The following is a 55571-nucleotide window of genomic DNA, read 5'->3' on the forward strand; positions in this document are numbered from 1 at the left end:
GGCCGACGTACACCGTCGACACGCTGACCGACCTGCACGCGCAGCACCCCGACGCCGACCTCTACTTCATCACCGGCGCCGACGCGCTCTCCAACATCCTGACCTGGCGTGACTCCGAGGAGCTGTTCGCGCTCGCCGAGTTCGTCGGCTGCACGCGGCCCGGCTATGCCATGGACGCCTCCACTCTCGACGGCATGCCGCACGACCGCGTGACGATCGTGGAGATCCCGGCGCTGGCGATCTCCTCCACCGACTGCCGCGAGCGCACCGGACGGGGCGAGCCGGTGTGGTACCTCGTGCCCGACGGCGTCGTCCAGTACATCTCCAAGCACGGTCTCTACGCCCGCGCCCACCTCGACACCACCACCCGGGAGGAGAGCGCGTGAGCGCGACCGACCACGCCCTGACCCTTGCCAGGACCGCCGCCGAGGCGGCCTCCGACAAGCTGGCCGAGGACATCATCGCCTTCGACGTGAGCGAGCAGCTCGTCATCACCGACGTCTTCGTGCTCTGCTCGGCCAAGAACGACCGCCAGGTCAAGTCGATCGTCGACGAGGTCGAGGACCGCCTGCGCGAGCTCGGCGCCAAGCCGATCCGGCGTGAGGGCGAGCGCGACGGGCGCTGGGTCCTCATCGACTACGGCGACGTCGTGGTCCACGTGCAGCACGAGGAGGAGCGGCAGTTCTACGCCCTCGAGCGGCTGTGGCGCGACTGCCCGTTGGTCGAGCTGCCCGCGTCGGTCACCGCGGCCACGGACGCGTGAGCGGGCCCTCCCGGCTGGTCCTGCTGCGTCACGGGCGCACCGAGTGGAACCACGTGCGCCGCGCCCAGGGCCACGCCCCGGTGCCGCTCGACGAGGTGGGCCACCAGCAGGCCAAGCGGGCTGCGGTGCTCCTCGCCGACCTCGCGCCGGTGCGCCTGTGGTCCAGCGACCTCGAGCGCGCCGCCCAGACCGCCGGACACGTCGCCGAGGCGGTCGGCCTGGAGGTCGAGTGGGACGAGCGCCTGCGGGAGTTCGCGGTCGGAGAGCGACAGGGGCTGACCTTCGACGAGGCCCTCGAGCGTTGGCCCCACCTCGCCGGCGCCGAGGGCTTCCACGAGACGCTGCGCGGCATCCCCGGCGCGGAGTCCGAGCACGACGTCGTACGCCGGGTGGTTCCGGCGCTGCAGGAGGCGCTCGACTCGCTGGACCCGGGGGAGACCGGCGTCGTGGTCACCCACGGCGCCGCCCTCAAGGTCGGGCTCTGCGGGCTGCTGGGCTGGCCGGTCGAGCAGGCGACCGACCTCGGCGTGCTGGACAACTGCGCCTGGGCCTCCGTCGTACGGCGGGACGGCGCTCGTGGGGTCAGGCTGGAGTCCTACGGCAGGGGCGATTTCGCATCGCCGGAGGGCATTGGCTAGGATTCCCGGGTTGCCTCGTGAGGGGCATGCGGGGCTGTAGCGCAGTTGGTAGCGCACCTCCATGGCATGGAGGGGGTCAGGGGTTCGAATCCCCTCAGCTCCACCGATCGACACGCAGAGCCCGGTTCCCACCTTCGTGGGGCCGGGCTCGTTGCGTTGTTCCGGACCAGTGGAACCCGTCCGACACTTGAAGGAACAACCATTGGTGTGAGATGGTTACTTGAAGCGTCAACCAAATCGGTGGACGACCACGGTCCAGGAGCACCTCATGACCAACCTCAGCATCATCGGCAGCGGCAACATGGGCACCGCCATCGCAGGCGTCGCCCGCAAGGGCGGGCACGACGTCCAGGTGCTCGGCCGCGCCGACCAGGACCAGGCCCTCACCGGCGACGTCGTCGTGCTGGCCGTGCCCTACCCCTCGGTCGCCGACATCGTCGCCCAGCGCCGCGAGGAGCTGGCCGGCAAGGTCGTGGTCGACCTGACCAACCCGCTGGACTTCGAGACCTTCGACTCGCTCGTCGTCCCCGCCGACTCCTCGGCCGCTGCCGAGATCGCCGCCGCGCTGCCCGACTCGCGGGTCGTGAAGGCGTTCAACACCAACTTCGCCGCCACGCTGGCCTCCGGCGAGGTGGGCGGCCGTCCCACCACCGTGATCGTGGCCGGGGACGACACGGACGCCAAGGCCGTGGTCCGCGACGTCGTCACCTCCGGCGGCCTGGTCGCCCTCGACGCCGGCGACCTGCGTCGCGCCCGCGAGCTCGAGGCGATCGGCTTCCTCCAGATCAAGCTCGCGGCGTCCGAGCAGGTCCCGTGGACCGGCGGCTTCGCCGTCCAGTCCTGACCCACCCCGCTGACAGGAGCACCCGCCATGCCCGTCTCACCCGTCCGGCTCAACCACGCCGTGCTGTTCGTGGCCGACCTCGCCCGTTCCGAGCGCTTCTACACCGAGGTGTTCGGGATGGAGGTCGTCGCTCGCGAGCCGCGGGCGAACGCCGCGTTCCTGCGCCTCCCGCGCTCGGGCAACCACCACGACCTCGGGCTGTTCGGGGTCGGGGAGCAGGGGCCGCGGCGCCGTGGGGCGATCGGGCTCTACCACCTGGCGTGGCAGCTCGACACGATCGACGAGCTCGTCGAGGCCCGGGCGACGCTGGTGGCCGCCGGTGCCTTCACCGGGGAGTCCAGCCACGGCGCGACCAAGAGCGTCTACGGGGCCGACCCCGACGGCAACGAGTTCGAGATCATGTGGATGCTCCCGCGCGAGTCGTGGGGCGAGTTCGAGAACGCCGCCCCCGTCGAGCGGCTGGACCTGGCCGCCGACGTCGAGCGGTGGACCGGTGTGCGCAGCGCCGGCCGCATCGTCCAGGAGGAGGTCCGATGAGCTTCGGCACCCCGACGGTCGCCTGGTCGGCCCCGGACGACCCGAGCCGGCCCCTGGTCGTCCTGCTCCACGGGCGGGGAGCCGACGAGGCCGGGATCATCGGGCTGGCCGACCACCTGCCGCAGGGGTCGTCGTACGCCGCGGTGCGGGCGCCGATCGCGGAGGGCGGTGGCTACGCCTGGTTCGCCAACCGCGGGATCGGGCGCCCGGTCGCGGAGTCGCTGGCCGAGACGACCGCCTGGTTCCGCACCTGGCTCGACGAGTTGGCCCCGCCGGGCCGCCAGGTCGCGCTGGTCGGGTTCAGCGGAGGCGCGGCCTTCGCCGGCGCCCTGCTGCTCCAGGACCCGTCCCGCCTGGCCGGTGCGGCCATCCTGCTCGGCACGCTGCCCTTCGACGCGGGCCTCGACGTGACGCCCGGGCTGCTCGCCGGCACACAGGTGCTCGTCGCGCAGGGGGAGCGGGACACCGTGATCCCACGTGAGCTGCTGGACCGCACCTGGGACTACCTCACCGACGGGTCCGGCGCGCAGGCGCGCGCTCATCGCGACCCGGGCGGACACCAGATCACCGGGGCCACCGTGGCGGTCCTCGGCTCGTGGCTGGATGGCCTCTGGGGGACTGCGGACGTGGCCCGGGCCTGACCCACCACGCCGGACGGGGTGACAGGCACGGCGCAGGCGGTGAGGACTGGTTGCTGAGGCTGGTGAGCGTGCCCGAGACGTTGCGGCGCTGCGTCCGCGACGACTTCCGAGCGCTCCCCGTGCCTCACCCCACGACGAGCGGCACGCTCGTGGGCCGGCGTACGTAGGCGCCGTCGGCCCAGGTGACGGCGTCCAGGTCGACGTCGAAGGACGGGAACCTGGTCAGCAGCTCCTCGAGCGCGACCCGCGCGGTCATCCGCGCGGCCGCCGCACCCAGGCAGTGGTGCGGGCCGTGGGAGAAGGTGAGGACCTGCCGGGGCTGCCGGGCCACGTCGAGCGAGTCGGCGTCGGGACCGAAGGCCTCGGGGTCGCGGTTGGCCGCGGCGTAGCACATCAGCACCTTGCGCCCCGCCGGGACGCGGACGCCCCGCACCTCGACGTCGCGGGTGGTGAGCCGGGCCAGGCCCTGCACCGGGCTGGTCAGCCGGAGCAGCTCCTCGACCGCGGCGGCGGGGTCCTGCCGGGCGAGCGCGCGCTGGTCGGGGACCGCGGCCAGGAGCTGCACCCCCGACCCGAGCAGCCCCGTCGTCGTGTCGTTGCCGCCGGTCACCATCGTGAAGGTGAAGGCGAGCACGCGCAGGAGCCCGTCGGCGTCGTCGGCCTGTCCGGCCGCGACCAGGTGGGACACGGTGTCGTCGCCGGGGTGCTCGCGCCGGTGCCCCACGAGCCAGGTGAAGTAGGTCATCAGCTCGGCCACCGCGTCCGCCGCTCCGGCAGCGGCCAGGGAGCCCGTCGCGCTCGCGGCGACGATCGCGTCGGTCCAGGCGTCGAAGCGGGCCCGGTCGGGCTCGGGCACGCCCAGGTAGTGGGCGACGACCATGCTCGGCAGGGGCTTGAACAGCCGCGCCACCACGTCACCGCCCCCGTCGGCGCGCATCGCCTCCAGCCGCTCCGCGACGAAGGCCCGCACCGGCGGCTCGACCGCCTCGACCTGGCGCGGCGTGAACCCGCGGGAGACCAGCCGGCGGAAGGTGGTGTGCGCCGGGGGGTCGGTCATCACCATCGGCGGGTTGTCCTGCAGCCCGATCCGCTCGAGCTCGTCGTACGCCACGGTGAGGCCGGCCGCCGACGACCACGTCGCCGGGTCCCGCACCGCCGCGAGGACGTCGGCGTGCCGGGTGAGCACCCAGAAGTCACCGTCGGCGACGTGGTGGACCGGGTCGTGCTCGCGCAGCGCGGCGTAGAGCGGGAACGGGTCGGCCCATGTCCCGGCGTCGAACAGGCGGTACGACGGACGCACGGGCACGGTCGGCATGGCGCCACCCTGCTGGTCCGGACCCCCGCTGTCCAGGGCGTTTGCCCCGATCGGCCAAGGGAGACAATGACCCTCGCCGCCATCGCGACGGTGGAGGAGCAGGGAGGCCCCCGCGTGGTCACGCGCACCGACATCGAGCAGTCCGACGCCCTCGACCACGCCGTGCGGCTCGGTCTCGTCGCCTACGGCGTCGTGCACCTGCTCGTCGGCTACACCGCCGCGCGGCTCGCGCTCGGCGCGCACGCCAAGGCCGACCAGCAGGGGGCGCTGAGCACGCTCGCCCGGTCCCCGGGCGGCACGATCGGGCTCTGGGTGGTCGCCGTGGGGTTCTTCGCGCTGGTGGCCTGGCAGGGCTTCGAGGCGCTGCTCGGGCACGCTTCCGACGACGGAGCCGCCCTGCTGGTCAAGCGCGTCGGGTCGGGCGGCAAGGCCGTGGTCTACCTGGTCCTCGGCGTCAGCGCGGTGCAGAAGGCCTCGGGCACCTCGTCGAGCTCCTCGGGCACCGACAGCACCACCGCCAAGGTGATGGCCGCCCCGGGCGGCCAGCTCCTGGTCGGTGCGGTCGGCCTGGGCATCATCGCCATCGGCGGCTACCTGGTCTGGCGAGGGCTCACCGAGAAGTTCACCAAGGACCTTGACGGCGAGGCGCAGGTCAAGGACCGCAGGACGCCCATCGTGTGGCTGGGCAAAGTCGGCTACGCCGCCAAGGGCGTCGCGCTCGGGGTGGTCGGGATCCTGTTCACCAGTGCCGCGGTGCAGTTCGAGCCGAAGAAGTCCGGGGGGCTCGACCAGGCCCTCAAGACCCTGCTCCAGCAGCCGTTCGGTCCCGCGCTGCTCCTCGCGGTGGCGCTCGGCCTGGGCTGCTTCGGCCTCTACTGCTTCGCCTGGGCCCGCCACCTCGACCGCTGAGACGGCAGCCGGCTCACCGACCCAGCTCGTACTCGAGGTACGCCGGGCGCGCGACGGCGGTGCCCGCTGCCGCCAGCGGCACGGCGAGGGCGGCCAGGCAGAGCAGGGGGACGGTCCAGCCGTCCGTCGCGTCGTGCAGGATGCTCATCCCGAACGGCCCGAGGGCCGCGAGGACGTAGCCCGTCGACTGGGAGAAGCCCGAGAGCGCCGCCGTGCCCTCCGAGGTGCGGGTGCGCAGCCCGAGCAGCGTGAGGATCAGCGGGAACGTGCCCTGGCTGACGCCGATGAGCACGGCCCAGGCCCAGGGCGCGGCCGTCGGGGCCAGCGCCAGGCCGAGCAGGCCCAGGGGCAGCAGGGACAGCAGCGAGAGCATCAGCCACACCTGGCTGGGGCGGCGCGCCGCCAGGGTGGGGATGAGCAGCGAGACCGGGATCCCGATGCCGGTCAGCAGTCCGAGGAGCAGGCCCGCGTCGGTGGCCGAGTAGCCCGCGTCGCGGTAGACCTGCGCGACCCAGCCGAACACGGCGTACGCCTGGAGCGACTGGAGGCCGAACGCGACCGCGGTCATCCGCCCGAGCCGGGTGCCGGCGACCTGGCGCATCGTGATCGCGTGCGGCCGGGTCTCGGCGCGCGTGTCGTGACCGACGAGCCCGAGCCAGGGGAGCGCGGCGAGCGCGGCGGCGACCGCCCAGATCCCCAGGCCCCAGCGCCACGAGCCGAGGGCGTGCGCGGCGGGCACCGAGAGGACACTGGCAGCAGTGAGTCCGACCGCGAGGACGGTCGTGTAGAGCGCGGTCACCGGCCCCACTCGGGTCGGGAAGTGCAGCTTGACCAGCGAGGGCAGCAGCACGTTGGCGGTGGCCATCCCCGCCAGTCCCAGCACGGAGGCGACCAGGAACAGCGACGGCGAGGAGGTCGCGGCCCGCCAGCCGAGCCCCGCCACGGTGGTGACCAGGCCCAGCATGGACAGCCGGTGCACGCCGAGGCGCGAGGCGAGCCACGGAGCGAGCCCGCCGAACGCCGCGAACGACAGAACGGGCAGCGCGGTCAGCAGGCCCGCGGACGCCGACGACAGGCCCAGCCCGCGCTCGACCTCCTCGACCAGGGGGCCGACGCTGGATGCGGCGGGACGCAGGTTGAACGCGAGGGCGAGCAGGGCCAGCAGCACGAGCACCGCGCGTGCGCCGTGGTCACCAGGGGCGCGCCGGGCGAGGGCGCGGGAGTCGGGGAGGGGTGCGTGGGCCACTGCCCCATCATGGTCACGGGCCTACACTGGTGGATACCGGGGGCGGTATCCCCGGCCCCCACACCCAGGAGCACGACCATGCAGCTGCCCTCCGACGACATGACCCCGGTGGTCCACCGGCTCAAGCGGGCACAGGGCCAGCTCGCCGGGGTGCTGCGCATGCTGGAGGAGGGCCGCGACTGCGAGGACGTGGTCACCCAGCTCGCCGCCGTCAGCCGTGCGCTCGACCGGGCCGGCTTCGCGATCGTGGCCAGCGGCATGCGCCAGTGCATGGTCGAGGAGGACAACACCCTCGACGTGGCCAAGATGGAGAAGCTCTTCCTCGCCCTGGCCTGAGACGCCCGCGGGGCCTGTCCCGCAGGTTGTCCCCAGGCGGTCCGGCCGCACGCGGGACTTGTCCGTCCCGTGCGTGAGCCTTCCGGGAATCGCTCCGACTCCTGGAAGGACCCGTCATGACCCTCATCGACCTGCCCACGCCCACGACCACGCCCACGCGTCGCCCGGACCGCCCGGACCGCCCGGCCCGGTCTGGCCAGCCCTGGACCGAGGAGTGCCACGTCGAGCTCGTCGAGCTCGTCGGGGCCGGGCTCACGCTGCCTGAGGTCGCCGACACGGCCGGGCGTCAGCCCTCGACCGTGCTGCCCCGTCTGCGTCGCATGCTGCCCGTCGACGAGCGGGGGTGCCCCGAGCACCTCGTGCTGCCGCGGCTGCGGGAGCTGCTCGAGTCGGGCGACCACGACTGGCGGCGCGCCATGCTCAAGGACACCCCCAAGGCCCCGGTCGTGCGCCCGCCGGCCGTCCACCGCGACGGCGTCCCCGGGCTCGAGGACGACGACCTCCTCGAGGTCGCCGATGCGCTGGTCCGCACCCAGGCCCGCGACGAGGACCTGCTCGGGCGTGTGCGTCAGCAGGTCGTCGACCGGCGCCTGGGGGACCGGCTCGTCGACCGCCGGGTCCGCGAGCTGGTCCGGGCCACGCCGACCTACCACCACGAGGAGGAGTTCCGGATGGCGGCCGAGCAGTGGGTCAGCAACGGCCTCGGGGGCCCGGTCGGCCCGGTCGGCCCGGTCGGCCCGTCGTGGCCCACCGCGCCGTACGGCCGCCGGGACCGCTGGGACCGCTGGGACGAGGACGAGCCGTGGCTGCGGTGAGGCTCAGGTGATCGTCACGCCGCCGTCGACCGCGATGGTCTGGCCGGTGACGTAGCCCCCCGCGGGCCCGGCGAGCCACACCAGGGTCGCCGCGAGCTCGCGCGGGTCACCGACGCGGCCCATCGGCACGCGCTGGAGCATCTGCTCGAGGTAGCCCGGCTGGTAGGAGTCGGTCATCTCGCTCTCGAACCAGCCCGGGGCGAGCGCGTTGACCCGGATGCCCTTGCGCCCGGTCCACTGCTGGGCGAGGTCGCGGGTCAGCCCGATGACGGCCGCCTTGGACGCGGAGTAGGCCGCCTGGGGGAGTCCCGCTGTGGTGAGCCCGAGGACGGAGGAGATGTTGACGATCGACGACCCGGGCTGCATCACGCGCGCCGCCGCCTGGGCCATCCAGTAGGTCCCGTGCAGGTTGATCTCGACCACGCTCGAGAACTGCTCCGGGGTCTCCTTGGTGGCCGGGACGGCGGTGCCGATGCCGGCGTTGTTGACCAGCACGTCGACGCGGCCCAGCTGCTCCATGGCGGCCGCGACCATCGCCGTGCAGTCCTCCGGCCGCGTGACGTCGGTCTGCACGGCGACCGCACGCCGGCCGAGGGCCTCGACCTTGGCCTTGGTCTCCTCGAGCCGGTCGACCCGGCGGGCGCCGAGCACGACGTCGGCGCCGGCCTCGGCGAGCGTCTCGGCGAAGAACACCCCGAGGCCCGAGGACGCCCCGGTGACCAGGGCCACGCGGCCGTCGAGACGGAAGAGGTCGGCCAACGGGGTCGGCTGGGAGGTGGTCATCAGGACTCCTGGGCGGTCGGGTCGAGGTGGGCGCGGCGGGCCTCCCACGCGGAGGTCACCATCTCGTCGATCGTGTGGCGCATCCGCCAGTCGATGTCGCGGGCGGCGAGGTCGCCGCTGGCCACGATGCGGTCGGGGTCGCCCGGTCGGCGCGCGTGGATCTCGGGGGTGAAGTCGACGCCGGTGCCGCGGGCCATCGCCTCCATGATCTGTCGGACCGAGAGGCCCTCCCCGCTGCCGAGGTTGTAGACCGGCTCGAGCGGGGTGCCCGCGGAGAGCGCCCGCGCCGCGGAGACGTGCGAGACCGCGAGGTCGGCCACGTGGATGTAGTCGCGCACGCAGGTGCCGTCGGGGGTGTCGTAGTCGTCGCCGTTGATGCGAGGGGTGCGGCCCTCGAGCAGGGCCTCGATCACCAGCGGGAACAGGTTGTGCGGGCTGGAGTCGTAGACCTCGGTCGAGCCCGAGCCCACCACGTTGAAGTAGCGCAGGCTGGTGTGCCGCAGCCCGGTCGCGGTGGCCTGGTCACGCAGGAGCCACTCGCCGATCAGCTTGCTCTCGCCGTACGGCGACTCCGGTCGCGTCGGCGAGGCCTCGGTCACCAGGTCGGTGGTCGGGGTGCCGAACGTCGCCGCGCTGGAGGAGAACACCATCTTGTCGACGCCGGCGTCCTGCATGGCCTGGAGGACGGACACCGTGCCGGTGACGTTCTGCTCGTAGGTGTGCAGGGGGCGCTGGACGGAGACTCCGGCGTACTTGAAGCCCGCGAGGTGGACCACGCCGACGACCTGGTGCGCGTCGAGCGTGCGCCGGAAGAGACCCGTGTCGAGGATCGTCCCCTCGACGAAGGGCACGGCGGCCGGCACGAACTCACGGTGCCCGCTGGACAGGTCGTCGAGCGCGACCACCCCGATGCCCTCGTCCTGGAACGCCCGCACCACGTGCGCTCCGATGTAGCCCGCTCCACCGGTCACCAACCAGGTCACTCCGGCCTCCTCCTCGGTCGTCCAGGACCCTTGAGTCAACCAGAGAGGGGCGCGGGGGAGCAGGCGCCACCCTGGTAACCTGGCGCCATGTGGACCGGCCTGCTCCTTGGTCAGCCGCTCTGAGACCCGGGGTTCCGGACCAGAGCGGCCACCCTCCCGCGAGGAGGGTTTTTTTGTGCCCGGGGGCAGGTCAGCCGACGACGAGAGACCACGAGGACGAGGGATGAGCGAGCAGGACGGCCGCAGCCGCGAGCAGGACCAGCGCTACGACGTGCGCGCGACCCAGGACAAGTGGCGTCCGGTGTGGGAGAAGCTCGACCCGTTCCGCGCGGTGGACGACGGGTCCAAGCCGCGACGCTACGCGCTCACGATGTTCCCCTACCCCAGCGGCGACCTGCACATGGGTCACGCCGAGGTGATGGCGCTGCACGACGTCCTGGCCCGCCACTGGCGCCAGCTGGGCTACGACGTGATGAACCCGATCGGCTGGGACTCCTTCGGCCTGCCCGCCGAGAACGCCGCGATCAAGCGCGACGAGCACCCCGCGACCTACACCTACGCCAACATCGAGACCCAGGCCGAGTCGTTCAAGCGCTACGGCATCTCCTTCGACTGGTCGCGCCGGCTGCACACCTCCGACCCGGAGTACTACCGCTGGACCCAGTGGCTGTTCCTGCGGTTCCGCGACCGCGGCCTGGCCTACCGCAAGCACAGCCCGGTCAACTGGTGCCCCAACGACCAGACCGTGCTGGCGAACGAGCAGGTCGTGCAGGGCATGTGCGAGCGCTGCGGCGCCGAGGTGACCAAGCGCGAGCTGTCGCAGTGGTACTTCAAGGTCACCGACTACGCCCAGCGCCTGCTCGACGACATGGTGCAGCTCGAGGGCTCCTGGCCCGAGCGCGTGCTGGCGATGCAGCGCAACTGGATCGGTCGCAGCGAGGGCGCACACGTCGCCTTCGAGGTCGAGGGCCGTGACGAGCCGGTCACGGTCTTCACGACGCGGCCGGACACGCTCTACGGCGCGACGTTCTTCGTCGTGGCCGCCGACGCCAAGCTGGCCTCGGAGCTGGTGACCGACGAGCAGCGCCCGGCGCTGGAGGCGTACGTCGACGAGGTGCGCAAGGCGACCGACATCGACCGCCTGGCCACCGACCGGCCCAAGACCGGCGTCTTCCTGGGCGTCCACGCGACCAACCCGGTCAACGGTGAGCGGCTGCCGGTGTGGGCGGCCGACTACGTGCTGGCCGACTACGGCACGGGCGCGGTGATGGCCGTGCCGGCCCACGACCAGCGCGACCTGGACTTCGCCAGGACCTTCGACCTGCCGGTGCGCATGGTCGTCGACACCGGCGAGGAGGACCCGGCCCAGACGTTCGTGGCGACCTCCGGTGACGGCACCTACGTCAGCTCGGGTCCCCTGGACGGGCTGAGCGACAAGGCAGCCGGCATCCGCACGATCGTGGAGCGGCTGGAGGCCGAGGGCCACGGCAAGGGCGCGGTCAACTTCCGCCTGCGCGACTGGCTGCTCTCGCGCCAGCGCTTCTGGGGCTGCCCGATCCCGATCGTGCACTGCGACTCCTGCGGCGACGTCGCCGTCCCGGACGACCAGCTCCCGGTCGAGCTGCCGGACCTGCGCGGCGCCGACCTCAAGCCCAAGGGCGTCTCCCCGCTGGCCGCGGCCGAGGACTGGGTGAACGTCGAGTGCCCGCAGTGCGGTGCCCCCGCCAAGCGCGACAGCGACACGATGGACACCTTCGTGGACTCGTCGTGGTACTTCCTGCGCTACTGCTCCCCGCACGACGACACCGCGGCGTTCGACGTCGACAAGGTGCGCGACTGGATGCCCGCCGAGCAGTACGTCGGCGGCGTCGAGCACGCGATCCTGCACCTGCTCTACAGCCGGTTCTTCACCAAGGTCCTGCACGACATGGGCCTGGTCGACTTCGTCGAGCCGTTCAAGGCGCTGCTCAACCAGGGCCAGGTGATCAACCAGGGCAAGGCGATGAGCAAGTCGCTGGGCAACGGCGTCAACCTGGGCGAGATGATCGACGAGTTCGGCGTCGACGCCGTGCGGCTCACCCTGGTGTTCGCCGGCCCGCCCGAGGACGACATCGACTGGGCCGACCTGTCGCCCGGCGGCTCGCTGAAGTTCCTGCAGCGCGCGTGGCGCCTGAGCGGCGACGTGACCAGCCCGGCGGGCACCGACGTCTCCACCGGTGACACCGACCTGCGCAAGGTCACCCACCGCACCGTGCACGAGGCCGCCCAGCTGATCGAGTCCCACCGCTTCAACGTGATGGTGGCCCGGGTGATGGAGCTGGTCAACGCCACCCGCAAGGCGATCGACTCGGGCTGCGGCCCGGCCGACCCGGCCGTGCGGGAGGCGGTCGAGACCGTCGCGGTCCTGCTGAGCCTCGTCGCGCCGTACACCGCGGAGGAGATGTGGGAGCGGCTGGGCCACGAGCCGACCGTCGCGACGGTGCCGTGGCCGGTCGTCGACGAGGCCCTGCTCGTCGAGGACACGGTGACCGCCGTCGTCCAGGTGCAGGGCAAGGTCCGTGCACGGCTGGAGGTCGCCCCGTCGATCACTGCGGCCGAGCTCGAGGCGGCCGCGCTGGCCGACCCCGGCGTCGTGCGGGCGCTCGAGGGCAGGACGGTCCGCAAGGTGATCGTGCGCGAGCCCGGTCTCGTCAACGTCGTCGCCGGCTGAGCCCGCGCGCCGTCGCACCGAGCCCACCCGTGTCCGTCGCGGTCGTCACCGACAGCACCGCCGGCCTCACGCCCGAGGAGGCGGAGAAGGCCGGCGTCACGGTGGTGCCCCTGCAGCTGGTGATCGCCGGCGCGTCGTACGACGACGGGGTCGACCCCGAGGCCACTCCGGAGCACCTCGCCGAGGCGTTGCGGGAGTTCAGGCCGGTCAGCACCTCACGGCCCTCGCCGCAGGTGGTGCTGGAGACCTACGAGGACCTCGCCGAGACCGGGGTCGAGGCCATCGTCTCGGTGCACCTGAGCAGCCAGCTGAGCGCGACCTACGAGTCCGCGCAGCTCGCCACGCGCCGGTGCTCGATCCCCGTCGTCCCGGTCGACACGCGACAGATCGGCGCCGCGACGGGCTACGCCGCCCTCGCAGCGGCCCGGGCGGCGGCGCTCGGCGCACCGGTCGAGGAGGTCGCCGAGGTCGCGCGCCGCCAGGCCGAGCGGATCACCTCGCTGTTCTACGTCGACACCCTGGAGTACCTCCGCCGCGGTGGCCGGGTCGGGGCCGTCGGCGCGCTCGTCGGCTCGGCCCTGGCGGTCAAGCCGATCCTCCAGGTCGAGGACGGGCGCATCGTGACGCTGGAGAAGGTGCGCACGTCGGTGCGGGCGATCGCCCGCCTCGAGGAGCTCGCCATGAAGGCCGCCCACGGGGAGGCGGTCGACGCCGTCGACGTGACCGTGTGCCACCTCGCCAACCCCGAGGGGGCCGAGCGCCTCGCGGCTGGTCTCTCGGCCCGTCTGGGCAGCCTGCTGCACGGCGAGGACGTCGCCGTGCAGGAGGTCGGAGCGGTGCTCGGCGCCCACGTGGGCCCTGGCCTGCTCGGCGTCGTCGTCGCACCCCGGCTCTGAGTCGCGCCGGTCGCCCGGCCGCGCCGGACCGGGCGTACGACGCCCGCCTGGCAGCATGAGCCCATGGGCTGGCTCGGCGGACTCGGGACGACGCAGCTGGTGCTGCTCGTCCTCGGCGGGCTCCTGGTCCTCCTGGTCGCGGCCGCGCTCCTGACCCGGGTGCTGGTCAAGGTGGGGCTGCGCACGCCGTGGGTGATCCGCCTGCTCAACCGCCTCCGGGACCGCATCGTCGGCCTGGTCAAGCGGCCGGTCACGATCATGGTGCTCGACGAGGTGGCCGCGGTGATCCAGACCGGCCACTACACCCAGAACATCTCCGACGCCCTGCTGGAGAACCACGACCAGCTCAAGTCCCTGGTCGCGGAGAAGGTGGCCGCGGACCCCAACACCCGGCTGGTGTCGAAGATCCCGGGCTACGACACCGTCGTCTCGGAGACCACCGAGATGGTGATGCGGGTGCTCATCGACATGCTCAGCGACCCCCGCACCGACGAGCTGGTCTCGGACCTGCTGCGCAACAACCTCCAGCAGATCAAGCGGGCCGTCCGCGACCGCGACCACGAGGCCGTCGACGCCTTCGACCGGCCCGACGAGCTGTCGCCGACGGCTCAGCAGCTGCGCGACCGGGAGCCGGCCCGGCGTCCCCGGAGGGCCGACCGCCGGTGGGGGAGCTGGGGGACCTGAGGGTTCTCCACAGCCGGGCCGGCGACGGCGTCGCGGGCGCCCCTGCGTCCCTACGGTGCCTGTCATGCGCACCCGTGACCGCGACGAGGACTGGATCGAGGAGCTCGGCCGGCGCCGGCTCGAGGCCCTGATCGCCGAGCTGACGCCGTCCGGCGAGCCCCCGCCGCCCTCGGCTCCTTCATCGCCGCTGCCGTCGCCCTCGCCGCTGCCGCCGCCCTCGCCGCTGCCGGCGTCCCGCGGCTCCTCGCCGGACCGGCCCGCGGCGGAGCCGGCCCTCGAGCCCGGGCGCCCGGTGGACGTGACCGTCCTCGAGGAGCCGCCGGGTCGGCACGCCCGCCGCGCCCTCGCGCCGAGCGGCCGCGTCCGCGGCTGGCTCGCCGACCGCCTGCCGGAGGTCACGGGCAGGCAGGCGCTCCAGCAGGGCCACGTCGGGGTCCTCGCGCTGGTCCTGGCGACGGCGCTCGTGCTGGGTGGCTGGGCCTGGATGCGCTCGTCGTCGGGCGCGCCGGCCCCGGTCGCCGCCCCGGTCGTGACCTCGTCGGGAGCGTCGCCCGCCGCCACCGGGTCGCCTGCGCTCCTGAACCCGTCCTCGGGCACGCCGGGTGCCCCAGGTGCCGCGGGTGCCTCGCCCGCGACCGAGGTCGTCGTGCACGTGGCCGGCAAGGTGCGGCGCCCCGGCATCGTGGTGCTCCCGGTCGGCTCGCGCGTCGTGGACGCCGTGCGGAGGGCGGGCGGCTTCGCCGCGGGCGTGGGTCCGCGGAGCGCGTCGCTCAACCTCGCGCGGGTCCTGGTCGACGGCGAGCAGATCGTCGTCGGTGCTGCCGCCTCCCCCGCCGCGGGCCCGGTCCTCGCGCCGACCGACGGGGCCTCCGCGGGCCCCTTGGTCAGCCTCAACACCGCCGACCAGACCGCGCTCGAGTCGCTGCCGGGCGTCGGTCCGGTGACGGCCACCGCGATCCTCCAGTGGCGCAGCGAGCACGGGCCGTTCACCGCCGTGGAGGAGCTGCTGGAGGTCTCCGGCATCGGCGAGGCAACCCTCGCCGAGATCGAGCCCCACGTCACGCTCTGACCGGGCCGTGGTCGACTCCGCGGCCCGGGGTCGCGACCTCCGTCTCCTCGCTCCGGCCACCGCGGCATGGGGTGGGGCCCTGGCCGGCGGGGCGGTGGCCGGCCACGTGCCCACGGGGCCGCTGGTCGTCCTCCTGTCGCTCGGGCTCGTGGGGCTCGCGGTGCTCACCCGTCGTGCGCTGCCCCTCACCCGCACCGTCGCGGCCGTGCTGCTCGTCGCCGTCGCGCTGGCGCTCGTCGCCCTGCTGCGGGCCGCGGGCGCGGTCGACGGGCCCGTCGCGGCGCTGGCCGGGGCCCGTCCGCTCGCGGAGGCGTCCGGCTCGGTCCGCGCCGACCCGCGGGTGCTGCACGGTCGCTTCGCCGACCAGGTGGTGTTCCCGGTCTCCGTCGACCGGGTGGTCACGAGGACGGGCACCACCACGGCGCGGGCACGGGTGCTGGTCCTGGCGGCCGCGGACCTGCCGCGGCCGTCGTACGGCGAGCGGGTGCGGGTCTCCGGCCGGCTCGCCCCGAGCGACGAGGCGGGGACCGCGGCCCTGCTCGACGCGCGCGGGGTGACCACCCTCGCCCGGCCCTCGTGGGTGCACCGGGCGGCCGACCGGGTCCGTGCGGGCATCCGCGCGGCCGCCCGCGGGCCCGACCCCGGCTCCGCGCTGGTCCCGGCCCTGGTCGACGGCGACGACGCCCGGATGCCGGACGGGCTCGTCGACGACTTCAGGACCTCGGGGCTGACCCACCTGACCGCGGTGTCGGGGGCCAACCTCACGCTGGTGCTCGCCTTCGTGCTCCCGGTGGCGCGGCGGTGCGGGGTCCGTGCGCGGGGCCTGCTCCTGGTGGGGCTGCTCTGCAGCGTCTGCTTCGTGCTGCTCGCTCGCCCCGAGCCGTCCGTGCTCCGGGCCGCCGTGATGGGAGCGGTCGCCCTGGTGGGCCTGGGCGTCGGCGGCCGGCGCCTCGGGATCCGTGCCCTGTCCGCGTCGGTCGTCCTCCTCCTGGCGGTCTCGCCCGGGCTGGCGGCCTCGGCCGGGTTCGCGCTGTCGGTGCTGGCCACCGGCGGCATCCTCCTGGGTGCCCCGCCGCTGCGGCGCACGCTCGCCGCGCACGTCCCCGGACCGGTCGCGGACGCGGTCGCCGTGCCGGTCGCCGCCCAGCTGGCCTGCACGCCCCTGGTGGCGGTGCTCTCGGCCCAGGTCTCGCTGGTCGCGGTCGCGGCCAACCTGGCGGCCGCGCCGCTCGTGGGCCCCACGACCGTCCTCGGGCTGGTCGGCGGGCTGCTGGCGACGGTCTGGACCCCGCTCGGCCGGCCGGCGGGCTGGGTCGCCGCCTGGTGCGCGCAGGGCATCGTCGAGGTGGCGGAGGTCTCGTCCGCCCTCCCGGGTGCCGCTCTGGACTGGGCGACGACCCCCGCGTCCCTGGGGCTCCTGACGGTCCTGTGCCTGGTCCTGCTGGTCGGCCTCCCGGTGGTGCTGCGGCGGCGCGGGGCCGCCGTGGGGCTCGCCCTGCTCATGGTGGTGGCGGTCCTGCGGCCGATGCCCGCGGGCGCCGGCTGGGTGGGCCGGATCCTGCCGGGACCCGACTGGCCGCCGCGCGGCTGGGTCCTGGTCGCGTGCGACGTCGGGCAGGGCGACGCGCTGGTCCTCCACGCGGGGCCGCACCGGGCGGTGGTGGTCGACGCGGGGCCCGAGCCGCGGCTGGTGGACCGCTGCCTGGGCCGTCTGGGGGTGCGGGAGGTCACCGCCGTCGTCCTCACCCACTTCCATGCCGACCACGTCGACGGGCTCGAGGGGGTGCTGCGGGGCCGGCGGGTGGGGGAGATCCAGGTCACCGGGTTCGCCGAGCCGGCCTACGGCGCCGCCTACGTCTCGCGCCTGGCCGCCGCGCGCGGCATCCCCGTCCGCGTGCCGGCGTACGCCGAGGTGGTGCGCGCCGGTGCGCTCACCTGGCAGGTCGTGGCCCCGCAGCACCTGGTCGACGACAACCCCAACGACGCCTCGCTGGTCCTCCTGGTCGTCACCCGGGGCCTGCGGCTCCTGCTCGCCGGCGACGTCGAACCGCCGTCGCAGGCGCCCCTGGTCAGGCTCGACGGGCTCGCCCCGGTCGACGTCATCAAGGTGCCCCACCACGGCAGCGCCCACCAGGACGACCGGCTGCTGCAGGGCCTGGGCGCGTCGCTCGGGCTGGTGTCGGTGGGGGAGGACAACGACTACGGCCACCCGTCCGCGCGGACCCTGGCGCTGCTCCGCGCCGCCGGCACGCAGGTCCACCGCACCGACCTCGAGGGCGACCTGGCGGTCGTGCCAGGTCCGGACGGTCCGTCGGTCGTGGGCCGTGGCTGAGCAGTGGGCGAGGGGGAGCGGGGAGGCGCGTCAGGGACGCGGACGTCACCGCGGACCCGTCGGCGCGGTGTGGCACGCTGACCGCATGCCAGCCCCCACCGCGACCTCACCGTCCGGCCAGGCGCTCCAGCCGCTGGGGCGGGTCGTGCTGGTCAGCGGGCCGGAGGAGTTCCTCAACGAGCGCGTCGTGACCGCCGTCCGCGCGGCGGTCCGCCGGGCCGACCCCGAGGCCGAGGTCAGCGCCACCGACGGGCAGCAGCTGACGCCGGGGACCCTCGGTGAGCTCTCCGCGCCCTCGCTGTTCTCGACCACCAGGTGCGTGGTCGTCCGCGGGGTGCAGGACGTCGACGACTCGCTGTTCGACGGCCTGGTCGCCTACGCCGAGGCCCCCGAGCCCGACATCGCGCTGGTGCTGGTCCACGAGGGCGGGCAGAAGGGCGCGGGCCTGCTCAACCGGCTGCGCAAGCTGCCAGGGGTCGAGGAGCACAAGTCGGAGAAGCCCAAGGGCAACGCCTACCTCGACTTCGTCGGCGTCGAGGCCAGGTCGCACGGCGCTCGGATCGACCGTGACGCGGCGGAGTACCTCGTCCGCGCCGTCGGCTCCGACCTGCGCGGCCTCGCGGCCGCGGTGCAGCAGCTGGCCGACGACTACCCGCAGGAGCAGCTCACCACCGAGCTGGTGAGGCGCTACTACGCCGGCCGGGCCGACGTGAAGGGCTTCGACATCGCCGACCTGGCGATGGCCGGACATCCGGCCGAGGCCCTCGCCGAGCTGCGCTGGGCGATGGAGACCGGGGGCGAGGCGCCGGCGATCACCGGGGCGTTCGCGTTCAAGGTGCGGCAGCTGGCCCGGCTCAAGGGGGCCCCGCGGGGCCAGCGCGACGCCGACCTGGCGCGCGAGATCGGGGCGGCGCCCTTCATGGTCCGCAAGCTGCGCGACCAGCTGCGCGGGTGGGACGAGGACGGCCTGGCGACGGTCGTGCGCGCCGTGGCGACCGCCGACGCCGCGGTCAAGGGCAATGCCGCCGACCCGGCGTACGAGCTCGAGCGCCTCGTGCTCGCCATCGTCCGCGCACGCGGCGCCGGCTGAGGTCCGCAGCGCGAGAGGACAAGGACCCCGCCGGCCGAGGCCTACGGGGTCCTGCAGGTCCTGCTCAGGCTCCTCGGCTCAGAGGGAGGAGGCCTTCTTGGCGATCGCCGACTTGCGGTTGGCGGCCTGGTTCTTGTGGATCACGCCCTTGGAGGCGGCCTTGTCGAGCTTGCGGCTCGCCGCAGCGGCGAGCTCCTTGGCCTTGGTGGCGTCACCGGACTCGGCGGCCTCGCGGAAGCTGCGGATCGCGGTCTTGAGCGCGGACTTGACCGACTTGTTGCGCTCGTGCGCGACGATGTTCTGCTTGTTGCGCTTGATCTGGGACTTGATGTTCGCCACGGAGCAGGCCTCGGTGTCTCTCGTTCGTCAGGGAAGGGTCTCGGGCGGCGCCAACGTGCGGCACACGCAGCCAGACACGATACCGGGTGGGTTGCGCCGTCCCCAAATCGGCGGTGACGCGGGTGTCGTCGCCTGGTGTATCAGGCGGTGCCGACCCGCCTCCTCGGTCCACGCCGGGTCACCAGGACCCCGCGACAGCTCACCAGGAGACCACCATGAACCGTCCGCAGCTCCCCAGGTCCGTCACCGTCCTCGGCGCCGTCGCGGCCGCCGCGATCCTCGTGCCCACGGCGGCCTCGGCGACCGGATCGCTGGTGACCATCTCGGACGCCTCCAGCTCGAACGCCGCCCGCGTGAGCACCGACGGCCGGCTCAAGACCGACGCCGGCGGCACCGAGCTGGCCTTCCGCACCCCGGCCGGGGCCGTCTCGTTCCCGGCCGGCACCAGCAGGCTCCTCGGCAAGGTCGACGTCTCGGACTACAGCAGGATCCGGATCATGGCCGACGAGCGCGCCGGCTCGGCGTCCAACATCTCGTTCCGGGTCACGACCACGGAGGGCAACGAGCTCGTGGCCCAGCTGGCGACCTTCACCCTCACCCCGCACAGCCAGCGGACCTTCGTGGTCGACGTACCGACCAAGGTCGTCTCGATCTACGCCGACGCCGCCCCCGGTTCCGGCAACGTCGCGACCGACTTCCTGGTCTACGGGAGCCGGTGACGAGGCACCACCGGCGGCCGCGACCGGCTACCAGCCGCGCCTGGAGGCGAGCCAGGACCAACAGGCCGCGGCCCACCAGCGCCGGTGGGTGCCCAGGTGCGGGGAGGTGGTCGGGACGGGGCGCAGGTCCGCCTCGGCCATGAAGCCGCCGAGGGCGGCGACGAAGGAGTCCACGTGGTCGTCGGGCACCCCTGCGGTGACGGGGTGCTCGGCGAGCAGTCGGGTCACGTCCCGTCCGTCGCCGTGGACCGAGACGAGCAGGTGGACCACGTCGACCCAGCGGGGCGCGAGCGCCGGCCAGTTCCAGTCGCACAGCAGGGCGGTGCCGTCGGGCCGCACCAGGAAGTTGTCGTCGCGGCCGTCCAGGTGGGCGAAGTGCTCGGCGTCGGGCAGCTCGGGGTAGGCGTGCGCCAGCTCGCTGAGCTCGGCCACGTGGGGCCAGTCGATCCCGGCGTAGTCGGCGGTGTCCCAGCCGGTCACGAACGTCGGCAGGTCCTCGTGCAGCGGCTTCAGGTCCAGCGGCTCGGGGTCGGGGTCGACCTCGGCCACCCGCGCCAGCGCGTCCAGGCACGCGGTGACGTCGTCGTCCTCCCACGGCCGGTGCGGCGGGCGCCCGTCGACGTCCTCGAACGCCACGACCGTCCAGCCCTCGAGGTCGTTCTCCCACCACCGCAGGGCGGGTGCCGGCAGGTCGTCCATCGGCAGGCTGCGGAGCACCCGCACCTCCTGGGCGTACGCCGCGGCGTACGCCTTCTGCGCGGTGCGGTGGGCGGCCTTGAGGAACAGCCGCTGACCGTCGCGGCCGACCAGACGCGAGGCGAAGCCGGGGGTGAACCCCGAGTCCTGCGACGTGGCGCTCGCGACGGGGCTGCCGAGCCGCCGCTCGACCTCGCGGCGCACCAACGGGGGCAGGTGCTCCCAGTGCAGCCGCATCGCGGTGCCGGCGTGGGGGACGCGGCCCACGTCGGCGGGGTGGAGAGGGGGATGCATGGCTGCGATCCAACCACTCCTGCTGTGGGAGACTTGGCGGGTCCCCTGACGCCTCGACGAGAGCTGACCGTGCCGCCGAGCAAGACTTCCGCGCCCCAGCCTGGGCAGACGCCGCCTGCGATCATCCGCAACTTCTGCATCATCGCGCACATCGACCACGGCAAGTCCACGCTGGCCGACCGCATGCTGCAGCTGACCGGGGTGGTCGACGAGCGCAGCGCCCGCGCGCAGTACCTCGACCGCATGGACATCGAGCGCGAGCGCGGCATCACGATCAAGAGCCAGGCCGTGCGGATGCCGTGGACGGTCGCCGACGGCGAGGGCGCCGGCGAGACCTACGTGCTCAACATGATCGACACCCCGGGGCACGTCGACTTCACCTACGAGGTCTCGCGCTCGCTCGAGGCGTGCGAGGCGGCCGTGCTCCTGGTCGACGCCGCACAGGGCATCGAGGCCCAGACGCTGGCCAACCTCTACCTCGCTCTGGGTGCCGACCTGCACGTCGTCCCGGTGCTCAACAAGATCGACCTGCCCGGCGCCGAGCCGGAGAAGTACGCCGCCGAGCTCGCCGGCATCATCGGCTGCGACCCCGACGAGGTCCTCCGCGTCTCGGCCAAGACCGGCGAGGGCGTCTCGCACCTGCTCGACGAGATCGTGCGCCAGACCCCCGCCCCGGTCGGCGTGGCCGATGCCCCGCCCCGGGCGCTGATCTTCGACTCCGTCTACGACACCTACCGCGGCGTGGTCACCTACGTCCGCGTGGTCGACGGCAAGCTCACCCACCGCGACCGGATCAAGATGATGTCGACCGGCGCGGTGCACGAGATGCTCGAGGTCGGCGTGATCTCGCCCGAGCCGGTCAAGGCCGGCGAGATCGGGGTCGGCGAGGTCGGCTACCTCATCACCGGCGTGAAGGAGGTCCGCCAGTCCCGGGTCGGTGACACGGTGACCTCCCAGCACAACGGCGCCACCGAGGCGCTGGGCGGCTACAAGCACCCCAACCCGATGGTGTTCGCCGGGCTCTACCCGATCGACGGCGACGACTACCCCGACCTGCGCGAGGCGCTGGACAAGCTGCAGCTCAACGACGCGGCGCTGACCTACGAGCCCGAGACCTCGGGCGCGCTCGGCTTCGGGTTCCGCATCGGCTTCCTCGGCCTGCTGCACATGGAGATCGTGCGCGAGCGGCTGGAGCGGGAGTTCAACCTCGACCTGATCTCGACCACGCCCAACGTGGTCTACGACGTGACGATGGACGACGGCACCGAGCTCGTGGTCACCAACCCGAGCGAGTTCCCCTCGGGCAAGGTCGCCGAGGTGCGCGAGCCCGTGGTCAAGGCCACGATCCTGTCGCCGAGCGACTACATCGGCACGATCATGGAGCTCTGCCAGGGCAAGCGCGGGACCCTGCAGGGGATGGACTACCTCTCCGAGGACCGCGTGGAGATGCGCTACACGCTGCCGCTGGCCGAGATCGTCTTCGACTTCTTCGACGCGCTGAAGTCGCGCACCAAGGGCTACGCCTCCCTCGACTACGAGCCGGTCGGCGACCAGGCGGCCGACCTGGTCAAGGTCGACGTCCTGCTGCACGGCGACACCGTCGACGCCTTCAGCGCGATCGTGCACCGCGACGCGGCCTACGCCTACGGCGTCGCGCTGGTCGGCAAGCTCAAGGAGCTCATCCCCAGGCAGCAGTTCGAGGTGCCGATCCAGGCGGCGATCGGCTCCCGGGTGATCGCGCGGGAGACGATCCGCGCGATCCGCAAGGACGTGCTGGCCAAGTGCTACGGCGGCGACATCAGCCGCAAGCGCAAGCTGCTGGAGAAGCAGAAGGAGGGCAAGAAGCGGATGAAGATGGTCGGCCGCGTCGAGGTCCCCCAGGAGGCGTTCATCGCCGCGCTCTCCACCGGCGAGGGCGTCGGCAAGGACAAGCGCTGAGCCCCGCCCCGTCGGGGGGCCGGCGGGGTGTGAGCGAGGCCATCCGGGCCCGTGCGGCGTGTCCGCTGGAGTCCGTTTCGTGACTTCGGCAGTGTGACACCTGGGACTCGTGTGACCTGTGAGATGGGGCCACGGTCCCGGTGCCCCGGTCGCTTCCCCGCTCGACAAGGACCTCCATGTCGCTCCCGTCCCGCCGCCCCTCCCCGCAGGGCCGTGCCGCCGTCCTGGCCGTGCCCCTGCTCGCGCTCGTGGTCGGTCTGCTCGCCGCGCCCGCCCTGACCGGTGGCGCCCAGGCGCGCCCGCGTGCCGCGACCTCGGTGCGCAGCGAGGCCGCCGTCGTCGACAGCGTGGCCTGGCTCGAGCGCCGTGTCGGCGACTCCACCCACCTGGTCAACGCCCCGTCGCGGCGCGCCAAGGTCCGCGTCGTCCTCCCCGCCAGGTCCCCCCAGTCCGGGAAGGCCGGCAAGAAGGCGACCGGCAAGCGGGTGCGCTGGGTGACGCGCTCGGTGCCCGGCCCGGCCTACCCCAGCCTCAGCGTCGACGTCGCCATGGCGCTGCGCCGGCTCGACCCCGGCGACGGGACGCGGCTCGCCATGGTCAAGGCGCTGCAGGCCCCCTCCCGCCGCTACGTCCACTACCGCGAGGGCGAGCTGCAGGGCCGCTACGCCGAGGCCACGGCGCGCATGGTCTACCTCGCCGCGACCTCGGGGCTCCGCCTCTCGTCGTACGCCGACGGGCGCCTGCGGCGCTCGCTGGCCGGGATGATCTACCAGGTCGAGCGCAGCCCGCAGCGCGGCCGGGTCATGGACTCGGGCTGGGGCGGCGACACCAGTGACACGATCTCCCAGGCCTGGGCCGTCCAGGCCCTCGCCGCGGTGCACAGCCGCTCGCTCCCGATCGTGGCGCGCTTCCTGGCCCGCCAGGCCTGCCCCGCCGGCCACTTCCGGCCGATGCTGGACTCCGCGGACTACACCTGCAAGGGCAGCACCGAGATGCGCAACCGGATCTCGAGCGTCGACTCGACCGCGATGGCGATCCTGGCGCTGCGCGCGGCCCGCAGCCAGGGCGTGCGGCACCTCGGCGACGAGATCGTCGCCGCGTCCCGGTGGCTGGCCCGGCAGGTCGGGCCCAACGGCGGCGTGGCCGAGGACGAGGGCCAGCCGGTCAACGCCCGCAGCACCGCCCTGGCCGCCATCGCCCTCAAGGCGACCGGGCGCCTGGGGCCGGCCGGCAACGCCGCGACGTGGCTGCTGCGCCACCAGGTCGACGACCGGATGATCAAGCACCACCCCGTCCTGCGGGGCCAGCGGGGCGCGATCGCGTGGAGCCGTCGCGCCCTGGTCCGGGCGCAGCGGGTCGGCATCACCCGCGCCACGCGCAAGTCGTGGGTGCAGTCCACCTCGCTCGCAGCACCCGGCCTGACGGCACTGCTGCCGGAGCGCACGCTCGGGGTCAGCGCGACGCGCTGGCACCGCAAGCTGCTGGTCCGGCTCAGCGGCCTGGCCGTGGGGGAGCGCTACGCCCTCGAGCGCGACGGCAAGGTCGTCGCGTCGGGCACCGCCGGGGCCCGGGGCCGGGTGCAGGTGGTGCTCCGCGCGACGCGCCGCACCACGCGCCTGGTCGCGTTCGGCAACCGCAAGGGCCGCGCCGGTGTGACCGTGGTCTCCTCCCGCTGAGCGGGCGCGGACGGCGGTCTCGGGGGCAGGCCCCGGTGCTACTGTGAAGCGCCGCCGATCGGCGGCAGACAACCTCACCGCACGCACCAGGGGAAGCCGGTCCGAGTCCGGCGCTGACCCGCAACCGTAGCCCTCCGACCACGTCGACCGACGTCCTCGGCGGAGGGGAGCCGGAGCACCTGGTCGGGCGGGGACCGACCTCACGCTGTCGTGGATCGCAGGGTGGGACCGTGGCCCCCGGGCCCTCCGTGTCCTGTCCCGTAGTGCAGCGGGAAGGACTCCTCTCATGTCACACCTCCGTGCGCGCACCCGCGCGCCGCGCCGCGCGCTCCTGGTCTCCGGGACCGTGCTCGGGCTCGCCCTGGCCGCCGTACCGGCACAGGCCCTCACCGCCGCCGACGTCGAGACCGGCGCCACCGCCGGCTCGCGGTCCGCGGACTACCTCTCCCGTCAGCTCGGCAAGGACGACCTGGTCCACGGGGAGTACGAGTACCCCGCCGGCACCTGGAACCCCACCACCGACCACGGCCTCTCGCTGGACCTGGTCTACGCCTTCCGCCGCCTCGGCGGGCACGCCGCGGAGCAGCGGGCGATCCTGGACGCGATGGCGGGCCAGGCGGACGCCTACACCGGCCAGGGTGCGTACGCCGGCCCGCTCGGCAAGCTGGTCCAGGTGGCGGTGAGCGCCGGCCGCGACATCGACTCCTACGCCGGCGGGAAGCTCGACGACGAGCTGCGTGACCGCGTGGTGACCGGTGCCTCCAGCGAGCACGGCCGCGCCAAGGACCGCGTGGACCCCACCGACCAGTACTCCGCCGACTACTCCAACACCATCGGGCAGGCGTTCGTCGTGCGTGCGTTCGCGGCGCTGCACGACGGTCTCCTCGACGACACCACCGCGTTCCTGCTCCAGCAGCAGTGCGCCGCGGGCTGGTTCCGTGAGGGCATGGACGGGGCCGACCACACGTGCGACGGCGCCCCCGAGGCGCAGAGGTCGCCCAGCGTCGACGCCACGGCCCACGGCATCCGCGCCCTCCTCGCGGCCAGGGCCGCAGGCGTCAAGGGCCTCACCGACGACATCGACGACGCCGTCTCCTGGCTGGTCCGTCGCCAGCGCATCGACGGCTCGTTCGTGGGCAACGGGGTCGCCAACGCCAACTCCACGGGCCTCGCGGCCTACGCCCTGGCCTCGACCGGCCACCCGGGCCCGGCCGGCACCGCCGCAGCCTGGGTCCGCCGGCACCAGGTCGACGGGCTGACCATCAAGCAGCACCCGAGGCTGAAGGGCTACAACGGCTCGGTCGCCTACAGCGACACCGACCTCGCCGACGGCAAGAAGGACGGCGTCTCCCGTGGCGCGAAGCGGACCTGGCAGCGCGCCGCTGCCGAGGGCGCCCTCGCGCTGCCCTCGCTGCTGCCCAGGCGCACCCTGGGCTTCGTGGCGCCCGACCGGGCCCCGCGGGGCTCGCGTGTCACGGTCACGATCCGGGGGCTGAAGCCGGGCGAGCGCTGGGCGGTCCGTCAGGCCGGCGTCGTTCTCGCGCAGGGCCGCGTGCCCGCCACCGGGCGTGTGGTCGCCCAGGTGAGGATGCCCGACCGCCGCGCGAGGGTGACCCTGCGCGCCGTCGGCAGCCGCGTGAGCCGCACGGCGACCCAGGCGGTCACGCTCCGATGAGCAGGGCGACCGTCCGGCGGGTGCTGGTCCTCTGCGCCCTCGGGCTCGGCCTCGCCGTGCTCCTGGTCGGGCCGCACCCGCTGGCGGGGTCCCCGGCCCAGGCCGCCGGCGGGTCGTGCTCCGGCCGCACCGGGGTCTCGGTCGTGGTCGACTTCGGGCCCCTCGGCGGTGGCGTCCAGCAGGCCTGCGTCCCGAACGGCTCCGGGCACAACGCCGCCGTGGTGACCGGTGACGGCGGGTTCGAGATCACCAACGTCCAGGGCCAGCCCTTCGTCTGCCGGATCAACGGGAAGCCCGACCAGGAGCACGACAAGGAGTCGTGCACCCGCACGCCGCCGGAGGACGCCTACTGGGGGCTGTTCTGGTCCGACGGGAGCCGTGGGTGGACCTACTCCACCCAGGGCGCCTACAGCCTGACGCCCAAGGACGGCTGGACCATCGGGTGGCGGTTCGAGGACGGCGGGACACGGGAGAACCCCGGGGCGGCTCCGCGGCGCAACCCGCCGCCGAGCCCCTCCGCGTCCCCGACGACGAGCAGCCCGCGGCCGACCAAGCGGCCCTCGTCCCCGCCGCACTCGACGGCGCCGGCCCCGGCCGCCCCGGCCTCGTCCAGCCAGGCGCGGCCGACGGCGGGCTCCTCGACGCGCGCCGCGACGGGTCCGGCCCGCACGGCCTCCCCGAGCGCGTCGCGCACAGCACCCCGCGCGACGCCGACGCGTCAGCCGAGCGGCACCCCGTCCACGGCCACGCCGACCGACGGCCCGACCACCGACAGCACCGAGAGCACCGACAGCGCGGACAGCGCCGACAGCGCGGACCGGGCCGACGGGTCGTTCGGGACCGTCACCGACGGCGACCAGAGCGGCGGCGACGGGGTCGGCAACGACACCGGCATCGCGGCGGTCGCGGGCCTGGGCGGTCTCTCCCTCCTGGCCGGCACGGCGGCGGTCGTGGCCCACCGTCGCAGGAGGCCCTGAGCCGATGGGCACGTCCGTGACGCTGCGGTCCGGCACCCGTGACCTGCACCCGCTCGCGTGGTGGGTGTGGGCGCTGGGTCTCGCCGCCGCGGCGTCGCGGACGACCAACCCGCTGCTGCTGGGCCTGGTGGTCGGGGTCGCCTGCCTCGTCGTGGTCCTGCGGCGCACGGACGCCCCGTGGGCCCTGGGGTTCCGCCTCTACCTGCTCCTCGGCCTCGTCGTCGTGCTGCTGCGCCTGGGCTTCCGCGTGCTCTTCGGGTCGGCGTACGCCGCTCCCGACGCCCACGTGCTGCTCGACCTGCCCCAGGTGCCGCTGCCGGACTGGACCACCGGCCTCACCCTGCTCGGACCGGTGACCGCAGAGTCGCTCGGCGCCGGGTTCGCCGACGGGCTGCGGCTGGCCACGATCCTGGTGTGCGTGGGCGCGGCCAACACCCTGGCCAACCCACGACGGCTCCTCGCCGCGCTCCCCGCCGCGCTCTACGAGGTGGGAGCCGCGGTGGTGATCGCGCTGTCGCTGTTCCCGCAGCTGGCCGAGAGCGTCGACCGCGTGCGTCGGGCGCGCCGGCTGCGCGGCGACGTCGGCCGCGGCATCGGGGCGCTGCGGCGCATCGTGGTCCCGGTCCTCGAGGACGCGCTCGACCGGTCCCTCGACCTGGCGGCCGGGATGGACGCGCGGGGCTACGGACGACGGGGGAGCGCGACGCCGGGGCAGCGACGCCTCACCGCCACCCTCCTGCTCACCGGGCTGGTCGGCGTCTGCGTCGGGGCCTACGCCGTCCTCGACTCGGCCGCCCCTCGCTGGCTGGGCGGCCCGCTCCTGGTGGTCGCCGTCGTCGCCGCCGTCGGGGGCGTGGTGTCCGCCGGAGCCCGGGTCGAGCGCACGCGCTACCGCCCCGACCTGTGGCGGCTGCCCGAGTCGCTGGTCGCCGGGGCCGGGATCGCCGCCTGCGCGCTGGTCGTCGTCGTGGCGCACCGGACCCCGGCGGTGGCCTACCCCGCGCCGGCCCTGCTGCCGCCCCTCACCGTGACGGCCCTGCTCGTGGTGGTCGCCGGGCTGCTCCCGCTGCTGGTCGTGCCCGACCCGCGCCTGCGCGAGGAGCCCGAGCAGCCGCTCGTCCCTGCCCCCGCCCCGCGTGAGGAGGTGACCGGCCGTGATCAGGTGGCGTGAGGTGCGCTTCGCCTACCCCGGCACCGAGGAGGAGCCCGGCGCCCCCGTGCTCGACGGGGTCGACGCCGAGGTCCCCGAGGCCGAGTTGGTGCTGCTGGCCGGCCGCACCGGGTCCGGCAAGTCGACGCTGCTGCGGACCGTCAACGGGCTCGTGCCGTCCTTCACCGGCGGGGTGCTCACCGGCGACGTGGTGGTCGGCGGGCAGTCCGTCGTCGGGGTCCCCCCGCGCGAGCTGGCCCACCTCGTGGGGCACGTGGCGCAGGACCCGCTCGCGGCGTTCGTCACCTCGACCGTCGAGGAGGAGCTCGCCTACGGCATGGAGCAGCTCGGCACCGACCCCGGCACGATGCGGCGCCGCGTCGAGGAGACCCTCGACCTGCTCGGCATCCACGACCTGCGCGACCGCCCGCTGCGCGCCCTGTCCGGCGGGCAGCAGCAGCGGGTCGCGATCGGCGCCGTGCTCACCATGCACCCCCGCGTGCTCGTGCTCGACGAGCCGACCTCGGCCCTGGACCCGACCGCCGCCGAGGACGTGCTCGGCACCCTGGCCCGGCTGGTCAGCGACCTCGGGCTCACCGTGCTCGTGGCCGAGCACCGCATGGAGCGCGTGGTCCCGTTCGCCGACCGCATGCTCGTGCTCGAGGACGGCCGCCTGACCGAGGGGCCGCCGGCCGAGCTCCTGCGGCACTCGGTCGTCGCGCCCCCGCTGGTCGAGCTCGGCCGCCTGGCCGGCTGGCAGCCGCTGCCCCTCACGGTCCGTGACGCGCGCCGCCGCACCTCGCCCCTGCGCGAGCGCCTGGCCGAGCCTGCCCGTCGTACGACGTCCAGCGGCGCGGTCGTGCTGGACGCGAGCGGCGTGGTGGTCCGCTACGGCCGCACCACCGCGGTGGCGGGGGTGTCGCTGCAGGCGCGGGCGGGCGAGGTGGTCGCGCTCATGGGCCGCAACGGGTCCGGCAAGTCCTCGCTGCTCTGGGCGCTCCAGGGAGCCCGGTCCCGGTCGCAGGGGACCGTGTCCGTCGACGGTCGCGACCCCGCGGCCGAGCCGGCCGGTGAGGCCCGCCGCCTGGTCGGCCTGGTGCCGCAGACCGCCTCGGACCTGCTCTACCTTGACACCGTCGCGGGGGAGTGCCGGGCGGCCGACCAGCAGGCGGGCGTGCCCGACGGCAGCTGCGCGGTCCTGCTCGACCGGCTCGTGCCGGGGGTCGACCTCGGCCGTCACCCCCGCGACCTGTCGGAGGGGCAGCGCCTCGCCCTCGTGCTCGCGGTGATGCTGACCGCCGACCCCGCGGTGGTCGCGCTCGACGAGCCGACCAGGGGACTGGACTACGAGGCCAAGCGCTCGCTCGCGGCCGTCCTGGCCGAGCTCGCGGGGGAGGGACGCGCGGTGCTCGTGGCCACCCACGACGTGGAGTTCGCCGCCGAGGTCGCCGACCGCGTGCTGGTGCTGGCCGGCGGGGAGGTCGTCTCGGAGGGCCCCGCCGCGACCGTGCTCGCCGAGTCGCCGGCCTTCGCCCCGCAGGTCACCAAGGTGCTCGGCGCCCCGTGGCTCACGGTGACCGAGGTGCGCCGTGCGCTACGGCCCGTGCCCGGAGGTGCCGCATGACCGCGATGCGCATCGGGCCCCGCACCGCGCTCACCCTGGTGCTGGCGTCCGTCGCCGCCCTGGTGATGTTCTGCTGGCCGCTGCTGCTCACGCCGCCGGCGGGCGCCGACCAGGTCACGCCGCCGTTCCTGTTCCTGGCGCTGCTGCCGCTGGTCGTCGTGGTCGTGCTCGCCGAGCTGTCCGAGGGCGGCATGGACGCCAAGACCCTTGCCTTGCTGGGGGTCCTGACCGCGGTCAACGGGGCGCTCCGCTCGCTCGGAGCCGGCCTGGCGGGGGTGGAGCTGGTCTTCTTCCTGCTGATCCTGGCCGGGCGCGTGCTGGGCCCGGCCTTCGGCTTCGTGCTCGGGGTGACGTCGTTGTTCGCCTCGGCGCTGCTCACGAGCGGGGTGGGGCCGTGGCTGCCCTACCAGATGATGTGCTCGGCCTGGATCGGCCTCGGCGCGGGTCTCCTGCCGCGACGCAGCGGTCCCCGCGCGTGGCGCGGCCGCCGCGAGATCGCGCTGCTGGTGGTCTACGGGGTCGCGTGCGCCTACGGCTTCGGCCTGCTGATGAACCTGTCGTCCTGGCCCTACGCCGTCGGCATCGCGGTGCCCGGTCACGAGGGCTCGCTGTCCTACGTCGCCGGAGCGCCCGTGTGGGACAACCTGCGCACGTTCGGGGTCTACACGCTGCTCACCTCGACCGGCAGCTGGGACACCGGCCGGGCCGTCACCAACAGCCTCGCCCTGGTGCTGCTCGGTCCCGCGATCCTCGGGACGCTGCGACGCGCCCAGCGGCGCTCGGCCGTCGTACCCGTGCCCGAGCGCTCTACCGTGGCCTGATGCCGGTCACGCTGCCCGACGGGGTCCTCGGGATGGCCGAGCGCGGCCCCGACTGGGCGGCGTGGGTCGAGGCGCTCCCCGACACGGTCTCCGACCTCATGGAGGAGTGGGACCTCGAGCCCGACGGCATCCCGATGCACGGCTTCGTCGGTCTCGTCCTGCCGGTGCTGACCGACGGTCGCACGGCCGTCCTCAAGCTCTCCTTCCCCGACGACGAGACCGAGCACGAGCACCTCGCCCTGCGGCGCTGGGGAGGGCGGGGGGCCGCCGCCCTGCTCCGGGCCGACCCGCACCGCCGGGCGCTGCTGATCGACCGGCTCGGCGAGCGCAAGCTCAACGAGGTCGACGTCGAGGAGGCGTGCGAGCAGGTCGCGCTGAGGTACGCCGACCTGCACGTCCCCGCCTCGCCGCAGTTCCACCGGCTCAGCGACGTCTGCTCGCGCTGGGGCGAGGCGCTGGCGGGGCTGCCACGGAGCGCGCCCCTGCCGCAGCGGCTGGTCCAGCAGGCGGTGTCGCTGGCCCGCGACCTGGCCAGCGACCGGGACACCGACGGCACGCTGGTGCACGGCGACCTGCACGGCGACAACGTGCTCGAGGCACCGGAGGGCAAGGACTACGACGGCGACTGGGTGGTGATCGACCCCAAACCGCTCAGCGGAGACCCCCACCTCGAGCCCGCCCCGATGCTGTGGAACCGCTGGGACGACGCGGTCGCGACCGGGGACGTGCGCGACGCGGTGCGCAGGCGCTTCTTCACGATCATCGACACCGCGGGGCTCGACGAGGACCGGGCCCGGGACTGGGTCGTGCTCCGGCTGCTCGCCTTCGGGCTGCAGCAGCTCGAGGAGCCGACGCCGGAGAGCGACGACCTGGTGACCCGGGCGGTCACGGTCGCCAAGGCGGTCCAGGGCGAGGACTGACCTCGCGGAGTCGGGCCCGCGGTCGGCTCGCGTGCGCCACGATGCCCCTGTGAACCCACGCATCGTCTCCGTCAACGCCGGGCTCCCGCGCGTGGTCGAGGAGAAGCCCCGCCTGGTCACCGGCATCGACAAGATCCCGCGCTTCGGGCCGGTGACCGTCGGCAACCTCGGGCTGGAGGGCGACGGCGTGGCCGACGAGCGGCGGCACGGCGGCACGTTCCGGGCGCTGCACGTCCACGCCGCCGAGGACCTGGCCCACTGGGAGCGCGAGCTGGGCAGGTCGGTGCGGCCCGGCCTCTTCGGGGAGAACCTCACCACCACCGACCTCGACCTCAACCGCTGCGTCGTCGGCGAGGAGTGGATGATCGGCACCGCCCGCTTCGCGGTCACCACGGTGCGGATGCCGAGCCCGAGGTTCGAGCGCTGGATGGGTCTCCAGGGCTGCGACAGCACCGGCTGGGTCGAGCGCTTCACGGCGTACGGACGGCCCGGTCTCTACCTCTCCGTCCTCGGCCGGGGCCACGTGGCGGCAGGTGACCCGGTCGACGTGCTGCACGTCCCCGACCACGGCCTGACCATCGGGACGGTGTTCCGCGCCCTGCACGCCGAGCCCGGCCTGCTGCCGCTCCTCCTCGAGGTCGACGGGCTGCCCCCGGAGGTCTACGACCGTGCGCAGGATCACGTGGACGGGACCGGCTAGGGTTCAGCCATCCCCGTCGGAGCGAAGAAGAGGGTGCTTGTGTCTCCTGTCGTCATCGATCAGAGCGCGATCGACAACCGCCCCATGACCGTCAGCCGCCAGTTCCTCGACCGGGTCCAGGCCAGCGGCGACCTCGAGGCCTACCGCTTCCCCGTGGGCGACCACTGGGAGTCGATCACGTGGAAGGAGACCGGCGCCCGCGTCGCCCGGCTCGCCGCCGGTCTCGTGGCCCTCGGCCTCGAGCCCGAGCAGCGCGTCGGCATCGCCGCCAACACCCGCTACGAGTGGATCCTGGCCGACCTCGCGGTGATGTGCGCCGGCGCCGCCACCACGACGGTCTACCCCTCCACCAACGCCGAGGACGTCGCCTACATCCTGGCCGACTCCGAGTGCCGCGTGGTGTTCGCCGAGGACGCCGGCCAGCTCGAGAAGCTGACCTCCCACCGCAGCGAGCTGCCGCACCTCGACAAGGTCGTGCTCCTCGACGGCGAAGGCGACGGCGACTGGGTGATGACGCTGGCCGAGCTCGAGCAGCTCGGCAAGGACAGGCTCGAGGCCGAGCCGGGCGTCGTGGAGGACCGCGTCGCCAACACCACCGGCGACTCGCTGGCCACGCTGATCTACACCTCGGGCACCACGGGCCGCCCCAAGGGCGTGCGGCTCAAGCACAAGTCCTGGACCTTCGAGGGCGCGGTCATCCAGGCCCAGGGCATCCTCGACGAGGACGACCTGCAGTACCTCTGGCTGCCGATGGCCCACTCGTTCGGCAAGGTCCTGCTGTCCTCACAGCTGGCCTGCGGGTTCGCAACCGCCGTCGACGGCCGGGTCGACAAGATCATCGACAACCTGGCCGTGGTCAAGCCGACCTTCATGGGCGCCGCGCCCCGCATCTTCGAGAAGGCCCACGCGCGCATCTCGACGATGACTGAGTCCGAGGGTGGCGCCAAGCTCAAGATCTTCACCCAGGCCTTCAAGGTCGGCAAGGAGGTCAAGCGACTCCAGCACGAGGGCAAGTCGGTCCCGCTGCCGCTCAAGCTGCAGCACGCCGTGTTCGACAAGCTGGTCTTCAGCAAGGTCCGCGAGCGCTTCGGTGGCCGCGTCCGCTTCTTCATCTCCGGCGCCGCGGCCCTCAACCGCGACATCGCGCAGTGGTTCGAGGCCGCCGGCGTCCTGATCCTCGAGGGCTACGGGCTCACCGAGACCTCCGCGGGCGCCTTCGTCAACCACCCCGACGACTACCGCATCGGCACCGTCGGCAAGGTCTTCCCCGGCAGCGAGGTCAAGCTCGGCGAGGGCGACGAGATCCTGGTCCGCGGCCCCAACGTGATGGACGGCTACCACAACCTGCAGGAGGAGACCGAGAAGACCCTCGACGCCGACGGCTGGCTGCACACCGGCGACAAGGGCTCGCTCGACGACGAGGGCTTCCTGACCATCACCGGTCGGATCAAGGAGCTGTTCAAGACCTCCGGCGGCAAGTACATCGCCCCGCCCGCGATCGAGGCCAAGTTCAAGGCGATCTGCCCCTACGCCAGCCAGTTCATGGTCTTCGGCAACGAGCGCAACTACTGCATCGCGCTGGTCACCCTCGACCCCGACTCGATCGTCGACTGGGCCAAGGAGAACAACCTGGGCGGCAAGTCCTACTCCGAGATCGTCTCCAGCGACGCGTGCCGCGCGATGGTCGCGACGTACGTCGACGAGCTCAACAACCAGCTCAACCGCTGGGAGACGATCAAGAAGTTCGAGCTCCTCGACCACGACCTGTCGGTGGAGTCCGGTGAGCTCACGCCGTCGATGAAGGTCAAGCGCAACGTGGTGGAGACCAACTACTCCGACGTCATCGACAAGCTCTACACCTGAGCCGGTCCGGCCCGGGGGCGCACAGCGCCCCCGGGGACAATGGGGCCGTGCTCGGTTTCTACGTCCACGTCCCGTTCTGCTCGGTGCGGTGCGGCTACTGCGACTTCAACACCTACACCGCGTCCGAGCTCGGCGGTGCCTCCGCGCCGGCCGGGGCCTCGCGGGCGACGTACGCCGAGGCGGCGCTGGCCGAGGTGAGGTTCGCCCGCGCCACGTGGCCCGACGAGGACCGTCCGGTCTCGACCGTCTTCTTCGGGGGAGGGACACCGACCCTGCTGCCGCCGGAGGACCTCACCCGACTCGTTGCCGGGATCGATGAGACGTTCGGGCTGGCGCCCGACGCGGAGGTGACCACCGAGGCCAACCCCGACAGCGTGAGCGCCGACGACCTGGCCCGACTGCGCGAGGGCGGCCTCAACCGGATCTCCTTCGGCATGCAGTCAGCGGTCCGTCCGGTGCTCGCCGTCCTCGACCGCACCCACGACCCCGAGCGGGTGCCGCGGGTCGTGGAGTGGGCGCGCGCGGCCGGGTTCGACCAGGTGAGCCTCGACCTGATCTACGGCACGCCGGGGGAGTCGCTGGAGGACTGGGCGACCTCGGTCGACTCCGCCCTCGCCTGCGCGCCCGACCACGTCTCGGCGTACTCCCTCGTCGTGGAGCAGGGCACCGCCCTGGCCCGACGCGTCCGGAGGGGCGAGGTCGCGCCGGTCGACGACGACGACCTGGCCGACAAGTACGTCCTCGCCGACGAGCGCTTCGGGAGGGCCGGGCTGGGGTGGTACGAGGTCTCCAACTGGGCGCGCGACGACGCCGCCCGCTGTCGGCACAACCTGGGCTACTGGCGCGGCGACGACTGGTGGGGCGTGGGCCCAGGTGCGCACTCGCACCGCGACGGCGTGCGGTGGTGGAACGTCAAGCACCCGGCGGAGTACGCCCGGCGGCTCGACGCGGGCGAGTCGCCCGAGGCGGGACGTGAGGAGCTCACGGCGGAGGAACGCCACACCGAGGCGCTCCTGCTGGGGATCCGCCTGGCCGAGGGGCTGCCGACCTCGGTGCTGGCGTACGACGAGCAGCGCCGGCTGCCCGCGCTGGAGCAGGAGGGGCTCCTCGACGTCGTGGGGGACCGGGTCCGGCTCACCGTGCGGGGACGCCTGCTGGCCGACGGGGTCGTCCGCGACCTGCTGGACTGACCGCCGCTCAGCTCACGAAGCGGATGGTCATCGGGTAGCGGTAGGGCCGCCCCTCCGAGGCCCGCATCGTGCCGAGGACGACGGTCACGATCCAGACCACCGCCAGCACGGGCAGGATGAGGAAGCCGATCAGCACGAACGCCAGCACGAACGCGACGATCACGTAGATCAGCATGCTCAGCTGGAAGTTGAGCGACTCCACGGCGTGCTCGCGCACGAAGGCCGACTCGTTGCCCTTGACCAGCATCACGACGAGCGGGGCCAGGAAGGCGAGGCCGCCCACCGCGACGGCGCCGAGCGACCCGATGTGCGCGACCAGGGCCCAGGTGCGCTCGTCCTGGGTCGTGCCCGAGGGGTGCGGCGGCTCCGACGGGCCCGGGCCCCGCGACGGAGGCGGCGGGGGTGGCGGTGGTGGGGGCGGAGGGCTGCCGGCGCCGGGAGGTGTCGTCATGACAAGAAATCTACTCGCAGCGGCCGCCGTTCAGCGGTCCTCGGGGCCCGCGGTCACGAAGTCGATCAGCTCCTCGACCCTGCCCAGGAAGGCGGGCTCGAGGTCCTGGAACGAGCGCACCTGCCCGAGGATCCGCTTCCAGGCCTGGGCGATGTCGGCCTGGGTGCGGTGCGGCCAGCCGAGGTGCATGCAGATGCCGTGCTTCCACTCCATCGAGCGCGGCACGACGGGCCACTTCTCCAGTCCGAGGCGCGCGGGCTTCACCGCCTGCCACACGTCGACGTAGGGGTGGCCGACCACGAGGACGTGCTTGCCGTGCGGCCCGCGCACGACCGCGTCGGCGATGCGGCTCTCCTTGGACCCGCGCACGAGGTGGTCGACGAGCACGCCGACGCGTCGCGACGGGCCGGGACCGAAGTCGGCCAGGTGGGAGGGGAGGTCGTCGACGCCGGCGAGGTACTCGACCACGACGCCCTCGACGCGCAGGTCGTCGCCCCAGACCTTCTCGACCAGCTCGGCGTCGTGGCGGCCCTCGACGAAGATCCGGCTGGCCCGGGCGACGCGCGCCTTGGCGCCCTGCACGGCGACCGAGCCGGACGCCGTACGCGTCGGCTGGGCGGGGCCGGTGCGCGAGGGCGGCCGCAGGATCACCGGCCGGCCCTCCAGCAGGAAGCCCGGGCCCAGGGGGAAGGTGCGGCGTCGACCGCGGCGGTCCTCCAGCGTGACGGTGTCGAGGTCGCGCTCGACGGCGACGATCTCGCCGCACCAGTCGGTGGTGACCTCCTCGACGACCAGGCCCTTGTCGGCCGCGACCTCGGTCGCACGGCCGCGGGCAGGGGCGCGCCAGTCGGTCTGGAGGACGTCGTTGCCGTAGCGGGGGGAGGTCACCGAGGAACGCTAGCCCGGCGCTCAGAGCACAGGCAGGCGACGCGCGGAGCGCGGGAGGTGCTCGTAGCCGAGGCGTACGGCGGTCGCGACCGCCTCGGGCGGGAACGGCCAGTCCTCGTGGGCGAGCGCGTCCTCGAGGGAGACCCCCTGACCGGCCAGGTGGTGGATCGTCTCGGCGACGATGCCGGTGTCGGCGCGCTGCCCGTGCAGGAAGTCCTGGTCTACCACGGCCCCGTGACCCGGCACCACGACCGTGTCGGGCGTCGTCATCTGCCCGACGAGCTCGAGGGTCACCGGCCACTCCAGCGGCCAGCTGTCGACGCCGTACACCGGGGGAGCGCTCTCCTCGAGCAGGTCCCCGGCCACGAGCACGTCGGCGTCGGGGACGCGGACCACGACGTCGCCGTCGGTGTGGCCACGCCCGCAGTGGACCAGCTCGACGTAGCGGTCGCCGAGGTCGAGCGCCCGGACCGAGGAGAACGTCGTGCCCGGCAGGACGAGCCGGCTGGACTCGACCGCCTCGACGTCGGGGTCGTCGCGGGGGAGGTCGTCGAGGACGCGCTCGCGGGAGGCCGGCATGCCGGCCACCGCCGCCTCGTGGGCCATCAGGTCGGCCTCGGGGAACTCCTCGGTGACGACGGCGTTGCCCAGCACGTGGTCCCAGTGGGCGTGGGTGTTGAGCACCGCCACCAGGGGAGCGGTGCTGACCCGCCGGAGCCGGTCGAGCATGGCGCGCGCGGCGCGCTCGGAGCCGTGGGTGTCGACCAGCAGCAGGCCGCGGTCGCCGAGCACGGCGGTCACGTTGAGGTCGAGCCACTCGTGGCGGGCGACCCAGACCCGGTCGGCCACCTCGCGGAACTCCTCGGTGCGCGCGCTCATGCCGGCGACTCTACGGCCTTGTAGACTTGGCACTCGTCGAGCGGGAGTGCCAGACGGCACGAGACACGAGGCACGAGACCGGCGGGAGGCGCTGATGGTCGAGGACCGCAAGCTCGCCGTCCTGCGAGCGATCGTGGAGGACTACGTCTCCACCCACGAGCCGGTGGGCTCCAAGACGCTGGTCGAGCGTCACCGTCTCGGCGTCTCCCCGGCCACGGTGCGCAACGACATGGCCGCGCTGGAGGAGGAGGGCCTTATCGCCCAGCCCCACACCAGCGCCGGCCGCATCCCCACCGAGAAGGGCTACCGCCTCTTCGTCGACCGGCTCAGCGAGGTCAAGCCGCTCAGCGCAGCCGAGCGCCGGGCGATCACGACGATCCTGCAGGGCGCGGTGGACCTCGACGACGTGGTGGCGCGCTCGGTGCGGCTGCTGGCGCAGCTGACCCGGCAGGTCGCGGTCGTGCAGTACCCCACCCTCTCGCGGTCGACCGTGCGTCACGTCGAGCTGGTGCTGCTCACCACCACCCGGATGCTCGTGGTGCTGATCCTCTCCACCGGCAGGGTGGAGCAGCGGGTGGTCGAGCTGCCCGACACCCTCGACGACGACAGCCTCGCGCTCGTGCGCCAGGCGGTGCTCCGCTCGACGGTGGGCGAGCGCATCGTCGACGCCGTCGACAAGGTCGCCGCCCTTCCGGACCAGTTCCCCGCCGGGCAGCGCGCGCTGATGAGCATGCTGGTCGCCGCGCTGATCGAGGCGATGTCGGACCACCGCTCCGACGAGCGCGTCGTCGTGGGCGGCACCGCCAACCTCGCGCGCTACGGCGAGGGCCTCAACCTGTCCATCCAGCCGCTGCTCGAGGCGCTGGAGGAGCACGTGCTCCTGCTCAAGATCCTCGGCGAGACCACCTCGCCGTCCACCCTCACCGTGCGCATCGGCTCCGAGGTGGCGCACGAGGGGTTCTCGACCACGTCGGTGGTGACCACCGGCTACGGCCCCGGCGAGGAGGCCCTCGGCACGCTGGGCGTGCTGGGTCCCCTGCGCATGGACTACCCCGGCGCGATGGCGAGCGTGAGGGCCGTCGCGCAGTACCTCTCCAAGATCCTCGACGACAACTGATCGACCGCATCGACCCGATCGCTGACAAGGAACCACGTGAGCCAAGACCCGTACGAGATCCTCGGTGTGTCCAAGGACGCCGACGCCGAGACGATCAAGAAGGCCTACCGCAGGTTGGCCCGTCAGCTGCACCCGGACGTCAACCCCGACCCCGCCACCCAGGAGCGGTTCAAGGACGTCACCCGGGCCTACGAGGTCCTCAGCGACCCCGACAAGCGGCGTCAGTACGACATGGGTGGCGACGTCTTCGGTGGCTTCGCCGGCGGTGCCGGTGCCGGCTTCTCGTTCAGCGACATCATGGACGCCTTCTTCGGCGGTGCCGGCGCCGGCGCCGCGGCGGGCGGCCGTGGCCCGCGACCGCGTGTGCGCCGCGGCCAGGACGCGCTGATCAACCTCGACGTCGACCTCGCCGAGGCCGCGTTCGGGACCACCCGTGAGCTCAAGGTCGACACGGCCGTGCTGTGCACCACCTGTCACGGCAGTGGTGCGTCCCCGGGCACGGCGCCGCGCGCCTGCGAGACCTGCCAGGGCCGCGGCGAGACCTTCCACGTGCAGCGCTCGTTCCTGGGCGAGGTGCGCACGATGCGTCCGTGCGCGGCGTGCCGCGGCTACGGCCAGATCATCCCCGAGCCGTGCCGCGAGTGCGCCGGTGACGGCCGGGTGCGCTCGCGCCGCAGCCTCACCGTCAAGATCCCCGCGGGCGTCGACGACGGCACCCGCGTCCAGCTCGCCGAGCAGGGCGAGATCGGTCCCGGTGGCGGTCCGGCGGGCGACCTCTACGTCGAGCTGCGGGTGCGCCCCCACGACGTGTTCGTGCGCAAGGGCCGCGACCTGCACTGCGTGGTGGAGGTGCCGATGACCGCCGCCGCCCTCGGCGCCACGATCACCCTGCCCACGCTCGAGTCCGACCTCTCCGCAGCCGCGGCCGACGAGGCCGGCCTCGGCACGCCCGACGCCGAGGTGGCGGTCGACATCAAGGCAGGCACCCAGTCCGGCACCGACGTGGTCATCGAGGGCCGTGGCGTCCCGTCGCTGCGGGGCACCGGCCGTGGCGACATCGTCGTGCGGATCGTCGTCCTCACCCCCACCCGGCTCGACGAGCGCCAGCACGAGCTGCTGAGCGAGCTCGCCACGCTCCGGGGCGAGGAGAAGGCCTCGGGGCAGGTCACCGGTCCGCACCACAAGGGCATGTTCGGCCGGCTGCGCGACGCCTTCGGCCCGCGCCCCTGATGGACCTCCACGGCCTGCCCGTCTTCCTCCTGGAGGGGGCGGCCTCGGTGGCCGAGGGCGACTCGGTCGTCCTCGACGGCCCGGAGGGCCACCACGCGGCGGTCGTGCGCCGTCTCGCGGTGGGTGAGGGCCTCGTGCTCACCGACGGCGCCGGGACCCGGTTGGTGGGGACGGTCGCCGCCGTGGCCAAGCGCTCGCTGACGGTCGAGGTCTCGGCCGCGCGCTCGGTGCCCCGTCCCACGCCGTCGGTCACCGTCGTGCAGGCCGTGCCCAAGGGGGAGCGGGGCGAGCTGGCCGTCGAGCTGCTCACCGAGGTCGGCGCCGACGTCGTCGTCCCCTTCGCCGCCGAGCGGTCGATCGGCCGGTGGCGCGGCGAGCGGGTGGCCAGGTCGCTGGAGAAGTGGCGGTCCACCGCCCGCGAGGCGGCCAAGCAGTCGCGACGGGCCTGGTGGCCCGCGGTCACCGAGCCCGCGGGCCTCGACGAGGTCTGCGACCGGGTCCGCTCGGCGGGGCTGGCCCTCGTGCTCCACGAGGGCGGGGGAGCGCCCCTGGCCTCGGTCGTCCCGCAGGCCGGCCTCCCCGAGGACCTCCTGCTCGTGGTCGGGCCCGAGGGCGGCCTGTCCGACGCGGAGGTGGAGGTGCTGCGCTCGGCCGGCGCGGCCGTCGTACGCCTGGGTGAGGAGGTGCTGCGCACCTCCACCGCCGGCGCCGCCGCCACCGCGGCCCTCCTCGCGCACACCCCCCGCTGGGGCGCCCCGCCCCCCGAGCTGTAGATCGGAGTTCCGGTCGGGGACAGCGGGCGTCAGCCGACGGTGATCCGCTTGGTGTCCTCCGGCTCCTTGCGCCCCGACTCGCCGCCGGACATGTCGGCGTCGTAGACCCGGATGACGTAGTCGCCCGGCTGCACCTTCGGGATCGTGAAGGAGTACGGCGACAAGGTGCAGCACTCCTGCGCCATCCCGGCGCCGTCGGCCACGACGTGGCCGTCCGGGGACAGCAGCTGCCAGGCGACGGTGGCCTCGAAGAACGCGCCGCGACCGGTCACCTCCACGCCGCCGGCCCGGACGGTGTCGCCGTCCTGCGGCGAGGTGATCCAGACCGAGGCGGACGTGCTCGTCTCGTCGTCGTTGGCCAGGGGCTCGGAGGCGGGGACGCCCATCACCTGGTCGGTGTGCCTCCCGTCGAGGAGGAGCTGCACCGGGACGCGGGACTGGACGGCGGCCTGCGCGGTGTAGACCAGCTGCTGCACGGCCATCCTGGCCTCGGCCCTGCTCATGCCCGCCGGACGGTCGTGCAGGCTGCCGGGCGTGGGTCCGGAGAGGCTGATGGTGACCTGGTCGGGGCCGGACGGCGGGACCACGTCCACGCGGGTGCCGCTGGGCCAGGGAGTGCGGTAGTCGGGGTCGAGGGGGGCGACCTCGACGGCCTGTCGCAGGGCCGTGACCAGCTCGTCGCCGGCGGCCACCTGGGTCCGGTGGAACTCGCGGTAGAGCCGCGGACCGACCGGAGTCGTTCCGACGTAGTAGACCGGCAGCGCCCGGCTGGTCGCGGTGGGCGGCGGGGTCGTGTGGGGCCTCGACTGGCCGTCCGAGGGGCTCGACGAGTCGTCGCCCGAGGGCGAGTCCGAGGGCGAGTCCGCGGGCGAGGGCGGGAGCGAGGAGCTCGCCGCCGGCGGGGGGTCGCTGCTCGGGCGGTCGGACTGCTGGGTGACCAGCACGACGCCGGTGACCACGACCGCGACGGCGGCGGCGCCCCCGAGGGCGAGGAGGGCGGTGCGGGAGGCGGGGCGGGACGGGGAGCTCATGGCGTCCTCCTGGAGGCGGGAGCGGATGGCGGAGAGCCCGTGGACGGGCTCGAGGTCGTCGACGGTGTCGTGCAGGGCGTCGCTGATGCGGCGCTCGTCGGGGGTGCGGTCGCCGGTCATCGGGACTCCTCCAGGTCGGGCGCGTCGGGGGGCAGCAGGTCGCGCAGCCGGCGTACGGCGCGGTGCGCGTGGGACTTCACCGCACCCCGGGTGATGCCGAGCGCGGCGGCGATCGAGGCCTCGTCGAGGTCGGCCCAGTAGCGCAGGACCACCACCTCGCGCTGCCGCTCGGGCAGCGCCTGGAGGGCGGCCAGGACGGCACGTCGACGCTCGGCGAGGACGGCGGCCTCGTCGGCGCCCGGCTCCCGCCCCTCGTCGTACGACGACCGGAGCGACTCGAGGTGACGCTCGCGCACGCCGCGGTGGCGGAGCACGGACCGGGCCCCGTTGACCACCGAGCGGCGGAGGTAGGGCAGGGCCTGGCCGGGCTCGCGCAGGTGCGGCCACCGGGAGTGCAACGCGACGAACGAGTCCTGGACGACTTCCTCGGCGGTCCCGAGGTCGCGGACGAGCAGCACGGCCAGCCGCACCAGCGAGCGGTAGTGCTCGGCGTGGAGCCGCTCGACGGCCTCGTCGGCCGTCCAGCCGGCGGGTCCTCCCCCGGACGGGGAGAGCGGGGCGCTCACTGCGGTCACGCTAGTAGGACGCGCAGCTCCTGCGACCGGTTGACACAGGGTGTCGCCCGACCGGTCGAGCGGGCGCCGGAGCGCCCGCCCAGCCCGCCGACGCGCTCAGGCGCGCAGCGCCGCCTGCAGGTCGGTGACCAGGTCCTCGGCGTCCTCCAGCCCGATGCTGAAGCGCACGACCCCGTCGGTGATCCCGGCGGCCGCGCGGCCCTCGGGGCCCATCCGCCGGTGGGTCGTGGTGGCGGGGTGGGTGCACAGCGACTTGGCGTCGCCGAGGTTGTTGGAGATGTCGACCAGGCGGAGGGCGTCCATGACCCGGAAGGCGTGGTCTCGCCCGCCCTCGAGGTCGAGGGTGACCATCGTGGACCCGCCGCTCATCTGGCGCTGGACGAGCGAGCGCTGGGGATGCGAGTCGAGGCCGGGGTAGATCACCTGCGCGACGCCGGGGGCACCCTCGGCGGCGCGGGCGAACGCGAGCGCGTTGTCGGCCATGCGGCGCACGCGCAGGTCCATCGTCTCCAGGCCCTTGAGCATCACCCAGGCGTTGAACGGCGAGATCGACGGGCCGACGTTGCGCACGAAGTCGCGCACCGGCCCGTTGACGTAGTCGTGCTCGCCGAGGATCGCACCGGCCAGGGCCCGTCCCTGGCCGTCGATGTGCTTGGTCGCGGAGTAGACGACGACGTCGGCGCCGAGCTCGAGCGGATGGGAGAAGACCGGGGTGCCGAAGACGTTGTCCACCACGACGTAGGCCCCGGCGGCGTGGGCGAGCGCGGAGACCGCGGCGACGTCGACCAGCTCGAGCATCGGGTTGCTGGGCGTCTCGAGGAACACCGCCGCGGTGGGCTGGGACAGGGCGGCGCGCCACTGGTCGAGGTCGGTGCCGTCGACCAGGACCGTCTCGACGCCCCAGCGGGGCAGGATCTCGTCGACGACGACGTAGCACGCGCCGAACAGCTGCCGGGAGGCCACGAGCCGGTCACCGGCACCGACCAGCGCGGCGAGGGCGGTGAAGACCGCCGACATCCCGGACGCCGTGGCGTAGCAGGCCTCGGCACCCTCGATCGCGCGCAGGCGCTCCTCGAACATCGAGACCGTGGGGTTGGTGTAGCGGCTGTAGACGTAGTGGTCGTTCTCGCCCAGGAACGCGTCCTCGGCCTCCTGCGCGCTGCCGAAGACGTAGCCGCTGGTGAGGTAGATCGCCTCCGATGTCTCGTCGAAGCCGCTGCGCATCACCCCCGACCGCACCGCCCGCGTCTGCGGACGCCAGGCGGCGTCGCGGTCGGGTCCGGTGGTCGGGGCGTCCATGCGGTCCACGATGGCACAGCCGTACGACGGCCTACGCTGGTCGGGTGACAGACGAGACGAGCCCTGCCCAGGGCGCCGGGGACGACTGCCTGTTCTGCAGCTTCGTGTCCGGGGCGATGACCCCCGACGTGGTCCTCGAGACCGACCTGAGCCTGGCGTTCCGCGACATCAACCCGCAGGCGCCGGTGCACGTGCTGGTCATCCCCAAGGCCCACCACGCGACGCTGGCCGACCTCGCCCACGCCGCGCCGGACAGCCTGGTCGACCTCGGCCTGACCATCCGCGCCGTGGCCGAGCAGGAGGGGCTCGCCGCGGGCTACCGCACGGTCTTCAACACCGGCGAGGCCGCCCTGCAGACCGTCCACCACGTGCACGGGCACGTCGTCGGCGGCCGCACGCTGACCTGGCCCCCCGGCTGAGGCTGCCGGCCCGCACGCCGACCCCCGTAGCATTCACCTTGAGATGACAGAACCCACGCAGAGCGGCACCACCCGACGCGACCAGCCCGTGCACACCATCGACGTGCCCAACAGCATCAACATGGTGACGCTGCTGGGCCCCAACGACGAGCACCTCGGGCTGTGGGAGCAGGCGTTCGACGCCGACATCCACGTGCGCGGCAACCGGGTGACGCTCAAGGGCGAGTCCCACGAGCTCGCGCTCGCGGAGCGGCTGATCGACGAGCTGGTCGCGATCCTGCGCACCGGGCAGGGCCTGACCCCCGAGATCGTCGAGCGTGCGATCACCATGCTGCGGGCGGAGAGCCAGGAGCGGCCGGCCGACGTGCTGAGCCTCAACATCCTGAGCAACCGCGGCCGCACGATCCGCCCCAAGACGCTCAACCAGAAGCGCTACGTCGACGCGATCGACAAGCACACCATCGTGTTCGGCATCGGCCCGGCCGGCACCGGCAAGACCTACCTCGCGATGGCCAAGGCCGTGCAGGCGCTGCAGGGCAAGCAGGTCAACCGGATCATCCTGACCCGGCCGGCGGTCGAGGCGGGGGAGCGGCTGGGCTACCTGCCCGGCACCCTCAGCGAGAAGATCGACCCCTACCTGCGCCCGCTCTACGACGCGCTGCACGACATGATCGACCCCGAGTCGATCCCCAAGCTGCTGGCCGCCGGCACGATCGAGGTCGCCCCCCTGGCCTACATGCGCGGCCGGTCCCTCAACGACGCGTTCATCATCCTCGACGAGGCACAGAACACCTCGCCCGAGCAGATGAAGATGTTCCTCACCCGCCTCGGCTTCGGCTCCAAGATGGTCGTCACCGGCGACACCACCCAGGTCGACCTGCCCGGCGGCATCCGCAGCGGCCTGCGCGTGGTCGAGGGCATCCTCGACGAGGTCAAGGACATCTCCTTCCAGCGGCTCACCTCCCACGACGTGGTCCGCCACCGGCTGGTCGGGCGCATCGTCGCGGCCTACGAGGAGTACGACGCCCAGCACCCGAGCCAGCACAACCAGCACGGCCAGCACCCGCAACCCACCCAGCAGCCCCAGCAGGGCGGGCACCGCAGCCGATGAGCATCGAGATCCTCGAGGAGTCCGAGACCTCCGTCGACGTACGCCGGATGGCCGCGCTGAGCCGCTTCGTGCTCGAGCGGCTGCGGGTCCATCCCCAAGCCGAGCTGTGCATCAAGCTGGTCGACGAGGAGACCATCGCCGAGCTCAACGGGCAGTGGATGGGCAAGGACGGGCCGACCGACGTGCTCGCCTTCCCCATGGACGAGCTGCGTCCCGGACAGGCCCACGAGGAGCCCGAGGAGGGCGTGCTCGGTGACCTGGTGATCTGCCCACGGGTCGCGCACCGCCAGGCCCAGGAGGCCCGCGAGCGTGGCCAGGCCGGCTACTCCGGCGAGCAGGAGGTCGACCTGCTCACGGTGCACGGCATCCTGCACCTGCTCGGCTACGACCACGCCGAGCCCGAGGAGCACGCCGAGATGTTCGGCCTGCAGGCCCGGCTGCTGGCGGAGTGGGCAGGGGAGACGTGAGCGGTCAGGAGACCGTGCTCCTCGTCCTCGCGGCGGTCCTCGTGGTCGTCGCGGGGGTCTTCTCCAGCGCCGACGCCGCCCTGGCCAACGTCTCCAAGGTCCGCGCCGAGGAGCTGGTCGCCGAGCGTCGGGCCGGGGCCGCCCGGCTGCTGACCATCGCGACGGACCCGGCCCGCTACCTCAACACCGCCCTGTTCCTGCGCATGTTCTGCGAGGTGCTCGCCACCGTCCTGGTCGCCGAGGTCGTGCTGCCGCTGTTCGACTCGCGCTGGGTCGGGGTGCTGCTCGCCGCGGGCGTGATGGTGGTGCTGCAGTTCGTCGTCATCGGCGTGGGTCCCCGCACGGTCGGCCGACAGCACGCGCAGCGCATCGCGCTGCTCACCGCCGGCGTCGTGACCCTGTTCACCAGGGTGCTCGGACCGCTGCCCCAGCTGCTGATCATCCTCGGCAACATCATCACCCCGGGCCGCGGCTTCAGCGAGGGGCCGTTCTCCTCCGAGGCCGAGCTGCGCGAGCTGGTCGACCTGGCCGAGGCGAGCCGGGTGATCGAGTCGGGCGAGCGGGCGATGATCCACTCCGTCTTCGAGCTCGGGGACACGATCGTGCGCGAGGTGATGGTGCCGCGCACCGACGTGGTCTTCATCGAGCGCAGCAAGACGCTGCGGCAGGCGATGTCGCTGGCCCTGCGCAGCGGCTTCTCGCGCATCCCGGTGGTCGGCGACAACCTCGACGACGTGATCGGGGTGGCCTACCTCAAGGACGTCACGCGCCGGGTCTTCGACAAGCACGACGCCGAGACGACCGAGCGCATCGAGACCGTGCTGCGACCGGTGATGTACGTCCCGGACTCCAAGCCCGTCGACGCGCTCCTGCGCGAGATGCAGGCCGAGCGCAAGCACGTGGCCATCGTCGTCGACGAGTACGGCGGCACCGCGGGCCTGGTGACCATCGAGGACATCCTCGAGGAGATCGTCGGGGAGATCACCGACGAGTACGACAAGGACGAGGTCGAGGTCGAGCGGCTGGCCGACGGGTCGGTGCGGGTCAGCTCGCGCTTCATGGTCGACGACCTCGAGGAGCTGTGCGGTGTCGCGATCGACGACGACGACGTGGACACCCTCGGCGGGCTGATGGCCAAGCACCTCGGTCGCGTGCCGATCCCCGGGTCGGTCGTGGAGACCGAGGGGCTGCGCCTGCAGGCCGAGGGCCTGGCCGGGCGCCGCAACCGCATCAGCACCGTCGTGGTGAGCCGGCTCCAACCGGTCGAGGACGACGAGGACGAGCCCCAAGGAGCGCACGCGTGAGCATCACCTTCGAGGACCCCGACGACAAGAAGCTGGCGACCCTGGCCCGGGCCACCCGGGCCCGCACCCGTGCCGCCGAGGGGGCGTGCGTCCGCGACCAGGACGGCCGCACCTACGCCGGTGCCACGGTCGCGCTCGAGCACCTCCGGGTCTCGGCCGTCGGCGTGGCGCTCTCGATGGCGGCCTCCAGCGGAGCGACGAGCCTCGAGGCCGTCGCCGTGGTGACCGAGGGCGACCTCGACGCGGGCGACCTGGCCGCCGTACGCGAGCTCGGGGGGGACTCCGTCACCGTCTTCCGCTGCGCCCCCGACGGCAGCCCGGTGGAGCAGGTCACGGCGTGACCGCACCGAGCGAGCAGGGCTTCCGCAGCGGGTTCGCCTGCTTCGTCGGCCGGCCCAACGCGGGCAAGTCGACGCTGACCAACGCGCTGGTCGGCACCAAGGTCGCGATCACCTCCTCCAAGCCGCAGACCACGCGCACCGTCGTGCGCGGCATCGTCCACCGGCCGGACGCCCAGCTGGTGCTGGTCGACACCCCGGGACTGCACCGTCCCCGCACGCTGCTGGGCGAGCGGCTCAACGACCTGGTCACCGCGACCTGGTCCGAGGTCGACGTCGTCGCGGTCTGCTTCCCGGCCGACCAGCGCATCGGCCCGGGCGACCGTCACCTGGTCACCGAGCTGGCCAAGACCCGCAAGGGCCCACGGTTCGCGGTCGCGACCAAGACCGACCTGGTCAGCCGTGAGCGGCTGGTGGAGCACCTCGGCGAGATCGCCGAGCTGGGCCGCGAGACCGGCACCGACTGGGCCGAGGTCGTGCCGGTCTCGGCGGTGTCCGGGGAGCAGGTGGGCCTGCTGACCGACCTGCTCGTCGCGCAGCTGCCCGAGGGACCCCCGCTCTACCCCGACGGCGAGCTCACCGACACCCCCGAGGAGGCGATCGTCGCCGACCTCATCCGCGAGGCCGCGCTCGAGGGGGTGCGCGACGAGCTCCCGCACTCGATCGCCGTCGTCGTGGAGGAGATGGGGCTGCGCCGCGACCGGCCCGAGGGCAAGCCGCTGCTCGACGTGCACGCCAACCTCTTCGTCGAGCGGCAGTCCCAGAAGGGCATCGTCATCGGCCACCAGGGGTCGCGGCTGCGCGAGGTGGGGACCACGGCCCGCCGTAGCATCGAAGCCATGCTCGGCACCCCGGTCTACCTCGACCTGCGCGTCAAGGTGGCCAAGGACTGGCAGCGCGACCCGCGCCAGCTGCGCCGCCTGGGGTTCTGAGGTGGACGTCCGGCGGCACGTCGGGCCGGCCCCGACGGGGCTGAGGATGACCGCGCTGGACCCCGAGCCCGAGCTCGTCCGGCTCCCGTGGAACAAGCCGCTCGAGGAGTGGGACGACGACCCCCGTGTGGTCGACCTGCCCCGCGGCATCTCCCGCCACGTGGTCCGCATCGTGCGCGTCGGTGACCGGATGTGCGCGATCAAGGAGACCCAGCGCGAGATGGCCGAGCGGGAGTACGCCATCCTCCGCGAGCTGCGCCACCTCGGCCTGCCGGCGGTCAAGCCACGGGCCGTGGTCTACAACCGCCGCTCGCTCGACGGGGAGGAGCTGCCCGCCGCGCTCATCACCCGTCACCTGCGCTACTCGATGCCCTACCGGATGCTGTTCTCCCACGGCCTCCACTCCGACAGCCTCCCCGCCCTGATCGACGCACTGGTCGTGCTGCTGGTGCGGCTCCACCTGGCCGGCTTCTACTGGGGTGACGTGTCGTTGTCCAACGTGCTGTTCCGGCGCAACGCGGGCGAGTTCGCGGCCTACCTCGTCGACGCCGAGACCGGGGAGCTGCACGAGTCGCTGTCCACCGGCATGAGGGAGTACGACGTCGAGGTCGGCTGCCAGAACGTCTTCGCCGAGCTGCTCGACCTGCACGCCGGCGGCATGCTCGAGGAGACCTGCGACCCCTCCGACGTGGTGCAGCGGCTGCAGGAGCGCTACGACCGGCTCTGGACCGCCCTCACCACGACCGAGGAGTTCGACGCCGACCAGATGTGGCAGATCGAGCAGTGGGTGGAGTCGATCAACGAGCTCGGCTTCGACGTCGAGGAGATGGACATCGAGACCAAGGCGGAGGGTGCGCGCGTCCAGCTGCGCCCCCGCGTGGTGGAGGCCGGGCACCACACCCGCGAGCTGCAGTCGCTGACCGGGCTGGTGGTGGAGGACGCGCTGGCCCGCCGGCTGCTCAACGACATGGGTGCCTTCTGCGCCTACTGGCACCTCGGCGAGATGCCGCGCGAGTACGTCGCCCGCCGGTGGCTGCGCGAGGCCTACGAGCCGCTGGTCGCACGGATCCCCGAGGAGCACCGCGCGACCCTCGACCCGGCCCAGTTCTTCCACGACGTGCTCGTGCACCGCTGGTTCCTCTCCGAGAACGCCGGTGAGGAGATCGACCTGTGGGAGACCCTCGACGACTACGTCGACAACGTGCTGCCCGGCCTGCCCCGGGTCGCCAGGTGACCAGGTGACCCGGCCCGTCGCGCACCCCTGGGACCCCGAGCGCTACCTCGCCCACGCCGACGAGCGCGGCCGCCCCTTCGTGGAGCTCCTCGCCCGCGTCGGGGCGCGGTCCCCGCGTCGGGTGGTGGACCTCGGGTGCGGGCCCGGCAACCTGACGGCCCTGCTCGCCGACCGGTGGCCCGGGGCCGACGTGCTCGGGATCGACAGCAGCGAGGCCATGGTCGCCGCGGCCCGTGCGCGTGGCGACGCGGTCCGCCACGAGGTGGGAGACGCGCGCGACTGGGCGCCCGACGCGCCGGTCGACGTGCTGAGCCGAGCCACGTCCTGCGGCGCGCTCTGGCCGCCGAGCCGCCGTACGCCGAGGACACGTGGGACCTGCCCGAGCCCGCCTCGCACGACCCGGAGACCTACTTGCGCGCCCTGCAGGCGCTCGGCTGCCGGGCCGTCGACACCTGGGAGACGACCTACCCTCCACGTCCTGCACGGCGACGACCCGGTGCTGTCGTGGATCTCCGGCACGAGCCTGCGACCACGCTGCACGCACTGCCCCAGGACCTGCGCGAGCGGTTCACCGCCGAGCTGGGGGAGAGGCTGCGCGAGGCCTACCCGCCCTCGCCCGGTCCCGGGCACGGCGTGGTGCTGCCCTTCCGCCGGGTGTTCGCGGTCGCGCACCGGTGAGGCATCATCGGAGCGTGTCCACCTCCGGCCAGACCCCTCACCACTTGTCCAGCTCCGGCGTCATCGGGTCCGGTGGTCGCTACCCGCTCCACGAGCGGCCGGCCCGGTCGCTGCGCATCGGCGGCACCCCGGTCCTGCCCGTCGGCCCGCTGCGGGTCTACTCCTGCGGCATCACGCCCTACGACGTCACGCACGTCGGGCACGCGGCCACCTTCGTGTGGGCCGACGCGGTCGCGGCCGTGGGCCGGGCCTCCGGCGCCGAGGTGCTGCTGGCCCGCAACGTCACCGACGTCGACGACGTGCTGACCGAGGCCGCCGCGCGCAAGGGCTGGCCCTACGACGAGCTCGCCTCGACCCAGGAGTTCCTCTTCGACCGCGACATGCGTGCGCTGGCGGTCGCGCCGCCGCAGGTCGCCCCCCATGCCCGGTCCCACGTGACGGCCGTGATCCGGCTGGCCTCGGCGCTGCTCGAGCGCGGCGCGGCCTACGAGGCCGCGGGCCACGTGTGGTTCCGCGGTGCCGACCTCTTCGAGGCCGCCGGCCTCGACCCCGAGACCGCCCTCCGCCTGAGCCAGGAGTACGGCGACCAGCCCGACGGCCCCGCGGCGGACGCACGCGAGTCGGTGTTCGACGTCCCGGTGTGGCGGCCGAGCAGCGAGGACGTCCCGGCCTGGCCGAGCCCCTGGGGCTGGGGTCGTCCGGGCTGGCACGCCGAGTGCGCCGCGATGGCGATGTGCAGCCTCGGCAGCAGCGTCGAGGTGCTCCTCGGCGGCCAGGACCTCGCCTTCCCGCACCACGCCTACCAGTCCCGCATGGTCGAGACGGCCTCGGGCGCGACCCCGTTCGCCCAGACCGTGGTGCACGTCGGCGAGGTGCGGGTCGAGGGCCGCAAGATGGCCAAGTCGGTCGGCAACCTGGTGCTGGTGGCCGACCTGCTCGAGCGCTTCTCCGGCAGCGCCCTGCGCCTGGGCCTGCTCCACCGGCGCTGGTCCGAGCCGTGGGAGTGCACCGACGAGGTCTTCGCCGAGGCCGACAGCGTCCTGACCGGGCTCCGCAAGGCGGCCGGCGGCTCCCTGCCCCCGCGCCACCACGACGCGGTGCTCGACCGGCTGGTCGACGACCTCGACGTGCCGGGGGCCGTCGCGCTCGCGCTCGAGCAGGGGGGCGAGGCCGCGGCCTACCTCCTCGACGTCCTGGAGCTGCACCGCGACTGAGCGGCTCCCACCGGGAGGCCGGGGTCAGCTCAGGAGAGCAGCTCCACCACGGCCTGGTCGACCTGGTCGCGCGCCCGGTCCTGGTCCTGGTCGAGCCGCTTCAACGCCTCGGCGATGGTGGTGTCGGACTCGTAGAGGTCGATCACCTGCGGGTTGACGTAGGAGGAGCGGCACACCGTCGGGGTGTTGCCGAGCAGCTCGGAGGCGCCGACGATCGCCTCGCGGACGACCTTGGTGCGCGCGCGCTTGGAGGTCACCGGCTCGGCCGAGGCGACGGCCATGGCCACGTGGACGGTGGCGTGCCAGGTGCGGAAGTCCTTGGCGGTGACCTCGAGGTCGAACAGCTCGCGGATGTGGTCGTTGATCTGGCCCGGCTGGACAGCCACCCAGCGGTTGCCGACCTTGGCGCTCAGCAGGCGGGCGTCGGAGCGGCGGCGGCCGGCCATCGCGTCGACCACCGCCGTCATCAGCGGGTCGGTGAGCGTGATGCAGTGCTCGATGCCGGACTTGCCGACGAAGCAGAACACCCGGCCCTCGCCGTCGCGCGTGACGTGGCGGCGCTCCAGCGTGGTGAGGCCGTAGGCGCCGTTGGTCTCCGCGGACGCCTCGGAGCCGAGCCGGAAGCAGCCCAGGTCGACCAGGCGGACGGCGGCCGAGAGCGCGGTGGTGAGGTCGACGCGCTCCCAGCCGCTGAGGTCCTGGCGCAGCCGCTCGCGCACCCGCGGCAGCTTGACCGCCATCTCGAGCACGCGGTCGAACTTGGCCTCGTCGCGCTTCTGGCGCCAGTAGGGGTGGTAGAGGTACTGGCGGCGCCCCGCCTCGTCGGTGCCGACCGCCTGCAGGTGGGCGTTGGGGTGCGGGGAGATCCACACGTCGCGCCAGGCCGGCGGGATGACCAGGGCCTTGACCCGGGCGACCTCCTCGGGCCCGAGGGGCGTGCCGTCCACGTCGAGGTAGCGGTGGCCGCGCCCGTGGCGCACCCGGGTCCAGCCGGGGTCCCGGGTCGAGACGGTTCGAAGACGAGGCACGCTCAGGAATTACCCGGCCCGAGAGGGCCGGAAACGGGCCCGGCAGGGTGACGTGCTCACCCGGACGTGACGGGACCCCGGCACCGTGGCGCCGGGGTCCGGTCAGGGTCGTGCAGGGTCGTGCAGGGTCGTGCAGGGTCGTGCAGGGGGTCGTCAGCGGAAGATGCTGTAGCCCCCGGGGCCGACGAGGCAGGCGACCACCAGCAGGACGATGCCGATGAGGATGTCCCCACCGACGATGCGGATGATGCCGTAGATGGCGATCGCGGCAGCGATCAGCCAGAGGATGAATGCCATGGGGGTTGTTCCTCCCGACTCGGTGCGAGCGGCTCTCTTCCCGCTCACAGGTGCGACCTTGCGGCCACCAGGAGCAATACCCCCGGATCCTGCGGTCTACTCGTCCGTGGACGACAGAACCGGCGGCCCACCCTGAGGTGGGCCGCCGGATCGCGCCGTCACGAGGGTCGGGAGGGACCAGGGAGGGACCGTGGCGACCGGAGGGAGGGAGCTCGTCAGACGGTGACCCGCTGGCGCGGGATGCGCTGGCTGACCAGGGTGCGGCCGATGGTCGAGGCCCGCTCGGGCAGCGTGCCCGCGGGGGCCAGGCCGGCGATGCGCGCCAGGAGGGCGTGCTCCTGGGCGGTCGGCTCCCACAGCACCGGGTGGGTGTCGTGGGTGTCGAGGATGCGACGCAGGGTCGGGTGGGAGGCGGCGACCTCGTCGTAGAGGTCGCGGACGTCGACGGCGGTGCGCTCGGCGACGATCTCGCCGCGGTGCAGGCGGGCGACCAGGACGCGGACCCACTCGCGGTGCACCTCGAGCAGGACCTCCTCGTCGTCGGCGAAGTGGGTCTCGACGTCGTCGACGGCCGTCCAGGGGGCGACCACGTCGCCGGTCTCCTGCGCGGCACGCACGATCTCGCGCATCACCGCGCGGCGCTGAACCGAAGTGCTCATGTGTCCCCACCCCATCGTCGTGTCCCAGACCCCACCTCGTCCGGTTCCCGTCCCGGACCCGGTCCCCGATGCCTCCCCGGGGTGCCGTGGCCTCACTATGTCCTTGCAACGAGGCGCGGTTCCAGGAGGTCACGGGTGGACATGCCCTTTTTCTCCCTATTTAGGGAGGAAGGGCATCGTCGGTCCGGCCGTGGGTCACGGGTGCCACGGGACCCTGGTCCCGACTCCGGGCAGGACTGGTCCGAACGGGCCACCCGCCCCCTCCGAACGGGCGGAATCCGCAGGTCGCGGCCGGGTCGCTCGGCGATCCTCCGCCGGTTCGGGACCGAGGTCCCTGACACTCGGGGACGAGAGTCACGACCCCGGGAGGCCAGGGAGGTGGGCACCGTGACCCTGACGACCACGACGACGCTGACGACCATGACGACCACGCCGACCACGCCGACCACGACGACCACGCCGACCACGCCGACCACGCCGAGGACCGGCGGCGACGTCCGCACCCGGCGTACGTCGGCCGTGCGGGTCACCAGCGCCGCGCGGTGCCGCTGCGGCCAGCAGCTCGACTGCTGCGCGCGCAGCCACTGCCCCCGCTGCGGGCGCACGCTCCCTTCGTCCTGAGCGCGTCCCGGGCCTGCTCGCACACTGACTAAGGTGGGCCCGACGGGCTCCACCAGGGCCCTCGGGAGTCGACGGACGAGGGAAGGACGGGCGGCCGCGTGCAGGAGTCGCAGGACCGCATCTGGACCGTCCCCAACGCGCTGAGCCTGCTCCGGCTGGCCCTGCTGCCGGTGTTCCTCTGGCTCGTCCTCGGACCGCAGGCCGACGGCTGGGCGGTCGGGCTCCTGGTGGTGATGGGCCTCAGCGACTACCTCGACGGCTACGTCGCCCGTCGCTTCAACCAGTTCTCGCGGGTGGGGGAGATCCTCGACCCCGTCGCCGACCGGCTCACGATGCTCGTCGCGGTGATCGGCCTCGGCCTGCGCGACATCATGCCGGTGTGGCTCGTGGTCGCGCTGCCCGCGCGGGACCTGTTCCTGTGGACGCTCGTGCCGTTCCTGCGCAGCCGCGGCTACAACTCGCTGCCCGTGCATTTCCTCGGCAAGGCCGCCACCGCCGCGCTGCTCTACACCTTCCCCCTGCTCCTGCTCGGCGACGGGCCCAGCACCGCGGCGGAGGTCTGCCGGGCCATCGGCTGGGCCTTCGCGATCTGGGGCACGTGCATGTACTGGTGGGCCGGTCTCCTCTACGCCTGGCAGGTCCGCACCCTGCTGCGGGAGGTGCCGCGCGTGCGCGACACCGCCGGCACGCCCGGCACCCCTGAGCCGACCGGCCACCGCGGCACCCCCGGGGCCCGCGGGTGAGCACCCCCGGGCCCGCGACGACGCCGGCCCAGCGGCCGCTCCCGCCCCAGGTGACGATGGGGCTGCTGGACTACCTCGTCGCCACCAGCCTCGACGGTGACTACGCCGCCGCAGCGGCGGCGCGGGGCCAGGCAGGAGGCGCCGGGCGACCCGGAGGTGCCGGGCGCGCGAGGGCCCGCCGCCGGCACGGGTGGACCGCGGTCGTGCTCGGTCTCTTCGCGCTCCTGCTGGCGGTCGCCGCCGTGCAGAGCGCGCGTGCCGAGCCGGCCCGCACGCAGAGCCGCGCCTCGTTGGTCTCCGAGGCGCGGTCGGCCGACTCCGCCCTGCGTGCGGCCCGCCGCGACGTCGCCCGGCTGCGGCGCGAGGTCGCGCGGCTCGACCGTCGCCGCGTGCAGCTGGTCCGCAGGGCCGTCGCCACCGACGCCGCCGCCACCCGCCTCGGTGCCGCGACCGGCACCGTCCCGGTCACGGGGCCCGGCATGACGGTGACCGTCGACGACGCCCCCGACGCCACGAACCGTCGCCAGCAGGTCTACGACCAGGACCTCCAGAAGCTGGTCAACGGCCTCTGGGCGGCGGGCGCCGAGGCGGTCGCGATCAACGGGCAGCGGCTCACCGCCCTCAGCGCGATCCGGCTGGCCGGCGAGGCGATCACGGTCAACTTCCGCTCGCTCCGACGGCCCTACGTCGTCTCCGCGATCGGCAATCCGGACGACCTTCCCGCGCGGTTCGTCGACACCGCCGGCGGCACCTGGTGGTTGAATCTCAAGGCGGTCTACGGCCTGCGCCTGGACCTCGAGTCCGCCGACGCGCTGCGCCTGCCGGCCGTGCGCCCGCCGCTGCTGCGCTCGGCGGAGGTCCTCACCCGCGGCGGCCGTGCCGACGGTGCCGACGGGGCTGGAGGAGCCCGCTCGCCCGACCCGACCCCCGACACCCCCGGAGGACCCTCGTGATCGCCGCCCTGGGCCTGTTGCTCGGCATCGTCGTCGG

58 protein-coding genes, 1 tRNA gene and 1 pseudogene (2 of these 60 cut by a window edge) are annotated in these 55571 nt (G+C 73.6%); 45 read left to right on the forward strand and 15 right to left on the reverse strand.

Features of this window, described 5'->3' with window-relative positions:
- The 7 genes from nadD to J2S63_RS19135 all read left to right on the forward strand — a co-directional run.
- Positions 1 to 386: the 3' portion of a nicotinate-nucleotide adenylyltransferase gene (gene nadD, locus J2S63_RS19105; RefSeq protein ID WP_310305681.1), read on the forward strand. Its footprint begins 283 nt before the window's first position; 386 of the gene's 669 nt are visible here — the last part of the coding sequence; the start codon falls outside the window, past its left edge; it ends in the stop codon at positions 384 to 386.
- Positions 383 to 763, forward strand: a complete 381-nt coding sequence (gene rsfS, locus J2S63_RS19110; RefSeq protein ID WP_310305684.1) for a ribosome silencing factor — start codon at positions 383 to 385, stop codon at positions 761 to 763. Before nadD ends, rsfS begins: the two co-directional genes overlap by 4 nt.
- Positions 760 to 1401: a histidine phosphatase family protein gene (locus J2S63_RS19115; RefSeq protein ID WP_310305687.1), complete on the forward strand. Its 642-nt coding sequence runs from the start codon at positions 760 to 762 to the stop codon at positions 1399 to 1401. The genes rsfS and J2S63_RS19115 overlap by 4 nt, the downstream gene beginning before the upstream one ends.
- A gap of 30 nt (positions 1402 to 1431) precedes the next feature.
- Positions 1432 to 1504: transfer RNA gene (locus J2S63_RS19120), tRNA-Ala, on the forward strand.
- 165 nt (positions 1505 to 1669) lie between these two features.
- Entirely contained in the window at positions 1670 to 2245 is a 576-nt protein-coding gene (locus J2S63_RS19125; protein ID WP_310305689.1) for an NADPH-dependent F420 reductase, read from the forward strand.
- A gap of 27 nt (positions 2246 to 2272) precedes the next feature.
- Entirely contained in the window at positions 2273 to 2782 is a 510-nt protein-coding gene (locus tag J2S63_RS19130; protein WP_310305691.1) for a VOC family protein, read from the forward strand.
- Positions 2779 to 3423, forward strand: coding sequence for an alpha/beta hydrolase (locus J2S63_RS19135; protein ID WP_310305693.1), 645 nt, complete (start codon positions 2779 to 2781; stop codon positions 3421 to 3423). Before J2S63_RS19130 ends, J2S63_RS19135 begins: the two co-directional genes overlap by 4 nt.
- Before the next feature lie 124 nt (positions 3424 to 3547).
- Here J2S63_RS19135 and J2S63_RS19140 read toward each other — a convergent pair whose 3' ends face one another.
- Entirely contained in the window at positions 3548 to 4738 is a 1191-nt protein-coding gene (locus J2S63_RS19140) for a cytochrome P450 (RefSeq protein WP_310305695.1), read from the reverse strand.
- Between the two features lie 66 nt (positions 4739 to 4804).
- On the opposite strand from J2S63_RS19140, the gene J2S63_RS19145 reads away from it, so the two are divergent.
- A complete protein-coding gene (locus tag J2S63_RS19145; RefSeq protein ID WP_310305697.1) occupies positions 4805 to 5647 on the forward strand; it encodes a DUF1206 domain-containing protein in 843 nt (280 codons plus the stop codon).
- 13 nt (positions 5648 to 5660) lie between these two features.
- Here the strand turns inward: J2S63_RS19145 and J2S63_RS19150 are convergent, their stop codons facing one another.
- The gene (locus J2S63_RS19150; protein WP_310305698.1) at positions 5661 to 6893 is read right to left on the reverse strand and encodes an MFS transporter; all 1233 of its coding nucleotides are present in this window, start codon (positions 6891 to 6893) and stop codon (positions 5661 to 5663) included.
- A 78-nt stretch (positions 6894 to 6971) separates the two neighbouring features.
- Between J2S63_RS19150 and J2S63_RS19155 the strand changes: the two genes are divergently transcribed.
- Entirely contained in the window at positions 6972 to 7229 is a 258-nt protein-coding gene (locus J2S63_RS19155; protein ID WP_310305700.1) for a metal-sensitive transcriptional regulator, read from the forward strand.
- Between the two features lie 116 nt (positions 7230 to 7345).
- Positions 7346 to 8044 (forward strand): hypothetical protein, encoded by a 699-nt coding sequence (locus J2S63_RS19160; protein WP_310305702.1) that lies wholly within the window; start codon positions 7346 to 7348, stop codon positions 8042 to 8044.
- Between the two features lie 3 nt (positions 8045 to 8047).
- Here the strand turns inward: J2S63_RS19160 and J2S63_RS19165 are convergent, their stop codons facing one another.
- Both J2S63_RS19165 and galE read right to left on the reverse strand, forming a co-directional pair.
- Positions 8048 to 8827 carry an SDR family NAD(P)-dependent oxidoreductase gene (locus tag J2S63_RS19165; RefSeq protein ID WP_310305703.1) on the reverse strand — a complete coding sequence of 260 codons (780 nt, stop codon included), beginning with the start codon at positions 8825 to 8827 and terminating at the stop codon, positions 8048 to 8050.
- Positions 8827 to 9810 carry a UDP-glucose 4-epimerase GalE gene (gene galE / locus J2S63_RS19170; protein WP_310305706.1) on the reverse strand — a complete coding sequence of 328 codons (984 nt, stop codon included), beginning with the start codon at positions 9808 to 9810 and terminating at the stop codon, positions 8827 to 8829. Before galE ends, J2S63_RS19165 begins: the two co-directional genes overlap by 1 nt.
- A 223-nt stretch (positions 9811 to 10033) precedes the next feature.
- Here galE and leuS point away from each other — a divergent pair, with 223 nt between their 5' ends.
- The 6 genes from leuS (at position 10034) to holA (ending at position 18591) form a co-directional block, all read left to right on the forward strand.
- Positions 10034 to 12520 carry a leucine--tRNA ligase gene (gene leuS, locus J2S63_RS19175; protein WP_310305708.1) on the forward strand — a complete coding sequence of 829 codons (2487 nt, stop codon included), beginning with the start codon at positions 10034 to 10036 and terminating at the stop codon, positions 12518 to 12520.
- Between the two features lie 29 nt (positions 12521 to 12549).
- Entirely contained in the window at positions 12550 to 13416 is an 867-nt protein-coding gene (locus tag J2S63_RS19180; protein ID WP_310305711.1) for a DegV family protein, read from the forward strand.
- Between the two features lie 63 nt (positions 13417 to 13479).
- Positions 13480 to 14100 carry a hypothetical protein gene (locus tag J2S63_RS19185; RefSeq protein WP_310305714.1) on the forward strand — a complete coding sequence of 207 codons (621 nt, stop codon included), beginning with the start codon at positions 13480 to 13482 and terminating at the stop codon, positions 14098 to 14100.
- Positions 14101 to 14164: 64 nt separating this feature from the next.
- Positions 14165 to 15169, forward strand: coding sequence for a ComEA family DNA-binding protein (locus J2S63_RS19190; RefSeq protein ID WP_310305716.1), 1005 nt, complete (start codon positions 14165 to 14167; stop codon positions 15167 to 15169).
- Positions 15170 to 15176: 7 nt separating this feature from the next.
- Positions 15177 to 17501 (forward strand): ComEC/Rec2 family competence protein, encoded by a 2325-nt coding sequence (locus J2S63_RS19195; protein ID WP_310305718.1) that lies wholly within the window; start codon positions 15177 to 15179, stop codon positions 17499 to 17501.
- A gap of 85 nt (positions 17502 to 17586) precedes the next feature.
- Positions 17587 to 18591, forward strand: a complete 1005-nt coding sequence (gene holA, locus J2S63_RS19200; protein ID WP_310305720.1) for a DNA polymerase III subunit delta — start codon at positions 17587 to 17589, stop codon at positions 18589 to 18591.
- A gap of 78 nt (positions 18592 to 18669) precedes the next feature.
- Here the strand turns inward: holA and rpsT are convergent, their stop codons facing one another.
- A complete protein-coding gene (gene rpsT / locus J2S63_RS19205; protein ID WP_310305723.1) occupies positions 18670 to 18930 on the reverse strand; it encodes a 30S ribosomal protein S20 in 261 nt (86 codons plus the stop codon).
- A 215-nt stretch (positions 18931 to 19145) separates the two neighbouring features.
- On the opposite strand from rpsT, the gene J2S63_RS19210 reads away from it, so the two are divergent.
- Positions 19146 to 19649 (forward strand): hypothetical protein, encoded by a 504-nt coding sequence (locus tag J2S63_RS19210; RefSeq protein WP_310305726.1) that lies wholly within the window; start codon positions 19146 to 19148, stop codon positions 19647 to 19649.
- A gap of 27 nt (positions 19650 to 19676) precedes the next feature.
- Here J2S63_RS19210 and J2S63_RS19215 read toward each other — a convergent pair whose 3' ends face one another.
- A complete protein-coding gene (locus J2S63_RS19215) occupies positions 19677 to 20639 on the reverse strand; it encodes a phosphotransferase family protein (protein ID WP_310305728.1) in 963 nt (320 codons plus the stop codon).
- Positions 20640 to 20708: 69 nt separating this feature from the next.
- On the opposite strand from J2S63_RS19215, the gene lepA reads away from it, so the two are divergent.
- The 11 genes from lepA to hemW all read left to right on the forward strand — a co-directional run bounded on the left by lepA (position 20709) and on the right by hemW (position 35173).
- Positions 20709 to 22577: a translation elongation factor 4 gene (lepA, locus tag J2S63_RS19220; RefSeq protein WP_310305730.1), complete on the forward strand. Its 1869-nt coding sequence runs from the start codon at positions 20709 to 20711 to the stop codon at positions 22575 to 22577.
- A gap of 176 nt (positions 22578 to 22753) precedes the next feature.
- The gene (locus J2S63_RS19225) at positions 22754 to 24253 is read left to right on the forward strand and encodes a prenyltransferase/squalene oxidase repeat-containing protein (protein WP_310305732.1); all 1500 of its coding nucleotides are present in this window, start codon (positions 22754 to 22756) and stop codon (positions 24251 to 24253) included.
- A 286-nt stretch (positions 24254 to 24539) separates the two neighbouring features.
- A complete protein-coding gene (locus tag J2S63_RS19230; RefSeq protein ID WP_310305733.1) occupies positions 24540 to 25928 on the forward strand; it encodes a prenyltransferase/squalene oxidase repeat-containing protein in 1389 nt (462 codons plus the stop codon).
- Entirely contained in the window at positions 25925 to 26905 is a 981-nt protein-coding gene (locus J2S63_RS19235; protein WP_310305736.1) for a hypothetical protein, read from the forward strand. Before J2S63_RS19230 ends, J2S63_RS19235 begins: the two co-directional genes overlap by 4 nt.
- Before the next feature lie 4 nt (positions 26906 to 26909).
- Positions 26910 to 28076 (forward strand): CbiQ family ECF transporter T component, encoded by a 1167-nt coding sequence (locus J2S63_RS19240; protein ID WP_310305738.1) that lies wholly within the window; start codon positions 26910 to 26912, stop codon positions 28074 to 28076.
- Positions 28060 to 29679, forward strand: coding sequence for an ABC transporter ATP-binding protein (locus tag J2S63_RS19245; protein WP_310305740.1), 1620 nt, complete (start codon positions 28060 to 28062; stop codon positions 29677 to 29679). Before J2S63_RS19240 ends, J2S63_RS19245 begins: the two co-directional genes overlap by 17 nt.
- Positions 29676 to 30500, forward strand: a complete 825-nt coding sequence (locus tag J2S63_RS19250) for an ECF transporter S component family protein (RefSeq protein ID WP_310305742.1) — start codon at positions 29676 to 29678, stop codon at positions 30498 to 30500. The genes J2S63_RS19245 and J2S63_RS19250 overlap by 4 nt, the downstream gene beginning before the upstream one ends.
- Positions 30500 to 31420 carry an aminoglycoside phosphotransferase family protein gene (locus tag J2S63_RS19255; protein ID WP_310305744.1) on the forward strand — a complete coding sequence of 307 codons (921 nt, stop codon included), beginning with the start codon at positions 30500 to 30502 and terminating at the stop codon, positions 31418 to 31420. Before J2S63_RS19250 ends, J2S63_RS19255 begins: the two co-directional genes overlap by 1 nt.
- A gap of 49 nt (positions 31421 to 31469) precedes the next feature.
- The gene (locus J2S63_RS19260) at positions 31470 to 32120 is read left to right on the forward strand and encodes an MOSC domain-containing protein (RefSeq protein ID WP_310305746.1); all 651 of its coding nucleotides are present in this window, start codon (positions 31470 to 31472) and stop codon (positions 32118 to 32120) included.
- Positions 32121 to 32204: 84 nt separating this feature from the next.
- Complete coding sequence (locus J2S63_RS19265) at positions 32205 to 33983, forward strand: AMP-dependent synthetase/ligase (protein WP_310305749.1); 1779 nt, start codon at positions 32205 to 32207, stop codon at positions 33981 to 33983.
- Positions 33980 to 35173: a radical SAM family heme chaperone HemW gene (gene hemW / locus J2S63_RS19270; RefSeq protein WP_374725145.1), complete on the forward strand. Its 1194-nt coding sequence runs from the start codon at positions 33980 to 33982 to the stop codon at positions 35171 to 35173. Before J2S63_RS19265 ends, hemW begins: the two co-directional genes overlap by 4 nt.
- A gap of 7 nt (positions 35174 to 35180) precedes the next feature.
- Here the strand turns inward: hemW and J2S63_RS19275 are convergent, their stop codons facing one another.
- Genes J2S63_RS19275 through J2S63_RS19285 form a run of 3 tightly spaced genes read right to left on the reverse strand, consistent with a single transcriptional unit; the run spans position 35181 to position 37391 of the window.
- Positions 35181 to 35624 (reverse strand): DUF4870 domain-containing protein, encoded by a 444-nt coding sequence (locus J2S63_RS19275; RefSeq protein WP_310305757.1) that lies wholly within the window; start codon positions 35622 to 35624, stop codon positions 35181 to 35183.
- A 30-nt stretch (positions 35625 to 35654) separates the two neighbouring features.
- Positions 35655 to 36512, reverse strand: coding sequence for a DUF3097 domain-containing protein (locus J2S63_RS19280; RefSeq protein WP_310305759.1), 858 nt, complete (start codon positions 36510 to 36512; stop codon positions 35655 to 35657).
- Positions 36513 to 36533: 21 nt separating this feature from the next.
- Positions 36534 to 37391 carry an MBL fold metallo-hydrolase gene (locus J2S63_RS19285; protein ID WP_310305762.1) on the reverse strand — a complete coding sequence of 286 codons (858 nt, stop codon included), beginning with the start codon at positions 37389 to 37391 and terminating at the stop codon, positions 36534 to 36536.
- Between the two features lie 94 nt (positions 37392 to 37485).
- On the opposite strand from J2S63_RS19285, the gene hrcA reads away from it, so the two are divergent.
- The 3 genes from hrcA to J2S63_RS19300 are packed head-to-tail and all read left to right on the forward strand — an operon-like array spanning position 37486 to position 40511.
- On the forward strand, positions 37486 to 38508 hold the full coding sequence (gene hrcA, locus J2S63_RS19290) for a heat-inducible transcriptional repressor HrcA (protein WP_310305764.1): 1023 nt from the start codon (positions 37486 to 37488) through the stop codon (positions 38506 to 38508).
- Between the two features lie 36 nt (positions 38509 to 38544).
- Positions 38545 to 39738 carry a molecular chaperone DnaJ gene (gene dnaJ, locus J2S63_RS19295; RefSeq protein ID WP_310305766.1) on the forward strand — a complete coding sequence of 398 codons (1194 nt, stop codon included), beginning with the start codon at positions 38545 to 38547 and terminating at the stop codon, positions 39736 to 39738.
- Positions 39738 to 40511, forward strand: coding sequence for a 16S rRNA (uracil(1498)-N(3))-methyltransferase (locus tag J2S63_RS19300; protein WP_310305768.1), 774 nt, complete (start codon positions 39738 to 39740; stop codon positions 40509 to 40511). Before dnaJ ends, J2S63_RS19300 begins: the two co-directional genes overlap by 1 nt.
- A 29-nt stretch (positions 40512 to 40540) precedes the next feature.
- Here the strand turns inward: J2S63_RS19300 and J2S63_RS19305 are convergent, their stop codons facing one another.
- The 3 genes from J2S63_RS19305 to J2S63_RS19315 all read right to left on the reverse strand — a co-directional run bounded on the left by J2S63_RS19305 (position 40541) and on the right by J2S63_RS19315 (position 43536).
- Complete coding sequence (locus tag J2S63_RS19305) at positions 40541 to 41662, reverse strand: Gmad2 immunoglobulin-like domain-containing protein (protein ID WP_310305770.1); 1122 nt, start codon at positions 41660 to 41662, stop codon at positions 40541 to 40543.
- Positions 41659 to 42228 (reverse strand): RNA polymerase sigma factor, encoded by a 570-nt coding sequence (locus J2S63_RS19310; RefSeq protein ID WP_310305772.1) that lies wholly within the window; start codon positions 42226 to 42228, stop codon positions 41659 to 41661. The genes J2S63_RS19305 and J2S63_RS19310 overlap by 4 nt, the downstream gene beginning before the upstream one ends.
- Positions 42229 to 42333: 105 nt before the next feature.
- Positions 42334 to 43536, reverse strand: coding sequence for an O-succinylhomoserine sulfhydrylase (locus tag J2S63_RS19315; protein ID WP_310305774.1), 1203 nt, complete (start codon positions 43534 to 43536; stop codon positions 42334 to 42336).
- 44 nt (positions 43537 to 43580) lie between these two features.
- On the opposite strand from J2S63_RS19315, the gene J2S63_RS19320 reads away from it, so the two are divergent.
- The 10 genes and pseudogenes from J2S63_RS19320 to J2S63_RS19365 all read left to right on the forward strand — a co-directional run bounded on the left by J2S63_RS19320 (position 43581) and on the right by J2S63_RS19365 (position 51233).
- A complete protein-coding gene (locus tag J2S63_RS19320; RefSeq protein WP_310305776.1) occupies positions 43581 to 43955 on the forward strand; it encodes an HIT domain-containing protein in 375 nt (124 codons plus the stop codon).
- A 31-nt stretch (positions 43956 to 43986) separates the two neighbouring features.
- Positions 43987 to 45066: a PhoH family protein gene (locus J2S63_RS19325; RefSeq protein ID WP_374725146.1), complete on the forward strand. Its 1080-nt coding sequence runs from the start codon at positions 43987 to 43989 to the stop codon at positions 45064 to 45066.
- On the forward strand, positions 45063 to 45533 hold the full coding sequence (gene ybeY / locus J2S63_RS19330; protein ID WP_310305781.1) for an rRNA maturation RNase YbeY: 471 nt from the start codon (positions 45063 to 45065) through the stop codon (positions 45531 to 45533). Before J2S63_RS19325 ends, ybeY begins: the two co-directional genes overlap by 4 nt.
- Positions 45530 to 46837 (forward strand): hemolysin family protein, encoded by a 1308-nt coding sequence (locus J2S63_RS19335; protein WP_310305783.1) that lies wholly within the window; start codon positions 45530 to 45532, stop codon positions 46835 to 46837. Before ybeY ends, J2S63_RS19335 begins: the two co-directional genes overlap by 4 nt.
- Entirely contained in the window at positions 46834 to 47178 is a 345-nt protein-coding gene (locus J2S63_RS19340; protein WP_310305786.1) for a cytidine deaminase-like protein, read from the forward strand. Before J2S63_RS19335 ends, J2S63_RS19340 begins: the two co-directional genes overlap by 4 nt.
- Positions 47175 to 48107, forward strand: coding sequence for a GTPase Era (gene era / locus J2S63_RS19345; protein ID WP_310305789.1), 933 nt, complete (start codon positions 47175 to 47177; stop codon positions 48105 to 48107). Before J2S63_RS19340 ends, era begins: the two co-directional genes overlap by 4 nt.
- Positions 48108 to 48153: 46 nt before the next feature.
- Positions 48154 to 49341 (forward strand): DUF4032 domain-containing protein, encoded by a 1188-nt coding sequence (locus tag J2S63_RS19350; protein ID WP_310305793.1) that lies wholly within the window; start codon positions 48154 to 48156, stop codon positions 49339 to 49341.
- A 124-nt stretch (positions 49342 to 49465) separates the two neighbouring features.
- Positions 49466 to 49627 (forward strand): annotated as a pseudogene (locus J2S63_RS19355) (class I SAM-dependent methyltransferase); the annotation flags it as partial.
- A gap of 218 nt (positions 49628 to 49845) precedes the next feature.
- Positions 49846 to 50019, forward strand: a complete 174-nt coding sequence (locus J2S63_RS19360) for a hypothetical protein (protein ID WP_310305795.1) — start codon at positions 49846 to 49848, stop codon at positions 50017 to 50019.
- Between the two features lie 14 nt (positions 50020 to 50033).
- Positions 50034 to 51233, forward strand: a complete 1200-nt coding sequence (locus tag J2S63_RS19365) for a cysteine--tRNA ligase (protein WP_310305797.1) — start codon at positions 50034 to 50036, stop codon at positions 51231 to 51233.
- 29 nt (positions 51234 to 51262) lie between these two features.
- Here the strand turns inward: J2S63_RS19365 and J2S63_RS19370 are convergent, their stop codons facing one another.
- From J2S63_RS19370 to J2S63_RS19380, 3 genes are all read right to left on the reverse strand, one after another.
- Positions 51263 to 52261 (reverse strand): DNA topoisomerase IB, encoded by a 999-nt coding sequence (locus J2S63_RS19370; RefSeq protein ID WP_310305799.1) that lies wholly within the window; start codon positions 52259 to 52261, stop codon positions 51263 to 51265.
- 153 nt (positions 52262 to 52414) lie between these two features.
- Entirely contained in the window at positions 52415 to 52558 is a 144-nt protein-coding gene (locus J2S63_RS19375) for a GPGG-motif small membrane protein (protein ID WP_310305801.1), read from the reverse strand.
- A 215-nt stretch (positions 52559 to 52773) separates the two neighbouring features.
- The gene (locus tag J2S63_RS19380) at positions 52774 to 53217 is read right to left on the reverse strand and encodes a hypothetical protein (RefSeq protein ID WP_310305804.1); all 444 of its coding nucleotides are present in this window, start codon (positions 53215 to 53217) and stop codon (positions 52774 to 52776) included.
- 387 nt (positions 53218 to 53604) lie between these two features.
- On the opposite strand from J2S63_RS19380, the gene J2S63_RS19385 reads away from it, so the two are divergent.
- The 4 genes from J2S63_RS19385 to J2S63_RS19400 form a co-directional block, all read left to right on the forward strand.
- The gene (locus J2S63_RS19385) at positions 53605 to 53838 is read left to right on the forward strand and encodes a hypothetical protein (protein ID WP_310305807.1); all 234 of its coding nucleotides are present in this window, start codon (positions 53605 to 53607) and stop codon (positions 53836 to 53838) included.
- Positions 53839 to 53936: 98 nt separating this feature from the next.
- The gene (gene clsA / locus J2S63_RS19390; RefSeq protein WP_310305808.1) at positions 53937 to 54581 is read left to right on the forward strand and encodes a cardiolipin synthase ClsA; all 645 of its coding nucleotides are present in this window, start codon (positions 53937 to 53939) and stop codon (positions 54579 to 54581) included.
- The gene (locus tag J2S63_RS19395) at positions 54578 to 55534 is read left to right on the forward strand and encodes a DUF881 domain-containing protein (protein WP_310305810.1); all 957 of its coding nucleotides are present in this window, start codon (positions 54578 to 54580) and stop codon (positions 55532 to 55534) included. Before clsA ends, J2S63_RS19395 begins: the two co-directional genes overlap by 4 nt.
- Positions 55531 to 55571: the start of a small basic family protein gene (locus tag J2S63_RS19400; RefSeq protein WP_310305812.1), read on the forward strand. It continues 292 nt past the right edge of the window; 41 of the gene's 333 nt are visible here — the first part of the coding sequence; its start codon is at positions 55531 to 55533; its stop codon lies off the right edge, out of view. The genes J2S63_RS19395 and J2S63_RS19400 overlap by 4 nt, the downstream gene beginning before the upstream one ends.

Source organism: Nocardioides marmoribigeumensis (assembly GCF_031458325.1).
Classification (GTDB): Bacteria; Actinomycetota; Actinomycetes; order Propionibacteriales; family Nocardioidaceae; genus Marmoricola_A; species Marmoricola_A marmoribigeumensis.

Excerpts from the sequence above, each read along its gene's own strand:
- J2S63_RS19125 (WP_310305689.1), top strand. The coding sequence starts at position 1,670 with ATGACCAACCTCAGCATCATCGGCAGCGGCAACATGGGCACCGCCATC.
- J2S63_RS19130 (WP_310305691.1), top strand. The coding sequence starts at position 2,273 with ATGCCCGTCTCACCCGTCCGGCTCAACCACGCCGTGCTGTTCGTGGCC.
- J2S63_RS19135 (WP_310305693.1), top strand. The coding sequence starts at position 2,779 with ATGAGCTTCGGCACCCCGACGGTCGCCTGGTCGGCCCCGGACGACCCG.
- J2S63_RS19140 (WP_310305695.1), bottom strand. The coding sequence starts at position 4,738 with ATGCCGACCGTGCCCGTGCGTCCGTCGTACCGCCTGTTCGACGCCGGG.
- J2S63_RS19145 (WP_310305697.1), top strand. The coding sequence starts at position 4,805 with ATGACCCTCGCCGCCATCGCGACGGTGGAGGAGCAGGGAGGCCCCCGC.
- J2S63_RS19155 (WP_310305700.1), top strand. The coding sequence starts at position 6,972 with ATGCAGCTGCCCTCCGACGACATGACCCCGGTGGTCCACCGGCTCAAG.
- J2S63_RS19160 (WP_310305702.1), top strand. The coding sequence starts at position 7,346 with ATGACCCTCATCGACCTGCCCACGCCCACGACCACGCCCACGCGTCGC.
- J2S63_RS19165 (WP_310305703.1), bottom strand. The coding sequence starts at position 8,827 with ATGACCACCTCCCAGCCGACCCCGTTGGCCGACCTCTTCCGTCTCGAC.
- leuS (WP_310305708.1), top strand. The coding sequence starts at position 10,034 with ATGAGCGAGCAGGACGGCCGCAGCCGCGAGCAGGACCAGCGCTACGAC.
- J2S63_RS19185 (WP_310305714.1), top strand. The coding sequence starts at position 13,480 with ATGGGCTGGCTCGGCGGACTCGGGACGACGCAGCTGGTGCTGCTCGTC.
- J2S63_RS19190 (WP_310305716.1), top strand. The coding sequence starts at position 14,165 with ATGCGCACCCGTGACCGCGACGAGGACTGGATCGAGGAGCTCGGCCGG.
- holA (WP_310305720.1), top strand. The coding sequence starts at position 17,587 with ATGCCAGCCCCCACCGCGACCTCACCGTCCGGCCAGGCGCTCCAGCCG.
- J2S63_RS19210 (WP_310305726.1), top strand. The coding sequence starts at position 19,146 with ATGAACCGTCCGCAGCTCCCCAGGTCCGTCACCGTCCTCGGCGCCGTC.
- J2S63_RS19215 (WP_310305728.1), bottom strand. The coding sequence starts at position 20,639 with ATGCATCCCCCTCTCCACCCCGCCGACGTGGGCCGCGTCCCCCACGCC.
- J2S63_RS19225 (WP_310305732.1), top strand. The coding sequence starts at position 22,754 with ATGTCGCTCCCGTCCCGCCGCCCCTCCCCGCAGGGCCGTGCCGCCGTC.
- J2S63_RS19230 (WP_310305733.1), top strand. The coding sequence starts at position 24,540 with ATGTCACACCTCCGTGCGCGCACCCGCGCGCCGCGCCGCGCGCTCCTG.
- J2S63_RS19235 (WP_310305736.1), top strand. The coding sequence starts at position 25,925 with ATGAGCAGGGCGACCGTCCGGCGGGTGCTGGTCCTCTGCGCCCTCGGG.
- J2S63_RS19240 (WP_310305738.1), top strand. The coding sequence starts at position 26,910 with ATGGGCACGTCCGTGACGCTGCGGTCCGGCACCCGTGACCTGCACCCG.
- J2S63_RS19250 (WP_310305742.1), top strand. The coding sequence starts at position 29,676 with ATGACCGCGATGCGCATCGGGCCCCGCACCGCGCTCACCCTGGTGCTG.
- J2S63_RS19255 (WP_310305744.1), top strand. The coding sequence starts at position 30,500 with ATGCCGGTCACGCTGCCCGACGGGGTCCTCGGGATGGCCGAGCGCGGC.
- J2S63_RS19265 (WP_310305749.1), top strand. The coding sequence starts at position 32,205 with ATGACCGTCAGCCGCCAGTTCCTCGACCGGGTCCAGGCCAGCGGCGAC.
- J2S63_RS19275 (WP_310305757.1), bottom strand. The coding sequence starts at position 35,624 with ATGACGACACCTCCCGGCGCCGGCAGCCCTCCGCCCCCACCACCGCCA.
- J2S63_RS19285 (WP_310305762.1), bottom strand. The coding sequence starts at position 37,391 with ATGAGCGCGCGCACCGAGGAGTTCCGCGAGGTGGCCGACCGGGTCTGG.
- hrcA (WP_310305764.1), top strand. The coding sequence starts at position 37,486 with ATGGTCGAGGACCGCAAGCTCGCCGTCCTGCGAGCGATCGTGGAGGAC.
- J2S63_RS19300 (WP_310305768.1), top strand. The coding sequence starts at position 39,738 with ATGGACCTCCACGGCCTGCCCGTCTTCCTCCTGGAGGGGGCGGCCTCG.
- J2S63_RS19305 (WP_310305770.1), bottom strand. The coding sequence starts at position 41,662 with ATGACCGGCGACCGCACCCCCGACGAGCGCCGCATCAGCGACGCCCTG.
- J2S63_RS19315 (WP_310305774.1), bottom strand. The coding sequence starts at position 43,536 with ATGGACGCCCCGACCACCGGACCCGACCGCGACGCCGCCTGGCGTCCG.
- ybeY (WP_310305781.1), top strand. The coding sequence starts at position 45,063 with ATGAGCATCGAGATCCTCGAGGAGTCCGAGACCTCCGTCGACGTACGC.
- J2S63_RS19350 (WP_310305793.1), top strand. The coding sequence starts at position 48,154 with ATGACCGCGCTGGACCCCGAGCCCGAGCTCGTCCGGCTCCCGTGGAAC.
- J2S63_RS19375 (WP_310305801.1), bottom strand. The coding sequence starts at position 52,558 with ATGGCATTCATCCTCTGGCTGATCGCTGCCGCGATCGCCATCTACGGC.
- J2S63_RS19380 (WP_310305804.1), bottom strand. The coding sequence starts at position 53,217 with ATGAGCACTTCGGTTCAGCGCCGCGCGGTGATGCGCGAGATCGTGCGT.